We start from the raw sequence: 57671 nt of genomic DNA, 5'->3' as shown, positions 1-57671 counted from the left end.
GGAATCCAATAACTAAGACAGGTTGGTTAGCTACCCATCAAGAAGGTGATAGAAGTCTAGTGCAGGGTCTAAAGGGAGATCCAACTTATTTAATAGTTAATGAGGGTGGGGAAATAGGAGAATTTGGTTTAAATGCAATTTGCACTCATTTAGGTTGCGTTGTCCCATGGGATAGTGGTGCTAATAAATTCATATGTCCTTGTCATGGCAGTCAGTACGATACTAATGGGAAGGTAGTAAGAGGCCCTGCTCCTTTATCTTTAGCCCTAACGCATGTCGATGTTGAAGATGATGCTGTACTAATCAAGCAATGGTCAGAAACTGACTTTAGAACTAATGAAAATCCATGGTGGGCATAAAAAAATGAAAGATCTTAAAAATCAAATCATGAAAAAAACAAGTTTATTTATCTGTACTCTGCTTTTCATTTCGAGCATTGTATTTTATCCAAATATTACTTTTGCTTATCCATTTTGGGCTCAGCAAAACTATGAATCCCCAAGAGAAGCCACAGGAAAGATAGTCTGTGCAAATTGTCATCTAGCTCAGATGCCTACAATTGCAGAGGTTCCACAATCTGTTGGAGCAGATAGTGTTTTCAAGGCTGTAGTCAAAATACCCTACAAAAATGATTTAAAAGAGATCGGTGCTGATGGTTCTGAAGTACCATTACAAGTTGGTGCTGTTGTAATGCTGCCAGATGGCTTTAAACTTGCTCCACAAGAAAGATGGACTGAAGAAATCAAAGAGGAGACAGAAGGGGTTTATTTCACTAATTACAGTGAAGAGAAAGATAATATCATCATTGTAGGACCTTTACCAGGCGATACTAATAAAGAAATAGTTTTTCCTGTACTTTCCCCTGATCCATCCACTAATAAAGAATATCACTATGGAAAATACTCGTTACATATCGGAGGCAATAGAGGTAGAGGTCAGGTATACCCAACTGGAGACAAAAGCAATAATGTAGTTTTCACTTCTTCCACCTCAGGAACTATAAATTCAATAGAAACAATTGAAGATGGTAGCTATAAGGTCACTATAGAAAATGATAATGGTGAGATAACTACTGAAGCAGTGCCTGTTGGTCCTCAACTTATCGTAAAAGCACAAGACAAAATTAATGCAGGTGACCCTCTTACTAATGATCCCAACGTTGGCGGCTTTGGACAATTAGATGCTGAGGTTGTACTTCAGAGCCCTTATAGAGTTATTGGATTGATTGCATTCTTCATTGGTGTAGGCCTAACACAAATACTTTTAGTATTAAAGAAAAAACAAGTAGAAAAAGTGCAAGCAGCAGAGGGTATCTAACTTTCTTTAAATGCTTCTACTTCAAGCTTTTATACAATCTCCAGGAGAAACTTTTTTAAATTTAGGATTTATAACTATTAGATGGTATGGACTGCTTATTTCGGTTTCAGTTTTAATTGGCCTATTCGTCTCTAAAAAACTAGCAAAGGCAAGAAATATTAACCCAGAGTACATTAGTGAAATACTTCCATCATTAATAATCTCTTCAATAATTGGAGCTAGAGCTTATTACGTAATTTTTGAGTGGAGGCAATATAGCGGAGAGAACTTTTTTACTTCTTTTGAACTATTCAATAATATTATTCAAATACCTTCTTTTCTTGCAGTTTGGGAAGGAGGCATAGCAATCCATGGAGGTCTAATTGGAGGATTAATATCTATTATTTATTTCTGTAAGTCGAAAAAAATTAATTTAAAAACTTTTATAGATATACTAATACCCTCGATTATTCTTGGACAATCAATAGGAAGGTGGGGAAATTTTTTCAATAATGAAGCCTTTGGAGTTCCTACAAATTTGCCTTGGAAATTATTTATACCTATCCAAAATAGGCCTTTAGAATTTCTTAATTATGAATTTTTTCATCCTACATTTCTCTATGAGTCATTGTGGAATCTTTTAATTTTCATCGTCCTTATTATTACCTTTAATAAACAAAATAAGACAGATTTTTTTAGGCCTGGCTTTATTAGCTGTCTTTATTTAATAAGTTATAGCTTTGGAAGATTCTGGATTGAAGGTTTAAGAACTGACCCACTATGCATTGGTGGACTTCCGCCTTTCTGTGATGGCGGTATTAAAGTGGCTCAATTTATAAGTATTTTTCTATTTTCTTCTGGATTAATTGGAATATTTTTTTTAAGATTGAGAACATATAGTGGAAAAAATAGAAAGAATGGATAAAAAAATATCCTTTATTGGTGTTGGTCCAGGCGATCCAGAATTATTAACTTTAAAAGCATTAAAAAAGATAAAAATTGCAGATGTCATTATCTGGACTGATTCCCTAATTCCTGAAAAGATTTTAGATTTTTCTAAAGAAGATTCTGAAAAAATAAAAACAAGTTCGCTCAACTTAGAGCAAATCACTTCAATTATGATAGAAAAATTTCAGGCAGGTAAAACTGTTGTAAGATTGCATGATGGAGACCCTTGCCTTTTTGGAGCAATTAGGGAGCAAATCGAAATTTTAAAAAACGAAAAAATTGAAATCGAGGTTGTTCCTGGAGTAAGTGCTTTTCAAGTTGCTGCAGCACATCATGAAGTTGAGTTAACCATCCCTGACGTAACGCAAACAATAATTTTAACTAGAGCAGGAGGGAGAACAGGGATGCCCGAAAAAGAGTCTCTGAGAGAACTTGCGAAACACAATTCCTCTATATGTCTTTATCTAAGTGCTAGGCATGTGAAAAGGTCTCAAGAAACTCTACTAGAGTTTTACCCTCCAGAGACTAAAGTGATTGTTGGATTTAGAGTTTCTTGGGATGATGGTTGGACATCATTGATAGAATTAAAAGATATGGAAAATTTTTCTATTGAGAAAAAACTTATTAGAACAACCATTTACATAATTAGCCCAGCAATTAGTAATTCTCAAAAAAGATCTAATCTTTATAATCCATCCTATAGGCATCTCTTTAGGAATAAATAATCTTAAAGTTGATAGAAAAATATTAATTACTATAATTAGTAAAAATTTATAAGTTTTGAAAGAAATAAAATCTAATCCAGAAGAAAATACCAAAAGAGAACAATCCTCTTTAAAGAGAATTGGAAATTTTATTAAAGAGGCAAGGTTAAGTAGAGAGCAATCTATTGAAGAATTGGCTTCTGATTTAAAAATTGGATCTCATCAACTTAAAGCTATTGAAGACGGTAATGAAGAAGAACTACCTGAAAAAGTATTTGTCAAAGCAATGGTTCGCAGAATTTCACAGAAGCTGAAACTTGATACAGAATTTATAATGAATGAATTAAAGACCGAAAGGCAAGAGATAAAAATTGACGAAATAGTTGAAGAAGTTGCTAAAAAAACTAATAAAACAAGACAATCTAAGGATCTAAGTCCAGTAGGGTTTTTTATATTCATTTTAATTTCAGGCCTTTTCGGACTAATCGCCTCGTCCTTAATTTTCAATTTATTTTCAGACTCTTCTCAGAATCAAACTCCAAAACAAGAACTTATTAAAAAAACTAAATAACTTTTAAATCCAAATTCTTTAGTTCTTTTATTACATTACGACATAATCCTAAGTTCCATTTTTCAAGAAGAAGATCATGGTTCCTATTTAAAGGTAAAAGTTCAAATGAAAGAGTATTTCCCTGCAATTTTATTTGAATTGAGGAGATCACTTTGTCAGGTCTTTGATCAAGAGATGCTGCTAGTCTCAAAATCAATGACATTTCAAGAACTAATGTTTTATCTTCTTTGGATATTAAATTTTGCCAAGACTCATGTCTTTTCTTGGGTAGAGTCTTTCTATGGTATCTAGCAATTGAAGCAATAATATTTGTTTCTGCTTCAGAATACCCCAACAACTCACAATTTTTTATTAAGTACCAAGAGTGTTTGTGATATGAACCAATATTCACGTATTTTCCACAATTATAAAGATTAGAAGCTGCCCAAAGAAATTCTTTGGCTTTTGGGTCATTATCGCTATGAAAGATATTTTTAGTCTGATCGTAGATTTGAAAGGCAATATCGATAACTTTCTCAGCTCTTGTACTATCTACGCCAAACTTTCTGGCCTGATGAACTATGGTTGTTTTTCTAATATTGCCTTGAATATTTAACTCGTTTTTTATTATCCCTTTACGAAGCATCCAATCAACAACTAAACCCTCTCTAAGAGCCCTCTCACTTATTGTTAATTCATTAAAATTCAACATCTCCATTGCTGTGTTTAATATCAATGCTCCTGGAACAATTATTTCTGCTCTTCTCTCACTTAATGAAGGTATTTTCTTGATTTCCGAAACTGGCAATTTAATTAGTTTTTCCAATACATTTTGTAAATTTTCCCTTTTAAATTTATAACCATGCAACTTTTGTTTAGATTCTCCCAAATCATCTGCAATCAAATTTCCTAATGAGGTTGCAGTGCCACTGGTTGCAATCATAGATAAAATCTTATCTCCCTTAGATCTACTTTTTATTTTTCGAACAGATGGTTCTAAAGATCCTCTAATAAAAGTTGTTAGAAAACTCGATCTTTCTGAATTTATAGATTCTTTATTTAAGAAATCATTTTTAAGTCTTACCGCACCAATTCTGGCACTGGTAAGAGCTATAGCATCTTTTTTATCAGCAAGTATTAATTCTGTAGATCCTCCTCCAATATCAATGATTACAAAAGACTGATCTTCAAAAGCCATACCAGAAAGGACACCAAGGTAAATTAATCTGGCTTCCTCAGAACCACTTATCATTTCTATTTGAATATCAGTTTCATCAAAAACTCTTCTAATAAAATCTTGACCGTTTGGAGCTTCCCTAACTGCACTTGTTGCTGCTGTTACTATTTGTTTTACTTCATTACTTTTACAATATTCCTTAAATCGCTTAAGAGTAACTAATGCTCTCTGGATTGATTCTTCAGTAAGATTACCCTCCTCATCTTTTTCTCCTAGACGAGTGGTTGATTTATCAGTGAATTTTATTGAAAATGATTTTAATTCTAGATTAATTTCTGCTACCAAGAGATGTGTAGAGTTAGTTCCAATATCTATAGAAGCTACTAAAATTTGCTTTTCTTGAAAATATCTTAAATCTTGTTTCTGTATCATTTCTTTTTATAGGATGCAGATATCTTGAATCCATTAATAAATATACCCAAGATTGATTATTAAATAATAGAAATCATTTAATCCTGGTAAAATTATTTAAAGTTATGAAATATACAATAAGTCATATGCATAATAAAAATCGACAAATTAAATTAAGAACTTTTTTTGAATTATTAAGGTGGAATAAGCCCACTGGAAGAATGATCTTACTTATTCCTGCTGGATGGAGTTTATATTTAACCCCAGACTCTGATCCATCATTTTTAATGTTGCTAAGAATAATACTGGGAGGACTACTAGTAAGTGGATTAGGCTGCGTGGTTAATGATATTTGGGACAAAAAAATTGATCAAAGAGTTGTTAGGACAAAAAATAGACCTCTAGCTGCAAATAAAATCGGTCTTAAAACAGCTTATTCAATTCTTTTCTTTTTAATTTTATGTAGCTTCTTTTTAACATTGTCACTACCTCAGCATGGGAGAATCCTTACTATTTCACTTGCTTCTTTAGCTCTACCAATTATTTTAATTTATCCTTCTGCCAAAAGATGGTTTAAATATCCTCAATTAATCTTATCCATATGCTGGGGTTTTGCTGTCTTGATTCCGTGGGCTGCAAATGAAGGTAATTTAAATAGTATTGTTTTATTATTTTGCTGGCTAGCTACCATTTTTTGGACTTTTGGCTTTGACACGATTTATGCTTTAGCAGATAAAAAATATGATGTCCAAATTGGAATAAATAGCTCCGCTGTTAACCTTCAGAACAATACAAGAATAACTATTCAAATTTGTTATTTTTTAACTTCTTGTTTTCTGGCATTATGCGGATTTATTAATCAAATGAATTTTATTTTTTGGCCAATTTGGCTAACAGCGTCAATCTTAATGCAGAGAGATATACTAAAAGTATTTCCTGAGGAAAAGCAATCAATAAAAAATATTGGAAATCACTTCAAAAATCAATCAATTTATGGAGGAGTCCTTTTATTAGGAATTTTTATTGCCTCATAAATTCTAAATATGGTTTTTAGATTAAAAAAAGGAGATCTAATAGATATTTTAGCTCCAGGCTCATTTATTGATGAAGACGAAAATTTTCAAAAAGGCATAGAAATCTTAAAAAACTGGGGCTTGGAAATTAATGAAAATAATTCCCTATCAAAAAAATTTGGTTATTTTGCAGGTAATGATCTAACTAGATTTGAAGAACTGGAAAAAGCACAAAATAGTAAGCTAATCATTTATGCAAAAGGAGGCTGGGGTTCAGCAAGACTTTTAGAAAAAGAACCTTCTTGGCAGCATGGTTTAATGCTTGGATTCTCAGATACATGTTCTTTATTACTATCTAAATATTCTCAAGGATTTAAAGGTTCTATTCATGGCCCAATGGTTACTAGTCTTTTCAAAGAGCCAGAGTGGAGTCTTGAGAGATTAAGAAATTTACTTTTTGAGGGATATGTTGAGGACATAAGAGGAATTTCTTTAAGAGCTGGAAAAGCTAAAGGAGAAATCATCGTTTCTAACTTAACTATTGCTACTTTTTTAGTTGGTACTAATCACTTTCCAGATTGCAAAGGGAAAATAATAGTTTTTGAAGATATTAATGAAGATATTTATAAAATTGACCGTATGTTGACTTACCTCAGAATGACTAAAACACTTTCTGAAATTGCTGGTATTGGATTCGGAAGTTTTTCTAATGATTCCTATGACCTTGAATGGAAAGATTTACTAAAAAACTGCATTATTGAAAGACTCCAAGAATTTGATTTTCCAATTCTTTTTGACCTCCCGATAGGCCACATATCGGGAAATGCTTGCATTCCTCTAGGATACGAAGCCACATTAAATGGTGATGATGGCATTCTTAGTATCCATAAACCTTTTTAACTAGGGGTTCTTCACAAAAAGTTTTGCTATTTTCAAATCTATAGGGGATGTAATTTTTATATTTGAATAAGTTCCTTCAATAATCTTTACTTTCCAATTAAGCATTTCGAATAAAGAGGCATCATCTGTGACTTTCCAGTTTTTATCAATTGCCATCTTATGAGCTTTTTTTAAGCTATCTACTAAAAAGCCCTGAGGAGTTTGCGCTGCCCATAAATAATTTCTATCTGGTGTTTCTTTAATAAAACCTTCATTATCAACAATCTTTATAGTGTCAGTTACCTTAGTAGCCAAAATTACAGCTTCATTTTCATCTAATTGCTTGGCACAAAGGTCTATCAATTCAGGATTAATTAGACATCTAGCACCATCATGTATTAAAACTTTTTCAGCATCTTTTGGTAACGCTTTTAAACCATTAAAAACTGACTGTTGTCTGGTGTCACCACCATTAATCCAATGAACTTTATGGGCAAAATCCTTTGCTGAATTTAATAATAAATTTTTATCTTTCTGTTGCCCAATTATTCCAACCCAATTTGTTGAGCTTGCAGAAAATACAGATTTAAGTGTCCAATAAATCAAAGACTCTCCCTCTAAATCAATAAGTAATTTATTTTTTCCAGCTTTCATTCTGCTACCGTTCCCTGCAGCTGGTATTAAAAAGTGCACAATAGAAGGTCTTAATATTTCCTAGACAATTATAAATAAAAGCAATATCTTTACACAAATAGTACTACGATTGAAAATTATAAAATTTTATAATGTCCAATACAGATTCATTATCAGGCAAAGTTGCTTTAATCACTGGAGCTAGCAGAGGAATTGGTAAAGAAATTGCTTTAGAACTAAGCCGATTAGGAGCAGAAGTTTTTATTAATTACTCTTCTTCTGATGAAAAAGCTGAAGAAGTTGTAAATTTAATAAAAAATTTAGGAGGTAATGCTCATAAATTAAAATTTGATGTTTCAAAAGAGGATTCTGTCAGTTCAGCTTTTGAAGAAATAATCAAAATTAATGGCACTATTGATATCCTCATTAACAATGCTGGAATTACTAGAGATGGACTATTGATGAGAATGAAATCGGAACAATGGGATGATGTACTGAATACAAACTTAAAAGGAGTTTTTCTTTGTACAAAATATGCTTCTAAATTTATGATGAAAAAAAGAAGTGGTAGCATCGTAAATATTTCATCTGTTGTTGGAATAATTGGTAATCCTGGCCAAGCAAATTATTCTGCAGCCAAAGCTGGAGTTATTGGATTTACCAAAACTTGCGCTAAAGAATTTGCCTCAAGAGGTATAAACGTTAATGCAATAGCTCCAGGTTTTATAGAAACAGAGATGACTGAAAAACTTAATACTGAAGAAATTCTAAAAGTTATTCCTTTAGGGAAATTAGGAAGTTGTGCTCAAATTGCAAACTTAGTGTCATTCTTAGTTTCAAGTGATGCAGGAAGTTACATTACAGGGCAAACAATCAGTATAGACGGGGGTATGAGTATTTAGTTATGTACTTTCATAAGGCTGACCTAATTCATCTCTCAACCTTCTAATTTTTTGTAAAAGTTTTAGTCTTCGACTTCTAGCAGTTAATGTTAAGAAAAATCTTAAAGGAAAGTAAATCAATGTCATAGCAATCGCAAGGATTGCGGTAAGAGTAAAAATAAGATTATTTGTTTCTTCCATAACTTAAAGATACTCTTATTTCTTTTAATTTGTATGTCTAATTAAAAGAAATTCGGCTTTCCCCACTTAATTAAATATCCCTTAAAAATGATTCTATGGGAGATTAGAATAAGATTAAAGATCGAGTAAACATGGCTAAACAGTTAAGTTTTTCTAATGAATCAAGAGAAGCCCTAGAAAAAGGTGTGAATTTCGTAGCTAATGCGGTAAAGGTTACTATTGGGCCAAAAGCAAAAAACGTAGTAATAGAGAGAAAATTTGGTTCACCAGATATAGTTAAAGATGGATCCACAGTTGCTAAAGAGATTGAGATTGAGAACCCTATTTCTAATTTGGGTGCGAAATTAATAGAACAAGTTGCATCCAAGACAAAAGAGAGTGCAGGAGATGGAACAACAACAGCAACCATTTTGACTCAGAAGATGGTTCAAGAGGGGTTAAAAAATATTGCTTCTGGTGCCAGTCCTATGGAGTTAAAAAAAGGTATGGAGGTAGGCTTGGCTTTTGTTCTAGAAAAATTAAGTTCCAAAAGTATTTCATTAAGCGGTTCTGATATCAAAAAAGTTGCAACAGTTAGTGCTGGAGGTGATGAAGAAATTGGTTCTATAATTTCGAAGGCAATGGATATTGTTACTTCTGATGGTGTAATAACTGTTGAGGAATCTCAATCACTAGATACAGAATTAGATATAACTGAAGGAATGTCTTTTGATAGAGGTTATAGTTCTCCATATTTCGTAACAGACCAAGAAAGACAAGTTTGTGAACTTGAAAACCCTAAAATATTAATAACTGATCAAAAAATTTCAACATTAGTTGATCTGGTTCCAATACTTGAAGAAATTCAGAAATCAGGCTCACCTTTTCTAATTCTTGCTGAAGATATCGAAGGAGAGGCTTTAACTACATTGGTTTTGAATAAGAATAGTGGAGTGTTAAACGTAGCTTCCGTAAGAGCTCCGTTATTTGGCGAGAGAAGAAAAGCTGCCCTTGAAGATATTGCTATTCTTACTGGAGCTAAGTTAATTAGTGAAGATAAATCTATGACACTTGATAAAGTATCGATTAATGATTTAGGCAAAGCAAAAAAAATAACAATCACGAAGGACAAAACTACAATTGTTGCCTTCGAAGACACTAAAGATTTGGTTAAAGCGCGAGTAGAAAAATTAAAGAGAGAAGTTGATATAACAGACTCAGAGTATGATCAGGACAAAATCAATGAAAGGATAGCAAAACTAGCTGGAGGAGTAGCACTTATCAAAGTTGGAGCTGCAACAGAAACTGAGATGAAGTACAAAAAGTTTAGAATCGAAGATTCCCTTAATGCTACGAAAGCTGCTATCGAAGAAGGTGTAGTTTCTGGAGGTGGACAAACTTTAATTGAAATATCAGATGATCTTTTAAATTTAATTCAAACATCTTCTGATGATTTAAGAACAGGGATAAATATATTAAAAGAAGCCCTTTTGGAACCTACTAAACAAATAGCAAAAAATGCTGGTTTTAATGGTGATGTAGTTGTCGCTGAAATTAAAAGACTTAACAAAGGTTTCAATGCTATTTCAGGAAAATATGAGGATTTAAAAGATTCAGGAATATTAGATCCAACTAAAGTAATAAGATTAGCTCTTCAAGATTCAGTATCTATTGCAGCTATGCTCCTCACAACAGAAGTTGCAATGGCTGACATTCCAGAGCCTGAAACCACAGCCCCAGGAGGACCAGGAGGAGATCCAATGGGAGGTATGGGTATGCCAGGTATGGGAGGCATGGGAGGTATGGGTATGCCAGGTATGGGAGGTATGGGTATGCCAGGTATGGGAGGTATGGGTATGCCAGGTATGGGAGGCATGGGTATGCCAGGTATGATGTAAAAAGCTAACTAGCTTTCTTATCTTTATTAATCCATTTTCTTAAATTTTTGATATTAGGTAGTGGTAATTTTGGGTTTTCAATATATTGATTTTTTTGATTAGAATATTGTTTAGTAGTAAGTACTTCATTATTGTTAGAAATTTTTAAATAATTTGATTCACAATTTATTTCTTCCAACTTTTCTAAAGTTTTAAAAGATTCAATCCTAATTTGTTCTTGATTTTTTTCTTCATGATTTTCCTTTTCTACTGGACTATGGATTAATAAATCATCTAAAGAATCAATACCAAATCTATGGACCCACTTAAGAACAACATTTTCTTTAAGCAAAAAGTTATTTTCTGAAGAGGCTTTTTTAAATACTTCTATTAGATGATTTTTTAAAAGCATAAATTTAATTAATTTAACTTCTTATTTAACAGAGGCCTTATGATAATCAAGGAAAAAACTGTTAAAGAAAATAAAATTGATATACAACTCTTACAAGTTAAATCACCATATGGGGCATGTAAAGCCACTAATTCTAAATTAATAGTTTGTGTATAAGCAGTCCTAATAGGTTCAATTGCAAAAGTTAATGGATTTAATGAAGCTAACCACCTAAGCCAATTTGGCATGAAAGAGATTGGAGCTAAAGCAGTGCTTGCAAAAAGAAGAGGTAAGTTTATTACAAAGATAAGAGCGATTAATTCAATATGTCCCGGCAAAACAAACGCTAAACATAAACTTATTGATGTCACAAAAAGAACTAATAGAATTAGTGTTGTAAACACAATTCCTAAACCATATAAGTTGGGCCATCCATAACCCAAAATGTATGAAACAAGCATTATTACAATACTCTGCAAAAAACTCAGGATTGTTATGTAAAAAAAAGAAGATAAAACTATAGATAATCTACTGGTTAAAGGAGCCACAAGTAATCTATTAAGAAATCCAAACTCTCTATCAAACATTAAAGGAAGACCAGAATTTAGGGCTCCGCTAAAAGCAGTAAAAACAATAAGTCCTGCTCCTAAAAAATTTCCATAAGAATCAACTCCCGGTAAAAAACCTTGAGGCGCTTTAGAGAATAATGCCCCAAATAAAAAAAGCCAAATTATGGGTTGTAATATTCCAGCTAAAAGAGTTGATGGTCTTCTTTTTAGTTGGATAAATAATCTCTTTGTTAAGGCAAATGTTTCTTGATATAAAAAAAATAAATTATACTGTTGTAATTCCATAATTAGCAGTAATTAATTTTCATTATAGTTAGTTACCCAAAAGTTTTTTATCTCATTGATTTCTTTGATTCTTTTTTAAGATCTCTTTTACCTGCCATAGAAATTTCGGCATCCAATAATGTTTTCCCAGTTGCCTGAAGATATACATCATCCAAGCTTGGCTGACTTTGGGTAAGAGAAAAAATTTCAAACTTTGAGAAGGCTAGTTCCACTTTGAGCTTCGTAAGTAAATCTTTTCCCTTATCTGCTACAAAATTAATCGAGAAACCTTGAGCTTCATTTATGATAATCTGACTAATTCCATCTATTGAAGATAAAATTTGACATATATTTTTTGCTTCTTCCTGATTACTAAATTCCCTTACTTTTAAAGTTATTCTATCTCCTCCTAATTTATTTTTAAGTTCTGCAGGAGCCCCTTGTGCTATAACTCTTCCATCATCAATTATCACTAATCTGTCTGCCAATTTATCTATTTCATCAAGATAGTGACTGCTCAAAATAATAGTCATTCCATTATTTCTCAAGTCTTTCAAAAGTTGCCATATAATATTCCTACTTTCAATATCTAAACCAACTGTAGGTTCATCCAATATTAATACTTCGGGTAAATGTAAAAGTCCAGCTGCCAGATCTATTCTTCTTTTCATTCCCCCTGAATAAGTTCCGCACTTACGATCAATCCAATCATTCATTTCTAATTGATCTATTAATTCCTTTATCCTTTTAAATTTTTTGCTTTTGTTGATGTGATATAAATCTGATTGAAAATCCAAAAGCTCTCGTCCAGTTAATATTTTATCAAGTGCAATGTCCTGGGCAACATAACCAATTAATTCTCTAATTTTCCTTGAATTTTTTATCAGATTAATATTTTTAATAAAAACTTCTCCACTATCAGGCTCTATTAAAGTAGCGAGTATTTTTATTAGTGTTGATTTGCCAGCACCATTTGGACCTAGTATTCCGAATAATGTGCCAGCTTCTATTTCCATCGATAAATTTTTTAATGCCTTGATATCTGAATAAGATTTTGAGAGTCCTTTAACTTTTATATAATTCATCAAACTTACTATTTACTTAAAAAACATTTTACAGCTAATTTAATTACTAAGCATGGATACTATAGAGAAAAATATTTGCATTGATTGCTGCTCAAATTCTACGGATAGTTGGGTTCTTGAAATTAATAACAAAAGACAAATACCAAACATATAGAGAATTGACCACCTAAAAAGAGACTTTGCTCTTGAAAGATCATCAGGAGATTTCTTTAATTCGTTTATTAATTGCAAAAGTCTTCCATTAAATGGCAGTAACATAATTCCATATAAGAGCCCCCCTTCAGGCAAAGCAAAAACTCCCATAATACTCATTAACACTGTTGCACATCCGTAACGAGAAATCGCTTTAGCAGTAAAAACAGACCCTTTAACAGAAGGGAGCATAGGAATACCAACAGATGCGTAATCATCCTTCAATAAAATTGCAAGTGCCCAAAAATGAGCTGGAGTCCATAACATTACTAAACCAAACAACCACCAACCACTAAGACCTACATGCCCTGTAGCAGCAGATGCTCCAACTAAAGGTGGTATTGCCCCAGCAACTCCTCCGAAAACAATATTTTTTGTTGTACGAGGTTTCAAAATAACTGTATATAAAATTACGTAGCTAAATAAACCAAGTAGAGTTAATCCTGCAGCCAAATAATTTACACCACTTACTAAAAGCATCGAAGCTGCCAAAGTACATGATACGGCAGCTAGAAATACAGTCTCAGATGATAACTTTCCTGCTGGCAAGGCTCTTTTGCTAGTTCTTGTCATCCTCTTATCTAATTCCATTTCCCACAAGCAATTAAGAGCTCCTGCTGCTGCTGCTGCCAAAGCTCCGCCTCCTAAAGTACAGATAAGTTTCGGTGATGACAAAGGCCATTCTTCTGTTAAAGCCATTCCTCCCAAAGTTGTTGCAAGTAAAAGCGGGATTAATCTTGGTTTTGCCACTTCAAGCCAAGGCGGTAAAGTTAATCTTTTTCTTGAAGGTACAACTTCATCCCTAATTGAAGATTTATAGTTTAAGTTTTCTAAGTTACTACTGTTCATGAATTTATACCAACCATTTGGGAATTTAGGGAGTGGTTTAGGCCTTTTTTTGTAAGAGGATTTCTAAAAATTAATGTTGTTAATATCGCAATAAATAAAGAGGCGTTAAGTTGATGACCGATAATAAAAATAGGTTCATTCAAATTTGTTTTAAGACTTAAAACACCCAAAGCAATTTGGGAAAACAAGAGAAAAATAAGTGCTGAGAGATATTTCCAATTTTCAGTAAGCAAACTTCTCTTATAAATTGCAGTAGCAATAATCAATAGAATTGAAATAGCAATTGGAAAAGCAAATAATTTATGAGTATTTAGAATTAGGCATTGTTGATTAAAAGATAAGCAAATGTGTGCTGACCAAGTTGATGAAAGCCTTACTCCAATAAAAGATTGAATCAGAGTAAGTAAGAGAGGAACAAACAATAATAATCTCCACCAAATTAATTGCTCTTCTATTTCGTCATTTTCTAAATTTTGATTTATTGAAATTGTTGTGATGAGAAGTAGAAAAGCTATTAAAAGATGGCCAGTTACAGTATATGAATCAAGTAGGTTTATTACTGTTAAAGCTCCAAAAGATCCTTGGACAATAACGAGAAAAAGAAGTAATGAATAAGTTTTAGGTAACCAATTAGGAATTTCATTTTTCCAAATAATTGAAAGGGCAAATTTAAAAAGAATTAATATTCCAACCAGAAAAGCATCTAGACGATGAAACCACTCTAGAAATACTCTTAGGTTCATATGATTAAAAGGCAAAAAAGATCCATAACATAATGGCCAATCTGGACAGGCAAGTCCCGCGTCCATGACTCTTGTAGCACCTCCAATTACGATTAGTGCGATAAGTGCAAGTACACTATGACTTCCCAACCTTTTAAAAATAGTCAGATATTTTGATTTATATAATTGGTTATTAATCAAATGGATAAAACCTATTATTTTGCATAATAAATTAGATTCAAAAACCAAACATTAATTAAAAATTAATATGTTTAATTTAAAAAAAATTTACTAATTTAATCTTTTATCCCTGACAATTAACCCTAAAAAGTTATTAATAATACGCCTTTTATTTCATAAATCTTAAGAAGTTGTGAATTTAAATGTTTTTCTTTTAACAAAGTATGCAGGATTAAAAAAATTGAATATCTTGAGGATATAAGTACAAATTTTTAGAGATCAATTGTTCAATAAAAACATTTATTTAATACTTATTATTTCACTCGTTTTTTCTATATCTTTTTGGATTGGTTTTAATGTAAATTTGCTCCCAGCGGAAGCAAGTATTAATGCACCAATTTACGATGAGCTTTTTAAAATTCTTTTCATCATTGGATTAATAATTTTTATAGGTATGACAATAGCAGTTATTTATAGCTTATTTAAGTTTAGGAAAAGAAATAATCAGATAGGAGATGGTATAGCTTTAGAGGGAAATTTAAGCTTAGAAATTGTATGGACAATTATCCCTTCAATAATTGTTTTATTAATAGGTTTATATAGCTACAACATCTACGACCGAATGGGAGGGATGAAAGAACTAAATCATAACCATGAAATGATGAGTTCTAACACTGAAAAAATATGGGCTGGAATAAGTCAAACTTCTGACAATGCAATAGCAACAAATAATTTATCAATTGAAGTTTCTGCTATGCAATTTGCATTTCTATTCAATTATCCGAAGGGCAATTTCATATCAGGAGAACTACACGTTCCTGTTGATCAAAAAGTATCAATGAAAATGGAGTCCAAAGATGTTATTCATGCTTTTTGGGTACCAGAGTTCAGAATTAAACAGGATATTATTCCTGGACAACCGACTATTCTAAATTTCACTCCTACAAAAGTAGGAAAATATCCGATAATTTGCGCAGAATTATGTGGCCCATATCATGGAGGTATGAGAGCCTCAATAATTGTTGAAGAAGAATCTGATTACAAAGAATGGTTTAACAAAAATAAAAAACCTGAGGTAAATTTATGACAATATCAATTGATCCACAAAAAACTAATAATGAAAGTCTTCAACCTAAAGGCTGGCTTAGATACTTTAGTTTTAGCCTTGATCATAAAGTAATTGGAATACAATACCTTGTATGCGGTTTTCTTTTTTATTTAATAGGAGGAACCTTAGCGAGTGCTATAAGAATTGAACTAGCCAGTCCAATGTCGGATTTTATGCCAAGAGATGTTTATAACCAAGTTTTAACTTTACACGGAACAATAATGATATTCCTTTGGATAGTGCCTGTAGTTAATGGTGCTTTTGGAAATTATTTAATTCCATTTTATGTAGGTGCCAGAGATATGGCATTTCCAAGATTAAATGCCGTAGCTTTTTGGTTAATTCCTCCTTCAGGTTTGATGCTAGTAGCAAGCTATTTTGTTGAGGGTGCTGCTCAAGCTGGATGGACCGCTTATCCACCTTTGAGCATAACGACTCCTCAATCAGGACAAATAATTTGGATTCTGAGTGTTTTATTACTCGGAGGCAGTTCTATCTTTGGTGGGATAAACTTTATAGCCACCATTATCAAATTAAGAAGGCCAGGATTAAAACTAATGCAATTGCCAATGTATTGTTGGGCAATGCTTGGGACAAGTCTATTAGTTGTTTTATCAACTCCTGTTTTGGCAGGGACCTTAATTCTACTTAGCTTCGATATCATTGCGAATACAGGTTTTTTTAATCCTGTTTTAGGTGGCAATGTCGTGGTTTATCAGCATTTATTTTGGTTTTATTCTCATCCAGCAGTTTACATTATGGTCCTTCCTGCCTTCGGTTTAGTTAGTGAAATACTTCCTGTACATGCTAGAAAACCACTTTTTGGATATACAACAATGGTTTTTTCAATAATGGGGATAGTAGTTTTAGGTTTAGTTGTTTGGGCGCATCACATGTTTACTAGTGGAACGCCTCCTTGGATGAGATTGTTTTTTACTATCGCTACAGCATTTATTGCTGTTCCAACTGGTATAAAATTTTTCAATTGGGTTGCAACATTATGGGGAGGCAAAATTTCCATCAATAGTGCAATGTTATTCTCTTGTGGATTTATTATAAATTTTGTTTTTGGAGGTATTACAGGAGTTGCTTTGGCACAAGTACCTTTCGATATTCACGTACATGATACTTATTTCGTTGTAGCACATTTTCATTACATAGTTTATGGGGGTACTGTTTTTATCATTTTCTCTTCGATATATCATTGGTTCCCCAAAGTAACTGGGAAAATGCTTAATGAAAAATTAGGAATTTTACACTTTATCATTACCTTTATTGGATTTAACTTGTGCTTTGCTCCTCAACATTGGCTCGGTCTAAATGGAATGCCGAGAAGAGTTGCAGAATATGATCCTCAATTCCAGTTCGTTAATCAAATTAGTAGTCTTGGGGCTCTCTTGATGGCTATAAGTACAATTCCTTTTTTGATTAATGTTTTCCTTTGTGTGAGAAATGGAAAAGAAGCTGGAGATAATCCTTGGAATGCTCTTACACCTGAATGGTTAACTTCTTCCCCTCCTCCAGTTGAAAATTGGGAAGGAGAAGCTCCATTAGTTGAAGAACCTTATGGTTATGGTAAAAAATTTTCTGCGCAAAAATAAAAAAATATGACAACTCTAGATAGCTCAAAAGAAATTCAAAAAAATAATTCTGAAGTTCACGAAACACATGAAGACTTCAGAATGTTTGGTCTTATAACTTTCCTAATCGCAGATGGAATGACTTTTGCTGGATTCTTTGCTGCTTATTTAACTTATAAAGCAGTAAATCCCTTACCTGATGGTGCTATTTATGAATTAGAACTACCAATTCCTACACTTAATACAATTTTATTACTTGTTAGTAGTGCAACTTTCCATAAAGCAGGTAAAGCACTTTTAAAAGATAAAAACTCTGATTCTCAAAAATGGTTGTTTTTTACTGCTTTTCTTGGAATTATATTTTTAATATGTCAATTATTTGAATATTTTCATTTACCTTTTGGATTAACCGATAATTTATTTGCAAGTACTTTTTATGCTCTTACTGGTTTTCATGGATTACATGTCACTTTAGGCACTTTAATGATTTTAATTATTACTTGGCAATCGAGGATAAATGGTGGAAGAATCACTAGTCAAAATATGTTCCCATTAGAAGCTGTTGAATTGTACTGGCATTTTGTAGATGGAATATGGGTCATTTTATTTATTATTTTGTATCTTTTATAAAAAAAGATTTAAAAAATTAAATATATTTTTTATTAATTTATATTGCCACAGTTCTCTTTTTTAGTAAGAATATATAGTTAGAAATTTGTTAGATAATGCTAGAGGGAAAAGAACTTCTTGAGAAAGCAAAATTATTAAGTAAACAATCTGAAGATGAGATAGCCAAAGGCTGTGGTTACGTTGGTCCAAGTGGTAGAGTCTTAAGAAAAAATTTTTACAGGGCTCTTATCGAAGCTAAGGGTTACAAAATAGGGAATGGTCGTCAGGGAAAAAATAGTAATAGAACTTCAAGAGGCAGGCAGACAGAATTCAAGACTAAGGTTCACGGTAATGGCAACCTACTAATAGGTCATGCCTACACGAAAAAATTAGGTCTTGAACCAGGTCAAGAATTTAAAATTGATCTAAAAAAAGAATCAAAGATAATTAATCTAATTCCATTAAATAAATAACAACATATTTACCAACCATTTTCTCTGAGCCATTCGGAAGAGATATTATTTTTAGAAAATTCTTCTCTATTATTACTATTAAACAAAAGTAATTTCTCTACATATTTTATTAATGAATCTGCCTCAAGATTAACTTTATCGCCGATATTTAATTTATTCAGGTTTGTATTGTGCCAAGTATGAGGAATTATCGCAATAGTAAATATTTCTCCTTCCTTCTCATATTTTGTAATTGTAAGACTTATACCATTTACACAAATGCTGCCTTTATTAACTATGTATTTTGAAAAATGATTATTTTTCCACTTTATTGATATGAGCCAAGATTTCTCTAATTTTTCTATATTTTCAACTATTCCAAGGCCATCAATATGTCCACTAACTATATGTCCTCCTAGACGATCAGATATCCTTAAAGCAGGCTCCAAATTAACGATCTGATTCAGGTTGGACTTTAATCCTAAAGTTGTTTTTTTTAATGTTTCCTCACTAACGTCTACAGTAAATTTATTTTGAAAAATCTCTTTAACTGTCAAACAAATTCCATCAACAGCTATGCTGTCACCAATTGCCATATCAAAAAAATTGTTTAGAATCTCTATTTCTAAAAAATTTTTTTCCTGTTTTAGCTTTCCAATTGATTGGATTATTCCTGTGAACATAGATTTAAAAAAAATATTTTTACAAAATTTTGTATTTACTCTATTTTACTTTAAATCATTTTCAATTATAAATAAATTAAAGAGTAAATAAAAAGAAATTGATCATATTTAGATGATTATTGATTCACAAAAAAGATCATTTGGTAAAGGAGAAAAAGTGAGTTTATTCACTTTAGGGACAATGCGAGCAACTGAAAGTCTTGAAAAAATGTATAACATAATAAAAAATGCATATTCTGCAGGAATTAACCACATAGAAACAGCACCCTCTTATGGTAACGCTGAATCACTTATTGGAAATTCATTAAAAAAACTTGCAAGAGAAGAGAACATATCAGAAAAAAATTGGGTGATTACTACCAAAGTTTTACCAAAGGGTGATTTTAAATTTTTAAAAAGTAATTTTAAAAAATCTCTGAAAAATTTAAATCTCAAGAGAGTTAATAATCTAGCAATTCATGGGCTTAACTTAAAAAAACATCTAGATTGGGTTCTTGCTGGAGATGGCAAGAAATTTATATCATGGATACTCGAAAAAGAATTAGTTGATCAAGTGGGCTTTAGTTCGCACGGAAGTTATTCACTCATTAAAGAAGCAATTGACTGTGAAGTTTTTAGTTTTTGTAGTCTTCATTTGCATTATTTAGATCAATCTAAAATTACTTTGGCAGAAAAAGCCATAAAAAAAGGTATGGGAGTTTTAGCCATATCGCCTGCTGATAAAGGCGGTAGATTATTTTCCCCTAGTAATATATTGATAGAAGCCTCTAAGCCTTTTCACCCATTAGAACTAGCATACAGATTTTTGTTGGCAAAAGGGATTACAACTTTGTCCCTTGGGGCCACACACAATAAAGATTTTGAGTTTGCAGAAAAACTCAGAAACTCTAGCGAGAAACTCACAATACATGAAAAAAACGCTCTCAAAAAAATTGAGGATGTAGCTAATGAAAGATTAAACTCAACCAAATGCGAACAATGCAGATGTTGTTTGCCATGCCCAAATGAAATACCTATTCCAGAGATACTTCGTCTAAGGAATATATCTATTGGTTATGGTCAATTAGAATTTTCAAAAGAAAGATATAACTTAATAGGAAAAGCTGGTCACTGGTGGGAAGAAAAAAATTCATCCTTTTGTCAAGAGTGTAATGAATGTGTTCCTAAATGTCCTAGTAAATTAGACATACCAAATTTGTTAAAACAAACCCATAGCTTATTAATTGAAACTCCGACAAAAAGATTATGGGGATAAAGATTCATTCCATGAATTTTCAAGATTAATTTTTTGTTCATTTGTTAAGACAGGAAAAGACCAACTATTATCCCAACATTTCTGAGAGGGACCTGAAATGGGGGAGATATCAGATTTATATTTACTTTGTAAATAATCACTATTAAATGGTAGATACCAGCCTTGACTTGCTAATTTATCTACTACTGATTTATTTTCCAAAGATTTAATCCATTTTATTAATATTGAATTATTTATATTCGACCTACTAAGTAAAAAATGCCACATCAAAGGTACTCCTTGGCTTGGGAAAACTAAAGAAAGTCTTGGATCTATTTTCAAATATTTTGAGCACAGACTATAAGGAACTATGGCAACGCAAGCATCTGAATTAATCAGCCAATTGAGCATATTTTTATCATCAAATAACATTGCTTGGCTTTTAAGTTTTTTTAGAGAGTTAGATGAATTGATTTTTTTAGAAATTGAAAATATTATTCTGGGACTTTGTGGAAAAATAATTTTACCTGTTAATTTTTTAGATAGAAGGAAATCCCAAGAAGTTCTTGCTGAATTTATTATTTCTTTATTATTTTTAATAATAATTGTGTAAGGTATAACACCAATAGGAAATAATTTACTTCTTTGATTTTCTTTAAAACTTCCTAAGAAATCAATCGATCTCTTATCTAAATTTGCGAACAATGGATATTCATTTATTTTTTCAAATTCCGTAAAATTTATACTATTAATCCATCCATCATTTATTAAAGTAAAGTCAGAATTGAGAATTATATTTCCATTATTTTGTAGTTGATTACTGTCAAAATTAACATTTTCTTGTTTCCAATCTTTTGGAATAGTATCTTTAAAAGACCTTGGATAAAAAGATTTTTGCAGAGAAATCTCTAATTTATTTGGAAGATTGCTGCAAGAGTTTAAAAGAAATAGAAGCGAAAACTTACCATAATTTAAAAATTCTCTTCTAGTTGCAATTTTTGAAAACATTTAGCAATCCTTCTCTAAAGAAATTTGACCTAGACCTTTCATCATTTCCAGATTTTGTTGACACAATGAAATTATTTCATGATTTTTAAACCCATTCAAAAAAGCAAGTATTGATATTCCGCCAGCACCTACACCTTCTTTTACATGACCAATTTCATAATCCCTCAATTCTTGATTTATTGAAGATTTAAAATTTAAAGGGCTCGCTAAACCTAATAAATTTACATGATATTTCTCATTTATTAAATTTAATAAAACATTTAAAGAATTATCTTTTACAAGCCAACTAGTAGTAGCAATAAAAACATCTTGGAAAAAGTTATCTTTATTTTTTGAATCTAAAAATTCTAATGCAAGCAAAATGACAGCCAACATTTGACTCCCCCCTGACAATATAACAGGTTGCTTTGCTATCCTTGCTCCAATTAGTAAACCCATTGAAAAAGCTTGGAAAGGATCTCCCACTGATGCGACAACATCAAAAGAGTCAAAATCAGTTTTAAAATTTGCATTTAAAAGTCCTTTTTGAACTACTTTGCTTTTCAACTCTCTTGGTGCTTTAAATAAACTACTCCCGACTAAATTAGACACTTTCAAACCAAAAGCTTCCATTACGGCTTGAGCGGTTGTCGTGCCTCCCGGTACAGATTCAGAAATCAAGATTGGTTGTCTTGATGATTTTCCTATCGCAAGACCTCTTTCATAGAGATTTATAACTCTCTCTTTGGGCATAGATTTACCAGTACTAAGACAATTTGATGGTCCCAAATCCTTATCTTCTACAACCAAATGATTAAAGTAAGGCTTTACTCCTATTCCTATAGGAACAATAACTGGAAAAACATTTATAAGCTTTGAACAAACGTGACTTATCAGGGCCGGAGTTACACCTGCATTGAGGAGGGGCAATTTATATTTATGATCTTTTGAAGCACCCTTAAGCATAAATTCGGCATCAGCGAGCGCAGTTATTTTCCTTGACTTTGCATTAATACCTGCAGCAGAAATTCCAGGAATTTGCGATGTATTAGTACCTGCAATAACAAGGAATATTTTGAAATTATTTATATTATTTTTCAGTATTTCTATCCTATTAAGTTTACTTTTTTTATTGGATTCATTACCAAAAAAATTAATTCCTAATTCTATGCTATTCATTCTTATATTTTTTCAATTGTTGAAATCAACTAAGCTATTTAATAATCGTGGAGGATCTGGGATATTTAATTTAAATCTTGGAAAAAGAGAATAGGCAACTACATGTACCGTTAAAACATAAACTAGTTCTTGAAAAATTATTAATAAAATAGAAACTAATTGAATACTTAAAATTGATGGAGAAAAAGGTAAATTTAATAAACCAATAAACTTTTCTATTAGCCCATAACTTGCTCTAGTAATTACAACCCAGAGATTATCTCCAACCAAAGTAGATAAAGCTATTACCCGAATGAAGAAACCGATGGTTCCAATAATGACTCCTATGGTTAAACTTATTCTCCAACTCTTTTTTTTAAACCAACACCATCCCAACCAACAAGCCAAGATCCCATAAGGAAATAAAAACAAGGTTCCTCTAACAGGACCCATAATTATGAATAAAAGTAGAAATTGTATTATGAGCCCTTCTAATGCAGTTTTAGTTCCTCTTCTCAAGTGCAAAAGTATCATTGGCAGGGGTAAGATCAATCTTAATAAAGCTCCCCCAATCGGCAAATAATATAGGGCAACCCATAATAAAGATGAAAGAGATGCTAAATAAGAGGTCTCTACAATATTTAATGCTTCATTTTTTGTTGTTATTTTCATCTTATTTTTGAATAATTTTAATTAATCTTTATTCATATTTTTATTTTTTGAGTCCAAAATACGTTCAATCTTTTCTATTTCAAAATTTACCTCAGAATTCCTCAATATGGAACTTAAATCTTTAGTTGGGTCTTTTGGGTCTGCATCTTTTAAGATAAATATTATTTTGTAAGATTGAAGCTCAATTTTTCTTTTTTTTGAAGAATTTTTAATTTTAATGTTTTTTTGTTTTTGGAATTTTTCTAAATTTTTATATTTTTTTTCTTCTAGATCATTTTTTGTTTTTGGCTTTTCTTCTTTTTTTATTTTTTCATAATTTTTTTTATTAATCTCTATGTTTTCTTTTACTATGTCTCTTTTATTTTCAAGAGCATTTTTTGTTTTTGGCTTTTCTTCTTTTTTTGTTTTTTCATAATTTTTTTTATTAATCTCTATGTTTTTCTCTACTACATTATTTTTTAATAGATTCTTTTGCGAATCGTCAACTTGGCTTATTTTTTCTAAATCATTAAAACTACTTTCAAGAAAATTTCCGATCCTCCCTCCAGAGCATGATTGCAATAAAGTTAAAAAAATTAATAAAAAAAATTCTTTTTTTTTTAAAATCATATTTTTAACTTTTCTTTTTCCTTGTAGTTTTTTTATTATTTATTTTAGTTTTTTTTAAAATAGATCCTTTTTTATCTTTTAGTTTTTCTTCTAGAAGAGATACAGCATCATCTATGGAAAATTGTTCTAAATTAGTATCTTTAGCAATAGAAACATTAGTTTTGCCACATTTTAAATAAATCCCATATCTTCCATTTAATATTTGAATTTTTTCTTTAAATTCTTTCAGTATTCCGAAGTCTTTAAGTACCTCTTGACCACCTCTACCCATTTTTGGCATAGCGAGAATTTCTAATGCTCGTTTTATATCAACTGTAAAAACATCATCCTCTTTCTTTAATGATCTGTTTTCAGATTCACTTTCATTTTTAATCCATTTAATATAAGGGCCAAATCTTCCTCTATCAGCCTCGACAATACCTCCTTCAGGATGAACTCCTAACAATCTAGGCAAACTTAAAAGTAGCAAAGCCTCATCTAGAGTTAGATCATCAGTTTTCAACTCTTTAGGTAATGAAGCTCTTCTTGGTTTAGCTTTATCTTGATCATTATTTCCCAATTGAACATAAGGTCCATAAGGGCCAAATCTTAAAAAGACTTTTTCCCCAGTTTTTGGATCAGTTCCAAGATCTGATGGGCCATTTAAAATTTGATCAACTTGCTTTAAGTCTAAATCACCAGGAGTAATATCCATTGGAAGATTACCTTTCGCCTGAATTTCATTACCAGATTCATCAATCTTTATACCCTCTAACCAAGGTCCGTTAGAGCCTATTCTGACTACGCAAGGAAGGTCTTCGAAATCAACTTGTCTATAAGCCTTACCATCAATATCACCCTCTGTTTTCTGAACTTTCACCTCCAAACCATTTTTTCCTTTATAGAAAGTCTCAAGGTATGGTAACCATTCAAGATTCCCTGAAGATATTTCATCCAATGAAGATTCCATTTTTGCAGTAAAAGTAGTATCAACTAGATCAGGAAAATGTTCTTCTAATAAAGCTGTTACAGCAAAAGCTGTAAACGTTGGAGCCAAAGTATTGGAAGATATATTTGCATAACCTCTATCCACAATTGTTCCAATAATGCTTGCATAGGTAGAAGGTCTTCCAATACCTTCTTTTTCGAGAACTTTAACTAATGCAGCCTCTGTATATCTTGCAGGTGGTTTAGTTTCATGGAAAGTAGATTCCTTGTTAGTAACTTCAAGAGATGTTCCAGTCGTTAAGTTTGGGAGAATAATTTCTTGTTGTTCAAGGGAAGAACTTGGGTCATCACTTCCCTCAACATAAGCTCTGAAGAATCCAGCGAAATCAATACTTTTGCCGCTCGATTTAAACAATCCATCACCAACACTAATTTCAGCATTAATCATTGTTAGCCTAGCTTCAGCCATTTGACTAGCTACAGTTCTTTTCCAAATTAAATCGTAAAGAGATAAGTCTCTACCAGTTAGGTTGGTTTCGTTTGGTGTTTTAAATACCTCACCTGCTGGTCTTATAGCTTCGTGTGCTTCTTGAGCATTTCTTGCAGTTGAATTAAATTGTCTTGGTGAGTTAGATAAATATTCTTCTCCATACTTGGAACTCACGCATTCTCTAGCAGCTCTTGTGGCTTGTTCAGAAAGATGAACTGAATCAGTCCTCATATAAGTTATAAAACCTCTCTCATATAGCCCTTGCGCACATCTCATAGTTTCTCTTGCAGACAAACGAAGCTTTCTGTTTGCTTCTTGTTGCAATGTACTAGTTGTAAATGGAGGAACTGGCTTACGAGTGGATGGTTTTTTTTCGATTTTTGAGACAACCCAGTCCTCACAGGAAAAAGTCTTCAATAAATCATTTACCTTTTCTTCTCCTATTATTAAAGATTTATTTCCTTGTTTTAATTTACCGGTCTGTTCATCGAAATCGGACCCATTAGAAATTCTCTGCCCGTTTAAACTGAATAATTTAGTTTCGAAAGTGATATTATCTTTTACTAAGGAAGCTTTAATTCCCCAATAACTAGCTTTTTTAAAGGATCTTCTCTCTCTCTCTCTTCTAACAAGAAGTCTTACAGAAACTGATTGAACACGGCCAGCAGATAGTCGGGGGGCTACTTTCTTCCAAAGTAACGGAGATAATTCATATCCAAAAAGCCTGTCCAATATTCTTCTTGTTTCTTGAGCCTGAACAAGTTCCATATCGATTTCTCTTGTTTGATCTAAGGCTTTATTAATTGCCTTTTTTGTAATTTCATGAAAAACCATTCTCTTAGTTGGTATTTTAGGTTTAAGTATTTGCATAAGATGCCAGCTAATACTTTCTCCCTCTCTATCTTCATCAGTTGCCAGTAATAGTTGGGTCGCACCTTTTAATGCATCTTTCAGCTCTTTAACAACCTTTTTCTTATCTTTTGGAACAATATAAAGTGGTTCAAAATCTTCTTTTGTATTAACTCCAATTCTTGACCATTTTTCCTTTTTAACTGCAGCAGGTATTTCAGCAGCTCCTTTTGGAAGATCTCTTACGTGCCCCATTGAAGCAAGAACTTCATAATTAGAAGGCAAAAACTTTCTTATAGTTTTTGCTTTCGTGGGACTTTCAACAATAACAAGTGTGTGATCCAAGGTTTATTTCAAAATTGGTGTTTTTGTTCAGTTAGGGCATATTATGATTATTTGAAGCTTTTTCAAGTAATTTATTCAGAAAATTTCAAAAATCATACCCACAAATTATAATCAAGTTAAGATTAACTCTTAGACCCTTACAATCAAACATCTAATTTAATCCAATTTAATAAAGTGCCCAACGAAATCTTTACAATTAATTTAAATGCTCAAGCCATTATTCCTGAGGCTTTTATTTTATTAGGTATTGTTGGGACACTCCTTGTAGATTTAGCTGGAGAAAAAACTGCATCAAAATGGGCACCAATTCTTTGCTATTTATCAATTGGCAGCTCTCTATTTAGTTTGGCCTTGCAATGGAGCAATCCAGTAGAGGAAGCATTTCTTGGATCTTTTAATTCAGATAATTTGTCAATAGCATTTAGAGCAATAATTGCTTTATCAACTTTAATTTCTTTGCTTATAAGTTGGCGCTATACAGAACAAAGTGGTAGCCCTATTGGAGAATTCGCAGCAATAGTTCTTTCAGCAACTCTTGGAGCAATGCTTTTGTGTGGATCTACTGACCTTATTAGTGTATTCATATCTCTTGAGACTTTATCAGTTGCGAGCTATCTACTCTCTGGTTACCTAAAAAGAGATCCGCGAAGTTCAGAAGCGGCCTTAAAATACTTGCTTGTTGGATCAGCTGCCGCTGCAGTTTATTTGTATGGCTCTTCCTTTCTTTATGGATTAAGTGGTTCAACAAACTTAGCAATTATTGGTTTAGAGATTATAAACAAACCCTCCTTCATTACTTCTCTAGCTCTCGTATTTGTCTTATCAACTGTTGCTTTTAAAATCGCTGCAGTTCCCTTTCATCAATGGACTCCTGATGTTTATGAAGGATCACCTACACCTGTAGTTGCTTTTTTATCCGTCGGTTCAAAGACAGCAGGTTTTGCATTTGCAATAAGAATATTAAGCACTACTTTCTCTTCATTCGATGAAGAATGGAAACTATTATTCACTATTTTGGCGATCTTGAGCATGGCTCTAGGAAATGTTGTAGCGCTAGCTCAAACCTCAATGAAAAGGATGTTAGCTTACAGTTCTATTGGACAAGCAGGATTTGTAATGATAGGAATAGTATCTGGTACACAAGATGGTTTATCAGCTGCTGTTTTATATTTGGCTGCATATTTATTTATGAATTTGGGAGCATTTTCATGTGTAATACTTTTCTCACTAAGAACTGGCTCTGACAGAATTCTTGATTACTCTGGTCTTTACCAAAAAGATCCTCTCATTACATTAGGTTTAAGCCTTTGTCTCCTATCTCTTGGAGGTTTACCTCCAATGTTAGGATTTTTTGGAAAGATCTATTTGTTCTTTGCAGGTTGGGCAAATCATCAATACCTATTAGTAATCGTTGGATTAGTTACTTCAGTTATATCTATTTATTACTACATTTCAGTTATAAAAATGATGGTAGTTAAAGAACCACAGGAAGCTTCTGAAATCGTCAAATCATATCCTGAAATTAACTGGGGAATTGTAGGATTGCCTCCCTTAAGAATTGCACTTTATACTTGCGTGGCAGTAACTGCTCTAGGAGGAATCCTTTCTAATCCTCTTTTTAAATTAGCTAATACCGCAGTTTCAGAAACTCCTTTCTTACAAGATATTATTGCCACTGCAAACAATATTTCATAGAAGAATTTTTTCAATAAATGTCTAAGAAAGTCGCAAGTTTAGAAAATATATCTAAAACATATGGGAAAGAAGATCTAACTGTTAAAGCCTTAGACAGCATAAACTTAGAAATTTATAAAGGTGATTATTTAGCTGTAATGGGAGCTAGTGGCTCAGGCAAAAGTACCGCTATGAATATTATTGGATGTCTAGATAGACCATCTGAAGGTGTTTATATATTAAATGGTATACCTGTTGAAAATTTATGTGATGATGAGCTGGCGGAAATTCGTAATCAAAAATTAGGCTTCGTTTTTCAACAATTTCATCTTCTTTCAGATGCAACTGCACTTGAAAACGTAATTTTGCCGATGATTTATGCTGGAATTGAGCCTGAGCAAAGATTAGAACGAGGTAAGAATGCGTTAAAAAAAGTTGGCCTCTCAGAAAGGATGAATAATCGCCCAAACCAATTATCCGGAGGTCAGCAACAACGAGTTGCTATTGCGAGGGCTATTATCAATAATCCTGCAATATTACTGGCAGACGAACCTACTGGCGCATTAGATTCAAAAACAACTGAAGATGTATTAGATCTTTTTGACAAACTTCATGAGTCTGGAATAACTATAGTTTTAGTTACGCATGAAGATGAAGTTGCAAATCGCGCAAAAAAAATAGCCAAATTTAAGGATGGAAGAATAGTTGAATTAAAAGTTAATTAAATTCAAAACCTTCTTATTACCTTCAGTTTAGTTTCATTTTCAATTCTTAAATTCCCATTCAAATCAATATCTTTAATTTTCCATGAGTCAGGACAATAACCACTAGGTAAAAAACTTTTAGTAAGAAACTTATTTGCAGATTTAATCACATATTCTTTTTTATTGTTGCATTCAATTGAATCATAAAAAGCTTTAAGAACTTTGGCTGTCCAATAATGTTGATTAATATTCTTAGTTTGAAGTACTTTTGATAATGAAATACCTTCTAATGGAGTGTAATTTAAAAAATTCATGCCAAGTCCTAATCTTACATAGATAATTTGTTTACCTCTTGTTATCACCCTTGGTAAAAATCCAATCAACTTTTTTGAACCAAAGAAAATATCATTTGGCCATTTCAAACAAACATTTATATTTTCTCGTCTAAGCATTTCACATAACTTAATACCTAAAGACAAATTAAATATTTGACATTCAAATTTTTTTGAAAATATTGGGTAAGCTGCACTTAACCAAATTCCTCCTTTTGGAGAAACCCAAGTTTTTGAATTTTGGCCAACCCCTGAGAACTGTTCCCTTGCGATTATCGCTACTGGCTGGTTTTTCTTTATTTCAGAATATCCGAGCAAGTTTGTTAGCTCATTTTCGGTGCTTTCACATTTTATTTTGTAATGAAGTGTCCAGGTTGGATATTGACCCTGAATTTTTTTTAAATAAAAAACTGTCTTAGCTGCAGGTCCAATAACTTTCACAAATTCTTTATTAAAACAACAAGCATCTTTTAAAAGATTAGATTAACTTTAGTCTTAATAAGTAAATTTTACAAATTGGATAAAAAGTATTTGCCAATAGTGAATAGAAGGAATCCACATCCATTAAAAAATTGTCTTGATAATTTCAAAAAATCCTGCGGAGACTTAGATAAACTCTCTAAAATCAATGAAAACTGGAAGAACTTAATCGGCTTAGAACTATTTCAAGAATGCAAACCGTTAAATATTGAAAAAAAAATACTTACTATTGCAGTTAATCATCCACAGTGGCGCCAAGCTTTAATCTATAACAAGCATAAATTAAAAGAGAGAATCGAGAAAATTGGAATAACTTTGGATGAAATAAAAATAATACAAAATTATGAAATTAAAAATAAAAATATCAAAGCTACTAATGCAAAGATAGTTTGGGCAAAGCATCCAAGCAGAATAAATCAAAATAATATGTGCATTTGTACTGTTTGTAATGCCCCTACTCCAGAGGGCGAAATCAAAAGATGGGGAAAGTGTTCTTTTTGTTGGAGAAAAATAAAAAACTAAATTCTTTATTTGGTTAATATTAGTATTCCCATTTGCCCCCCCCAAATAGTCCTATATTCAGCTTTTTTAAATCCAACTTGCTTAGCAATATTTATAAGCTCATTTTTCTTTGGAAAATTACTAATACTTTTTTCAATATATGCGTACTCTGGACCTAAATTAAAAAGCCGCGAAATGCTTACTACAATTAATCTCAAATAAATTTTCTGAAAAATATTGGATAAAGAATTTCTTGTTGAGTGATTAAAATCCAAAAATCCTGCCCTTCCTTTATCCTTCAAAAGATCAAAAACTTTTTTTATTCCTTCTTCAACATTATTCAAGTTTCTAAGTCCATATGACATGCAAATCCCATCAAAATTTTTTGAATAATCATTAATTTCTAATACATCTTTAATTTCCCACTTAATAAATTTATTTTTTTTAAGCTCTGATTTTTTTTTTGCAATATTTAAGATATCCTTTGCACTGTCAATCCCAGTAATTGAACCCCTTGGACTAACTCTCTCAGAAATTAAGAATGCTAAATCTCCAGTTCCACAGCATAAATCAGCCCAATCTTCTCCATTTAAAGGTTCCAATAAATTAACTAATTTCCTTTTCCATAATCTGTGCAGTCCAAAACTTAATAGATTATTTAAAAAATCATATTTATAAGAAATTTTATTAAATATATTTTTGACTTCGATAGTTTTTGTGAATTTCATTTTTAAATTTTCAACTTATTTCTTTTTGGTATTAAATTATATTTTTTATTCATATGGTCTAATTGGAAGTTTTTTTTCGAGGAGGAAAGTCTTTATTTCTCTTAAAGAAAGTTTCTTATCATGAAGTAATGATGCTAGAAGTGCTGCTGATGCCCTTCCTTCTTGAAAAACATCATAGATATCTTCTAAACAACCCGCTCCTCCAGAAGCAATCACTGGGATGTTAACAATATTGGTAACAGATTCAGTCAGATGTAAATCATATCCATTCTGCGTGCCATCACCATCCATTGAAGTAAGCAAAATTTCCCCTGCGCCTAACTCCTTAACCTTCTTTGCCCAACTTAATACATCTATTCCAGTATTTTCTCTCCCTCCTTTTACATATACCTCCCATTCATCAGTCTTATTAACTTTTCTTTTAGCATCAATTGCTATCACGATACATTGATTACCAAATTCTCTAGAACTTTTAGAAATTAAATCAGGATTTCTAACAGCAGAAGAATTCAAACTCACTTTGTCCGCTCCAGCTCTTAAAAGATCATTAATTGAAGAAACAGAATCTATTCCTCCACCTACTGTAAATGGGATTTTTACTGATTTTGCAGTCCTAGAGACAAGGTCAACTAATGTACTTCTATTTTCTACACTAGCTCTAATATCTAAGAATACTAATTCATCTGCGCCCTCATCAGAATACCTACAAGCCAATTCAACAGGATCGCCTGAGTCTCTCAAGTTGACAAAATTTACACCTTTAACCACTCTGCCATGGGCGACATCTAAACAAGGAATTAAACGAAGAGCTACCATTTTAGTAAAAATTGTCCAAATGCTGTTAATGTTGCATAATAGCTTCCATTTTACCTCTTATGGCTGAAACAAAATTATTACCCAAAATCGGTAGTAAAATCAAAATTAACATTAACAAAGTAAAAGATAGACTACCAGCTAAATTAATCGATCAAATATCCTCGAATCCTAAAGCCGTAATAACAGGCTATAAGATGACTGACGGCAGAAGTATTGGAATTACCGCAAAATTTCAGAATGGTGAGCAAAATTGGTTTTTCCCAGAAGAAATTGAGAAAGGTTAATGAGTAAAGTGAATGATCCAAAACAACTATTAGGAATTAAGGGTGCCTCTGAAACATCAAGTATATGGAAACTCCGTATACAGTTAATGAAACCTATAACGTGGATACCTTTGATATGGGGAGTTATTTGTGGAGCAGCTGCAAGTGGGAATTTTGAATGGACATTTAGTAATGTTCTAGCTTCATTAGCATGTATGTTGATGAGTGGACCACTTCTGGCTGGTTATACCCAAACCATAAATGATTTTTTTGATAAAGAAATTGATGCAATTAATGAACCAAATAGACCAATTCCTTCTGGGAAAATTTCAATTAAAGATGTAAAAATACAAATCTGGGTATTACTTATCGCGGGTTTAATAGTTGCTTTTCTATTAGATTTATATGCTAAGCATAGCTTCCCCTCCGTCCTACTTTTGGCATTAGGTGGTTCCTTTGTTAGTTATATATATTCTGCTCCACCACTCAAATTAAAACAGAATGGTTGGCTTGGAAATTATGCATTAGGAGCATCTTACATAGCTTTACCTTGGTGGGCAGGACAAGCCTTGTTTGGAAAATTAACTATAGTGACGGCGATACTAACACTTGCTTATAGCCTCTCAGGACTTGGAATTGCTGTTATTAATGATTTCAAAAGTGTTGAAGGAGACTCAAAGCTAGGCTTAAATTCTCTACCAGTAGTATTTGGAATAAAAAATGCAAGTAGAATAAGTGCAGGACTGATTGACATTTTTCAATTAGCAATGGTTGTAGTATTAGTTATTATTGGTCAACATTTAGCCTCTGTAATTTTGGTTTTATTGGTAATTCCACAAATTACATTTCAAGATATGTGGTTACTAAGAGATCCTCTAAAGTTTGATGTCAAATATCAAGCAAGTGCCCAACCGTTCCTTATAACTGGAATGTTAGTTACAGCTTTAGCGATAGGACATAGTTTTTTAGTTGCTTAAGGTGCAAAAGATTAAATTCAAATCTTTTGTTTTAATAATTCCAATATTAATTTTTTCTGGAATATCTTTTTATTTTTTTAGTCTAATTTCTAGCACGTTAAAATTTGACGTATCTAAAAATAAAAAGTTTCGGGAAACCAAATATTCTTATTTAATATCATCTTCTGATAATAAGATACTAAGCAAATTAAGCCGTAAATTTGAAATAGATAATAGTTATCATAAAATTCCATTTTTTATTAAACATACTTTCATATCTTCTGAGGATAAAAGATTTTATAAACATAATGGAATAGATTTAAAAAGTATTTTACGTGCACTTATTCAAAATATTAGAAGTGGTTATGTTAAGGAGGGAGGAAGTACTATTACACAACAAGTTTCCAGATTACTTTTTCTAAATAATGATTTAAGTTTTCAAAGGAAAATCAAAGAAATATTTATATCACTCATACTTGAATTTAGATATGACAAAAATCAAATTTTAAAATTATATTTAAATAATATTTATCTAGGATCAGGAGCATACGGAGTAAACGAGGCTGCCCAAGTTTATTTTGGAAAATTTATAGAAGAATTGACATTATCTGAGGTCGCATTAATTGCGGGATTAGCTCCAGCTCCATCAATTTATTCACCTTATCAAAATTTAGAACTAGCTATTAAAAATAGAAATAAAGTCCTTGAATCAATGTATGTTGATGGATATATTTCTCTAGAAAATAAGAATAAGGCTATTAAAGAAAAAATAAAATTAAATTATCAAACAGCTGATAATTTTTTAGATGATAAATTACTAATTAACTTTATTCTTCAGGAAACAGATAAAAAAATTGAAAGTAAAAATGATTATAAGTTTTTAAGAATTAAATCTTCTATCAACAAAGATTGGCAAGAAAAAGGTCAAAAAATATCAAGATATGCTGGGCCTAAAGACCTTGAATTTGCTCTAGTATCTATCGAATCAAACACAGGACTAATTAGGACAATGATAACTAGCAAAAATCCATCAATTAATGAATACAATAGAGTGATTTCATCTTTAAGACCTTTAGGTTCTACTTTTAAAATAATCCCTTATGCTGCTGCATTAATAGAAGGAATAAAATTAAGCGATAAATTTGAAGACTTACCAATATGCTGGGAAAGTTATTGCCCAAAAAATTTTTCAGAAGACTATAGAGGTTCAATATCTTTGATTGAATCATTTAAAAGTTCATCAAATATCGTTCCAATATCAATTACAAAAAAAATCGGCTTAAAAAATGTTATAAATTTAGCGAATTCATTTGGACTAGGTTATCAGCAAGAGTTTGAGGAATTTCCATCATTAGCTATTGGCTCCTACGGAGATAATCTTTTAAACATAACAAATGCATATTCTGCAATAAACAATAATGGGAGGATTCAAAGCCCTGAAATCATAGAAAAAATAGAATCATTTAAAAAACAACCTATTTGGGAAAACAAATCTATTTCCAAAAAAATATTAGATTTTAAAATAAACAAGAAAATAAATAAACTTCTTGAAAAATCTGTAAAAGAAGGCACTTCAAAAGCAGCCTTTATAAAAGGAAAGAAAATTTATGGCAAAACAGGAACATCTGATGGAAATAAAGATCTCTGGTTTATTGGTTCCATTGATAACATTACAACAGGAATCTGGATAGGTTACGACGATAACAAGGAATCTGAATTATCTAGTGGAAATGCAGCTTATTTATGGAGGAAGTTCATATCTGAAATTTATAAAATTCCAATTAAAAATAAATTATTTTTTTAAGATTTATAAGAAATTATTGCAGAATAAAATCCATCACCAGGATAATCCAAGCTAGGTAAAATTTGCTTTTGGCTAACCAATTTTAAAGTTTTGTTTTTTTCAATAAATCGTTCAATTAATAGATTATTTTCATCGGGACAAATAGTACAAGTTGAATAAACTAAAATGCCACCTTTTTTCAAAAGAGGAAAAATGCTCTCCAAAAGTTTTTCCTGTAATAAAGTTAAAGATTTTATTTTTTCTTGACTTAAAGACCATCTAGAATCTGGATTCCTTGAAAGAGTTCCAATACCTGAACATGGAGCATCTAATAAAATCTTATCAAAATAAGATATGAACTTAGGATTTAATTCAATCAAACTCGTAGCATCAGCCTTAAGGGTATTAACAGATTTCAAATTTAACCTTTCTAAATTTGATTGCAGTATTTTCAATCTTTTTGCTGATCTATCTACGGCAATGATTTCAGCACTATCATTTGTTAATTCTGCTAGGTGGGTAGACTTACTTCCCGGCGCTGCACAAGCATCTAAAATCTTTTCACCTTCTTGTGGATTTAAGAGAGGTGCTATCCACTGAGAAGATCTATCTTGAATTGTCCAAAATCCATCAGTATATCCTGGTAAATTTTTTATAGATCTTGGATTAGATATTAAAGTAATTCCATTATGTAAATCTTTAATAATTTCAGCATCAATTTTATTTTCATGAAGTAATTCCATAAATTCATCTAAATTAATTTTTAATTGGTTAATTCTTAAATCAATTGATGGTTTTTTATTAAATGCCTTAATGATATTTTCACCCTCGCTATTGCCGACCCATTTATAAAGATCCTTCACAAGCCATAATGGAAATGATTCAAGATATGAAATTCTTTCTTTTCTATCAGAAGATAATTCCGGAAAAATTTTTTGTTCTAATTTTCTTGATGCATTTCTCAATATCGCATTTAAAGTTCCGGCTAAACCATTTAAATCTGTTTTTTTAGCTACTTCTACAGTGGTAGAAATAGCAGCAGGAAATGGAATTTTATCCATTTTCAATAGTTGATATAAACCTATATGTAGAAGCCATCTTAACTTTGGAGGCTGCTTTTTATGAGTAATTTTTGATGTATGATCCATCCAAAGATCAAGAAATTTTCTATACCTTATACATCCAAAAGATAATTCAGTAATAAAAGCAATATCAAGCGGATTAAATTGATAATTGTTTAAGACCTTTTCAAGGGCATGATCGCAAAAATCACCAGAACTTACTTTTAATAAAATTTCCCAAGCTGCTTTTCTTTGTAAATATCCAATACTCAAAATATAATTTGTTTTTAAAGATAACTTTAATATACAAAAAATTTAAACTACTTTTTCAATTGAAGAATTTAACAAAATAAAACCTAATGTAGAAATGAGTGTTAGATTAAATCCTAAAAAAAGAAAGATATTTAAAGAATGAATTCTTTCGCGAAAAAATAATTTTTTCTCTTTTTGATACTTCATTAATAAAATAAAAAATTAATCACGAATTTAAACGGCAACCTATATTTATAGAACCTGAATCAAGCATTCTACCTAACTTAATAGCTACAGATTCCTCTAACCTTGTGAAATCAGATTGATGGGTAGTTATCCAATCTAATTCGGGAAAAGTGATAATACCAGTCAAAGTACTTTTCAAAAAAAGTGATCCAATTTCCATTAGGAGTATTTTGTTTTATTTAAACTAACATTGATCTGTAATATTTCGTAATAATATAATATTATTTTAATTTTTCAAAAACAAATGTAGGTTATTACTTTTGATTTATCGAATATCTCTTAAAAATCTATCGGCCGTTTTTAAGTGATTATTTAATTTTTCCTCTGACATTTTATCAAGGTTTTTCGTTAACATTGCCAGACGATATTGCTTTCTAAAAAAGCTTTCATTATCTTTAATAAATTTCCAAAATAAGCCATCCCATATTTCACACCATGGGCCACTTTTAAAATTAGACATTTTTTTTACATAATTAGAACTTGATATATATGGCTTTGTTGAAAAGATTCCTCCATCACTAAACTGACTCATTCCGTAAACATTTGGGACCATAACCCAATCATAGGAATCAATAAACATTTCCATAAACCATTTATAAACTTGGTTGGGGTGAATTCTACATAGAAGCATAAAGTTGCCCAAAATCATTAGCCGCTCAATATGATGACAATAACCAAATTTAATAATATTTTTTATAACAACGTCTACTGGTTCAATTCCTGTATTTCCTTGATAAAAAGATTTTGGAATTGGCTTATCTTCAAAATTCCAGAAATTACTATTTCGCATTTTTGTTCCATACTTCTTATAAACAAGGCAAATAAATTCTCTCCATCCAATAATTTGACGAATAAAACCCTCTAAAGAGTTAATTGGAACATTATTATTTTTGGCAAAAAGTAATGCTTTATTTACTACTTCATTTGGCGTTAGTAAGCCACTATTTAAAAGAGGAGAAAGTAAACTATGCCATAAAAAAGAATTTTCTTTAGAAATAGCATCTTCATAATCTCCAAACAAGAAAAATTTATGTATAAAAAAATCATTTAACCATTGATCTGCCTCATCAAAATTAGTTGGATATAAAAAGTTATTACTTTCTCCAATAAAATCAACATCTAAATTGGCCAATACCTTTTCGGCATGAATTACAAATTTATTTTTTGGTAATTTAGGCGTATTAGGGATGCTGATTTTTTTGGGTAATTTTTTTCTATTCATCTCATCGAAACTCCATTTACCGCCTTCAGGTGTGTCATCCGAATTAACTAATATCTTTTGGCTCTTTCTTTGATTTTCATAAAATCTCCCCATAAGAGGTTTTTTTGTATTTGATTCAAATAACTCTTTTAAATTTTCACTGCTCATAAACATAGGAGAAGGCAAAATATTTAAAGCCAAATTATTACTTTCAACAAAATTATTAATCCTCTTCATTATTAAAAAATCATGAGGGTCAATGAGATTTATTTTCTGATATTTATTTTTAATAAATTCCGATAAGTACTCAACTGTAGAAACATTATTCTTGTTTTCGATATATAACACTTTAAAGCCAGATATTTCTAAATAATTTTTATAAGCGAGCATAGATGCTCTATGAAAAACTAACTTGTTTTTATGGTTAATTAATTTATGAAATTTATCATTTCCAAAAAATAATGAGTCTTCCAAAATCAAAACTTCACAATTTATTTTTAAGATTGGGCTTTCTCTAAAAAGTTGATTCGGGAAAATAATTGATACTTGTTTCATCTTTGCGACTTCCTAATACTGCATCTTTTTGAACAGTAGATAACATCATCCCAACAGTTTTTCCATTTTTTACGCCACTCGAACGGCCTATTGCAAACAGGACAAGTTTTAGTAGAAAGATTTTTCAAAATTTATAATTTTCTTTTATGAGTAGATTTAAATCTAGTTGAATCTTTAAGCGCCATATGTTTTGTATTTCTTCCCGAAACTCTCTTTCTCCAGACTTTGAAGGATTTGGGTTTAAGATTTTGACGCATAATTTTTATCGCATCTTCCTCTTTCAAACCAAATTGATACTTGATAGCTTCAAAGGGTGTTCTATCTTCCCAACACATCTCTATTATTCTGTCTATATCGATACTTTCCATATTTATTGTTCACATTGAGAGGTACAAAGTTTTTCAATATCTGATCTACCTGTAATTTGAAGTCTATATTTTGCCCAATATCTGTAAACCAGTCTCAATAATGGAGACAAGAGCTTAATCTTCAAGGGGTAATAAACCCAACCTAAACCAACTAATTCATAAGAATATGCAAGTACATCTAGTCCCCTAATAATTTCTCCATTTTCCATAATCCCATGTAGGTTTGACATGGCTTCTGAATATGAGATGTCATTAAAAAGACTTTGATCATAATCATTACTATTAATATCTATAAATACAATTTGATTTAAGATGTCTCTTTTTTTTAAAAAATTTGTTTCTCTCAAACAAAGTGGACAGCCACCATCGAATAAAAAGATTAATTTATTTTTCATATTTTTATACAAATATAGAATTTAAATAACTTTTTTGTGGAATAAAAAATTTTTATAGGTTACAAGCTTTATAAAGCCTTTATAATTGAGAGTTCTAATTTGGTGAAATTATATTATCTTATAAATTAATAAGCCATTGATTAAGGGATACATCAATGGTTTAAAACTATTTATCATCAGTCATCTAAAAGATGAACTCCTTCTCCTACGTCAGGAGTAAATTTACAATATTTTTCAAAAATAAGTCCAACACCTCTCATTTTTTCTCCTAATTCATCGTTAAATTTATTCCATTCCTCCGATTCACGCTCAGGTAAATGCCACCCTTGTTTTTCTACCATACTTGTTATTACTGTATAGTCCCATTCTATGTATGCCATTGAGTTAATTCAAACTACCAAAATATTATAAACCAAGAGATTTAATAGGTAATCAATATTTTTTGAATATAATTTAAAAGTGTGAAAAAATTATAAATGTCAATTTTGCCAAGAAGATTTGAACGAATCAAAAGTGTTTTAGATTGCAGAATGAAAAACTTGACTGTTCTAGTTGAGGATGTCAATAAACCACATAATTTATCTGCGATATTAAGGACATGTGATGCGGCAGGAGTTTTCGAAGCAAATTTTATTAGCAAAATGAATGCCGTTAAGACTTTTAATAGTACTGCTCAAGGAAGTCAAAAATGGGTAAAACTAAATAATCATAAAAACACTATCAAGGCAATATCTGATTTAAAGAATAAGGGTTTTAAATTATATGGAACAACTCTTAATAGTGAATCAGTAGATTATAGAAATTTTGATTATTCTCAAAATACATGTTTTGTTTTAGGTGCAGAAAAATGGGGACTAAGTGATGAACTTATATCAATGGTTGATCAATCAATTTTTATACCTATGAGAGGTATGGTTCAATCCCTAAATGTTTCAGTTGCTGCTTCCATATTATTATTTGAAGCTATTCGCCAAAGAAAAAATAAAGGTATATTGCCCGCTAATGGAGAAGGTTTAAATACAGATGAATATCAAAAAACACTTTTTGAATGGTGTTACCCAGAATTAGCTGAGGTGTATAAAAAATCAGCTAAAGAATATCCAAAGTTGAATGATCTAGGAGAACTTGATCCTATTACAGATAACTAAATTTATTCAGAATTTTGACTATCAAAAATTTCTTCAAGATCCTCTCCTATAAAAGAAAGACCTAAAACTAAAAAAAACATTGCCAAACCTGGGAACAAAGCCGTCCACCAGATACCTGTAGGTAAAGCGGCAAGAGCCAGATTTAAATCACTTCCCCATTCTGGGACATCTGCAGGAACACCAAGGCCTAAAAATCCTAAACTTCCTAATACCAAAACAGCATCTGCAGCATTTAGGGTAAGCAGAATAGGTAATGGTGTTATTACATTTGGGAGAATATATTTAAAAATAATTTTTTTAACATCAGCTCCTGCAACTTGAGCTGCCTCCACATAAGTTTCGGATTTAACCAATATTGTCTGATTTCTGATTAATCTAAAATATTGAGGAGAGTAAACAATACACAATGCCAAAGCCGCGTTAAGGATACCTTTACCCAATACAAAAGCCACAACAACTGAAAGCAAAATTACAGGTATTGAAAAAATAGTATCCATTATTAGTGATAAGCATTTATCAAAAAAACCCCCAAAATATCCGCTTAATAATCCCAATGGCAAACCCAAACTTAATGAAAAAAGAATAGCTAAGAATACAACTTCTATCGCTAATGATGATCCTTGCAAAGTTCTTAAGCAAACATCTCTTCCTAATCTATCTGTGCCACAAAAATGATTAAGAGAAGGAGGGGCAAAGATATCATTGCTTAACATTGAAAATGAATAGCCAAAAAAATTATTGGCCTCTAAGAATTTCATTATTAAAACAACAAGAAGATAAAAAAGTACAATTAAAAATCCAGCTTTTCTGATATTTGCGCCGACACGATTAAATGAGTTAATATCCAAAATCTTTTTTTACAGATATAAATGAAATATACCAATTCTTTTAAAAATAAATAGCTATAAATTTTAAATTAAAAGAAATTACTGGTTTAATTTCAAGACTGCCATAAAAGCTTCTTGAGGGACTTCAACTTTACCCATTGCCTTCATCCTCTTTTTACCTTTGGCTTGTTTCTTTAAAAGTTTCTTTTTCCTAGAAATATCCCCTCCATAACATTTAGATAAAACATCTTTTCGCAAAGCACTGATACTTTCACTTGCAATAATCCTGCTACCGATTGATGCTTGAATAGGTATTTTAAATTGTTGTTTTGGAATAAGTTCTTTTAATTTCTCAACTAAACTTCTGCCAATTCCATAAGCCTTATCTTTATGAACAATAGAAGTTAATGGATCTGCTCTTTCTGAATTTATTAGAACATCTAATCTAACAAGGTCATTTTTTCTATAGCCAATCAAATGATATTCCATTGATGCATAACCTTGGGTTCTACTTTTCATTTGATCAAAGAAATCTGTAACAACTTCTGCTAATGGAATTTCATAAATCAAGGTAACTCTATCTGTTGTTATGTATTTCATATCTATAAATACTCCCCTTCTTTCTTGACATAAACCCATTAATGTTCCATTAAATTCATTGGGAGCATAAATTTCCATTTTCACATAAGGCTCTTCTATTGATTCTCTAAGTTGTGGATCAGGAATTGTAGAAGGATTATCAATAAAGATATGTTCCTGCTGATTTAAATTAACTTTATAAATAACTGATGGTGCCGTTACTATCAGATCCAAGTCATATTCTCTTTCTAATCTTTCTTGAACAATCTCCATATGAAGAAGTCCTAGGAATCCGCACCTAAATCCGAAGCCCATTGCGCTACTAGTTTCGGGCTCATATTTTAAAGCTGCATCAGATAATTGTAATTTTTCGAGTGATACTCTTAAATCTGGGAATTGATCAGCATCAGTCGGGAATAAGCCACAAAAAACCATAGGATTTGCTGTCTTGTATCCAGGCAAAGGATCATTGGCAGGTGAATTTAAAAGAGTAATCGTATCTCCCACTCTCGCATCAGCAACTGATTTTATAGAAGCAGCTAAATAACCAACTTCCCCTGCATGTAATTCATCAACTTGCTGCTGATCAGGCGCCATTATTCCTATCTCATCTAGTTCATAATTTTTCTTACTTGCCATTAATAATATTTTTTCTCTCTTATTAAGAGACCCGGATATCACCCTGAAATAAACTATAACTCCCCTGTACGGATCATAGTAAGAATCAAAAATCAGTGCCTTAGTAGGTAGTTTAATTTCATCTTGAGGAGGAGGTACTCTTCTAACGATTGATTCCAAAATATCTTTAATACCAACTCCAGTTTTTGCTGAACAATTTATTGCATTAGATGTATCAAGTCCGATAATTTCCTCTATTTCTTGTTTTATTTTTTCAGCATCAGCCCCTGGTAAATCAACTTTATTTAAAACAGGAATTATTTCAAGATTATTTTCTAAGGCAAGATAAACATTAGCCAAGGTTTGAGCTTCTACTCCTTGACTTGCATCAACAACAAGTAAGGCGCCTTCGCAAGCTTGAAGAGATCTACTAACCTCATAAGAGAAATCAACATGCCCTGGGGTATCTATTAAGTTCAAAACATATTCTTGGGAATCGTCAGCTTTATATTTCATTCTAGCGGCCTGTAACTTGATAGTAATTCCTCTCTCTCTTTCAAGATCCATACTGTCCAAAAATTGTTCTTGCATATCCCTTTGCTGCACAGTACCAGTATCTTGAAGCAACCTATCTGCAAGGGTAGATTTACCATGGTCAATATGAGCGATTATGCAGAAATTCCTAATTTTTGAAACCGATATATCAGTCATATAGAAAGAAAATTCTCCTCTTATTACATCTTGATTAATACTAGCTAATTAGAATTATGGATGGAAACCAAAAATGGAATTATTTCTTTTTTTAATTTCTTTTATGAAGGTACTGTAATTTTCAGAGACTAATAGTTCTGGATAAATTAAGTCATTTATTTTTTTTTGGAGATTATGCTTATCGTTTAAAAATAAAACAGATTTTTCTAGAACTTCAACCATAATTGAAACCGCAGTACTTGCTCCTGGAGAGGCTCCCAACAAAGCAGATAATGATCCATCAGATGAATTTACAATCTCAGTTCCAAATTTCAAAGAACCACCACCTTCAGTTTTTTTAATTATTTGGACTCTTTGACCAGCATTCTTTAAATACCAATCAGAAGGATTAGCTGATGGCATCATATTCTTTAAATTCTCAACTCTTGAGTTATGGTTCTTTAATGATTGTGATATTAGGTAATTAATTAAATCGTTGTTCTTAAAACCAACGTCTAACATAGAAAAAATATTATTCTTTTTAATTGAACTAAATAAGTCAAAGTATGAACTTTGTTTTAGAAATTTCGTTGTAAATCCAGCAAAAGGTCCATATAAAAGAAGTTTTTTATTATCAATCCATCTGGTGTCTAAATGAGGCACAGACATTGGTGGCGATCCAATATCAGCTTTACCATAAACTTTTGAGTTATGTTTTTCTGTTAGATCTTTTTTCTCGCAAATAAGCCATTTCCCACTAACAGGAAATCCACCATAACTTTTTGCTTCTGGAATTTTTGATTTTTGTAAATAATTAATTGTTTTTCCACCAGCACCAAGAAAAACGTAGCCAGTTCTAATTGAAGTTTTTCTACCTTCAGAACTGATTTCTAGTTCCCAATGTTTTTTATCAATTTTCTTTAAATCTACTAATTCTGTTTTGTATCTAATTTCAACATTTTTGTTTAAAGAAACTAATGACAAATACTCTTTGGTTAAAGCCTCAAAATTGATATCAGTTCCTCTACCTATTCTGGTAGCAGCAATTTGAGTAGATGGATTTCTATCTTTTGTTATTAAAGGAGCCCATGATGAAATTTCATCAAAAGATGTAGAAAATTCCATATCGATAAATTCAGGATTTTCGTTCATTTTCTGAAATCTTTTTTTTAAAAAAGAAATATTATCCTGACCAGAAACAAAGCTAATATGAGGAATAAATTTTAGAAACTTCTTAATATCAATCTTCCCTGCTTCATACAATGAGGCCCATAAAGACATGGATGTTTCAAAAGAACGATTTATTGAGAGCGCTTTATCTATTTTTAGATTTCCTTTTTCATCTAAAGGGGTATAGTTTAATTCGCAATTAGCCGCATGTCCTGTACCTGCATTATTAAAAGCACCAGTACTTTCACTTCCTGGAGCATTTAATTTTTCTATAATAAGAAATTTTATATCTGGTAAAACTTCTGAAATTATGAGGGCTAAAGTACTACTCATTATCCCTGCTCCTACTAAGACTGCATCAAAGTAGCTATTGTCATTAGTGGGATTTTTAGATGAAGTCACAACAGAAAATTATCTTTTTTGCAATTAATCAGATTTCTTTCTAGGCTTATTATAAAGTTAATCCAAAATTATGAGTACTGAAACACTCTCTCTGACAAACCAAAATGTAGAAAAAGTCCTTGACGAGCTAAGACCTTTTTTAATTTCTGATGGAGGTAATGTTGAGATTGCAGAAATAGATGGTCCAATTGTCAAAGTCAGACTTCAAGGAGCATGTGGTAGTTGCCCAAGTAGCACTATGACTCTCAAAATGGGTATTGAAAGAAAGTTAAAAGAAATGATTCCTGAAATAAGCGAAGTTGTCCAGGTTTTATAAAAATTTTTAACTGAAATATATATTATTTAGCTTTTAATTCTTTCAACAAAGATGATTCCATATCAAGGCAATCAATTGGAAGTCCTTGACCAATAGCGATTAAAAGAGGTGCAAGAATTCCTAAAGTAAAAACTAAATTTGATTGGCTTACATCATATTTACTCAAAGTAAAAGTTATCAAATAAATAATTGAAAAATAAGCATGTAGTGAAAAAAATTCTTTTGGCTTTAACACTGGCCACCTTAAAGTATTTCCCAAGAAATATAAAAAACCTGTCATAAATAAATAGTTACATGAAGATTAAACCAAATATAAACATAAACCTTTTTAGAGACTATTTATAAAAAAATTTACCTAAGATAATAATTAAAAAAACATTAAATCTTCGTTTCTATTTGTAAAAGCTAGACATGCAGCTAAAAATACGTTTATAATTATTTGGTAGCAATTGCTACTTTTTCGTTCACCCTCATTTGAGGGCGCAGTTCGAGTCATACCATGGAACGGGGGATGGCCGTGTTGTCACATCGAAACATGACTACTTTAACTTACAGAGGTAAAAACTACGTTCAAAACAAAGAAGCTGCTAAAAAGCAACTTGTTGAACTTACCTACAGAAGAAACGTATACACCAATAGAATGGCTGACGCTTCTTCAAGTAATGAAAAAGCAGAATTAAATTACAGAGGTGTTAATTACACTAAATAATTTAATTAAACAAGTTAAAAGCCCCTTTTCAAGGGCTTTTTTTTTGGGCTATATTTATCAAAAGTCCTTTAAAAAATATGTCTGAAAGTTGCTGTAATACAAACACATCTAATAAAGCATCTAATCAATTCAATCATAAAGATGCGATTCAAGAAAGATATGGTTCAGCCGCACTAGAAAAAGAAAGTTGTCTTTGTACACCAGTTGGTTTTAATCCCGTTTTACTTGAAGCAATTCCTCAAGAGGTTATAGAAAGAGACTATGGATGTGGGGATCCAACAAAATATGTTCAAAAAAACGATACAGTCTTAGATCTTGGAAGTGGTAGCGGCAAAAATGCTTTTATTTGTGCCCAAATTGTTGGAAAAGAAGGGAAAGTTATTGGAGTTGATCAGAATCCTGATATGCTTTCTTTATCTAGATCAGCCTCTAAAGAAGTTACAAAAAATATAGGTTTCAACAATACAGAATTTCTAGAAGGTTCAATTGAAAAACTTGATGAATTAGATAAAGATTTAAGTCCATTAATCGCCGACAAATCAGTTGATATTATTTTAAGTAATTGCGTTTTAAACTTGGTAAGTCCAGAGTCTAGAAATAACCTTCTAAGAAATATAAAAAGAGTTTTAAACGATAATGGAAGAATTGCAATTAGCGATATTGTCTCTAACAAAAAAGTTCCTTTAAGATTGCAAAATGATCATGATCTGTGGACAGGATGTATTAGTGGAGCATGGTATGAACCTGACTTTATAAGTGACTTTAAAGAACTAGGATTTAAAAATTTAGAATTTGCAGAAAGGAGTGCTGAACCTTGGAAAGTAATTGAGGATATAGAATTTAGAACAGTAACTTTAGTAGGCAATATTTAAAAAATTCAAGAGTTTAAAAATATAACTTAAATTTCCATGAGAAATAATCTAAGAGATCAAATACCAGCATTAAAAAATAAGTATTATTTCAACTATGGAGGTCAAGGACCATTACCAAAATCTTCTTTAGAAGCCATAGTTAAAACGTGGGAAATTATCCAAGATTTAGGACCATTTACTAATGATATGTGGCCTTTTATTTACAAAGAAATATTTACCACAAAAAGGATCATTGCACAAAAATTAGGTGTAAATTCAAAGAATGTAGCTTTAACCGAGAATATCTCTTCCGGTATGATTTTGCCCTTTTGGGGAATAAAAGTAGAAGAGGGAGAAGAGCTGTTAATAAGTGACTGTGAACATCCTGGAGTAGTGGCTGCAAGTCGAGAATTTTGTAGAAGAAATAAATTAATATTCAAAATTTTGCCGATCCAAAAACTTAAAAATCTAAACGACGAAAATATAATTTTAGAGATTTTGAAACATCTGAATAGTAAGACTAAGATACTAATTATTTCTCATATCTTATGGAACTTTGGATATAAAATTCCTTTAAAACAAATTTCTATCGAATTAAAAAATAATCGAGCAGATTCTTATTTACTTGTTGATGGTGCTCAAACCTTTGGGCACATAAATATTGAAAAAGAAGTTTTTTATTCTGATTTATATTCAATAACTTCTCATAAATGGGCATGTGGACCAGAAGGACTTGGAGCCATTTATGTCTCAGATAGATTTATTCATGAAACAGATCCAACAATAATTGGTTGGAAATCATTAAAAAAAGAACAAGGCATTTATGAGCCTTCAGATAATCTTTTTCATGATGATGCAAGGAAGTTTGAAGTAGCTACATCTTGCATTCCTTTACTTGCAGGGCTTCGTAATTCTATAGATCTTTTGGATAAAGACTGCCATGAAAAAGAAAAAAGCGAACATATCAAAAGATTAAGTAAGAAACTTTGGGATGAATTAAATCAATTAAAGGGTGTTGAATTAGTTTTAGAAAAAAAGTACTTAAATGGGATAGTTAGTTTTAATATCGAAAATATTAAAGATAAGGATAAATTTGTAAATAAACTTGGAGAAAAGAAAATTTGGATTAGAGTTTTAGAAGATCCAAAATGGTTTAGAGCATGCGTACATCAAATGACTACAAAAGCTGAGATTAATTTACTTTCTGAAGAAATTAAAAAATTACCAGGGTATTTCTGAGCTATCCCAAGCAATAAATTTTCCAGTAGATTCTGGGGATTGATTTTTAATAATATTGATCAAAAATTGGGAGGATTTTTCTTTACTAAATAATTTATGTTCTGGAACAAATTTATGAAAAGGTCTAGATAAATCAGTATCTACTGTTCCTGGATGAAGCAATGTGATAGTAGCCTTTGGGAAACGTCTAGCCCATTCAATACTTAAAGATTTAAAAAACTGATTTTGCGCAGATTTTGCAGCTCTATATGAATACCAACCTCCAGTTTGATTATCTCCAATGCTACCAACTCTTGCACTTATACTTGCAAAATTAAAATCCAAATCTTTTGGTATAAATTCTTCAATCGCTTTAGCTAATAAAATAGGAGAAAAGGCGTTTATTGAAAAACTTTCCATCATATTTTTTTTATCAAGATGTTGTAATCTTTTTTCTGGTTGAAGAGAATCACTATGAAGTCTACCTGTAGCATTAACAACTAGCCTTAATTTTGAAGGCTGATTTGATATTTTATTTTTCAACTGCAAAAGGGATTGAGAATCCTCTATATCTAATTCCCAAAAAGAATTAAATTCACTTTTTCTTCCGCACAAAACAACTTCTAAATCTTTTTCACTTTCACTCAGATCTTTAGCTATTTGGGTTCCAATTCCACCTGCGCCTACAACTAAGGCTAAGCCTTTCATTTTATTAAAAATAACTCAATCAATTCTAAGAAACTTTTCTTGTGATATGCGTAAATATCTTTCTTATTTGATTAGGAAATTTTATTGAGATTTTCTTTTTTCTTTTAATAATTTATAAGCTATTTTTCTATCATCAAAATTAATAACTTTATCATTGAGAATTTGGTAGTCTTCATGTCCTTTTCCTGCAATTAAAACAATATCTTCTTTATTGGCAAATTCAATAGATTTATTTATTGCTTTAAATCTATCAATCTCAATTGTTATTTTTTCTCTTTTTTTTATACCCATCAAAATATCATTTACTATCTTTTGTGGTTCTTCTGATCTTGGATTATCTGAAGTTATAAAAAGTTGATCAGAAAACTCTTCAGCTATTGATCCCATTAAAGGCCTTTTACCAAGATCTCGATCTCCTCCACAGCCAAAAACAGTAATGAGTTTTCCCTTACAAAGTTTTTTAATTGATTGCAAAACTTTTTTCAATCCATCAGGCGTGTGGGCATAATCAACAATTACTGTTGGAAGTGATCTAGAAACGTCATCATTATCAATTTCTATTTTATCCATTCGCCCTGGAGCGCCAGGGAAAGATCGTATTAACTTTGATAGATCTTTTAAAGAAAAATTAAGTTTATACAAAATTGTTATTGCTTGAATCGCATTCATTAAATTAAATTCTCCAACAAGTGGAACAAAAAGTTGAATTTTTTCCTTGGGTGTATGAAAAATGCAGGTTGAGCCAGTTTCAGTAAATTTTTTATCTGTTACGAAAAAAAAATCATGATTTTTAAATTCACTTTCAGTAATCTTTGTAGACACTAATGAAGATCTTTTTTCAAGATCAGACGATAATTTAGATATCCAAGGGTCATCGTGATTTAATACAGAAATTCCATCCTTTTCTATTAAATAAGGTGGGAAAAACAATTTTCTTTTTGTTTGAAAATAAGATTCCATATCTGAGTGATAATCAAGATGATCTTGAGTTAAATTAGTAAAAATAGCCGCCTCAAATTCGCATCCTGATATCCTCTTTTGAGCAATAGAATGAGAACTTACCTCTAATATCGCGAATTCAGATTCTGCCTCAACAGCAGCATTTAATTTCTTTTGAAGTTTATCGGCGAAATCAGTTGTATGAGAAGCCACTTCTGAGAAGCCAGGCCATCTATTAAACAAGGTCCCAAATAATGCAGTCTTTTTCCCTAATTTTTTTAAAAGATATTCCAATAAGAAAGTAATTGTCGTTTTTCCATTTGTACCAGTAACACCAATAAGTTTAAGTTTTCTTGAGGGCCTATTCCAAAACTCAGCGACAATTTGACCAAAAATATAATCTAAATTATCCTCTATAACCAAAATCCTTTCTCGATCAATAGATCCAATTTTCTCTTTTGCAGCAGACCCAATAATGGCAGCCTCTGCACCATTTTCAATTGCCTCAATACAATATTTTCCTCCATCAACATTTAAACCAGGCATACCTAAAAATAAAGTTCCTTTTTGTACTTCTTTAGAGTTAAAAGAAATATTATTTATTTCATGATCGATTAAATCTAATGAAGGAATAATTCCTACCAAATCTAAAAGTTTATGTAATTTTATAGATCTCATATGAAAAATTATTTCTCCAGAATGGTACTAATATTTTTTTGAAACCAATTCTTTAATTGATCATCTTTTAATCTTGGAGAAATGCGAGGCAATTCTATAATCTCCTCGGACCTAATTCCTTCAACAGCAATAACAGGTACTTCATAATCATATTTTTTATATTTATCTTTATATAAATCGACCCTATCAATATCAATTTCTTTAAGCTCCTCCAGGTTAGGGAATAACTCATTAAGATTTATTTTTGCCAGTTTATTTTTTAATGAATCACAAAGGCAACATCCCTGCCTAACAAAAATAAATATTTTCATTCATTTAGTCAGGCACAGGGTCACATCCACAGGGAGTTAAAGGATGACATCTGCTTAATCTTCTTAAAGTTAACCACCCTCCCTTCCAAGGACCATGTCTAGTAATTGCCTCATATCCATAAGAGCTGCAACTTGGAATAAATCTACATCTTGGTCCGAACAAAGGAGAAAACCACTTTTGATAGAACGAAATCATAAAAAGAAGTATAGAAGTAATTGATTTATTAATAGTTTTGAACACTTTAATGATGTAAAATAATATTTCAGTAGTAATTAGTTTAATTGAATTTAATCAATTATCCAACTTATTGCAAATTTCTATTTAATTTAAAATTATGTCAAGATACCGCGGCCCCAGATTAAGGGTTACGCGTCGCTTGGGAGAACTACCAGGTCTCACCAGGAAAGCTTCAAAGAAGTCTAACCCTCCAGGTCAGCACGGCCAAGCCCGTCGCAAGCGATCAGAATATGCTATTCGTCTAGAAGAAAAGCAGAAACTTAGGTTTAATTATGGAGTTTCTGAAAAACAACTAGTTCGTTATGTAAAAAAAGCTAGAGCTCAAGAAGGATCTACAGGAACTAACCTACTAAGACTTTTAGAAAACAGACTTGATAATGTTTGTTTTAGATTTGGTTTTGGAGGTACCATTCCAGGCTCAAGACAATTAGTAAATCATGGCCATGTAACCGTTAATGGAAAGGTTCTTGATATTGCTGGTTATCAATGCAAATCAGGCGATGTAATCGGAATTAAAGAAAACAAAGCAAGCAAAAAACTTGTAGAAGGTAATATAGAATTCCCTGGTTTAGCAAATGTCCCACCTCATCTTGATTTAGACAAACCTAAATTAACGGGGAAAATAAATGGGAAATGCGATAGAGAGTGGGTGGCTCTTGAAATAAACGAACTACTAGTTGTTGAATATTATTCAAGAAAAGTTTAATACTACTTTTCTTTGGATTATTAAATCTCTCATTAAAAAAATGAGGGTTTAATTTAATTCTTATTTTTAAAAATAATGGGAAATAAGGAAAATAATATAAAAAAACCAGGTTTTAAGACCTTATCTATTCACCATGGAGAAACATTTGCAGAAAAAACCGGATGCGTAATGCCTCCTATTTTTTCTACATCTACTTTCAAACATGGAAATAAAGATAATTTCGACTACACAAGATCAGGTAATCCAAACTTTAGAATTCTAGAAAGCGTCCTTAAATCAATAGAAGATTCAAAATACTGTACAGTTTTCGGATCTGGAATTAGCGCGGTAACTGCAATTTCATCAACACTAAAATCAGGTGACAAGATTCTCTGCGAGTCAAATCTCTATGGTTGTACGGTGAGGATGTTCGAAAAAGTTTTCAAGAAATTTGGACTAGAAGTTTTATACACAGATTTTACAAACGAAAATAATATCAAAAAGATTTCATACTTCGAGCCAACCTTGATATGGCTAGAAAGTCCAACTAATCCACTTTTGAAGGTACTTGATATTAAGGCGATTTGTGATGAAGCGAATAAACTCGAAATACCAGTAGTTGTAGACAACACATTTTCTACAGCGCTTATTCAAAAACCATTGGACCTTGGTGCAACACTATCGGTTGTGAGCACCACAAAATTCATTAATGGACATAGTGACGCACTTGGCGGAGCAGTACTAACAAATAATGAGGAATGGAATAGTAAGATGCTTTTCTCTCAAAAAGCTCTCGGGCTTCAACCATCTCCTTTTGATAGTTGGCTCATTACGAGAGGAGTAAAAACTCTTCCTTTAAGAATCGAACAACAAACTAAAAGTGCAGAATTTATATCTGAAGAATTAGTTAATCATAAAATAATTAGTAAAGTAATTTACCCTTTTAATCAAGAACATCTCCAATTTAATTTAGCAAAATCGCAAATGAAATCTGGAGGTTCAATGATCACCCTAAAATTAAATTTAAATAAAGAGGATACTTTTAAATTTTGCAAATCTCTCAAATATTTCTCTCTAGCAGAAAGCCTTGGAGGAGTTGAAAGTTTAATTTGTCACCCTGCAACGATGACTCATGCTTCTGTTGATGACAAAACAAAAAATCTACTAGGGATAGATGATGCTCTTGTCAGATTATCAATTGGATGTGAAGATACAAACGATTTAATCTCGGACATTTTATTTGCTTTAAATAAATTCTGAAAATTGAGAGATTTACTTAAAAAACCTATATGGAAAAATTTAGAGTTGGGATATGCAATCCCTGATAGTATTCATGCCGTTTCTGTAGCATTACCAACTTGGAATGATGTAATAAATTACGAGGAAAAAGATCAAGAATGCATGAATTTATTGAAGTCCATTTACCCACGATTCGGGCTAAACCCCATAGTGAAAAGATTATGCGAAAAAGTAAAAGAGCAAAATTACTACAACAATAAAAGTATCTGGCCATATCCGAATGAAAGCATGGCTTTTAAAGCTAAAAAATACATTGATAGAAATACTTCTGAACAATTCTCGTTAATAGAAAAAAGAAATAATTTAGCTTTCTTAATAACTGAAAAAGAAGGAAGTATTTATGCAAAATATTTTTGGCAACATACTGGCCTTGGTCTATCTTCAAGAGCTGCCGCTATAGAACTAGGTCTTGAAGATTGCCCTCCAAAATCTTACGTAAATGAATGTTCTCAAAGAATAAAAAATAGAATTTCTAAATCTACAAAAATTGACTCTAATGATATTCACTTAACTTCATCTGGAATGTCTGCATTGTATACATCATTAGAAATCATATATAAATTATTTCCAGCTAAACCAACACTCCAAGTTGGTTTTCCATATGTAGATGTACTTAAATTACCAATGAAAATCTTTCACGGAGCAAAGTTAATTACAGAAGAAAATTGCGCGGATATTGAATTAGAAATCAAAAGAATAAATCCATCAGCATTAATTATTGAACTTCCAAGTAATCCAATGCTCAAATGTGTAAACATTAAAAAAATTTCAAAAATTGCAAAAAAGCTAAATATTCCGTTAATTGTTGACGATACAATTGGTTCGAATTTAAATATAAATTCCATAGAACATGCAGATATAGTTTTTACTTCACTTACAAAAATTTTTTCAGGTAGTGGTGATATTCTTGCCGGATCATTAATAGTAAATCCAAAAAGCAAATGGATTGATCAGTTTAGAAATGCATTAAACGAGATTAATATTCCAATACTTTCCGATGGAGATATAGTTTATCTAGAGAAAGTTAGTAGAGATGTAAATCAAAGAGTTTTTGAACAAAATAAAGCATGTTTAGAATTAAAAAAAAGATTAGAGACTCATAGCGAGATTAAAAATATTTTCCATCCTGAAAATTGTCCAAATTTTAATTCTTTACTTACTTCTAATGGGGGATACGGCTGCTTATTATCGTTTGAATTAAATGGAGGATTGAACAAAGCTAAAAAATTTTATGATTCTCTAAAAGTATCTAAAGGACCTAGTTTAGGTACAAAATTTACTCTAGTTTGTCCTTATGTTTTACTAGCTCATTATGACGAGTTGGATTGGGCTGAAAGTTTTGGTATTCCCTCGCACCTTATTAGAGTATCAGTTGGATTAGAAGACCAAGATAAATTATGGAAAACCTTTTCTGAAGCACTAAATAATTTCTAAATTCCTAGTATTTACCGAATAGAAACTTATATACTCTTTTTCTGAATAATAGTTAGTATTAATATATATTTTCTCAATATATAAATGGCAAAAATTTATGAGGACAATAGTTTTGCTATTGGAAACACTCCATTAGTAAAATTAAAATCAGTTACTAAAAACGCGAAAGCTACAGTACTTGCAAAAATTGAAGGTAGAAACCCTGCTTATAGTGTCAAATGTAGGATCGGCGCAAACATGATCTGGGATGCCGAGAAAAGTGGGAAACTTACAAAAGACAAAACTATTGTTGAGCCAACTTCTGGAAATACAGGAATTGCTTTAGCTTTTACTGCTTCAGCAAGAGGTTATAAACTGATCCTTACAATGCCAGAATCCATGTCAATTGAAAGAAGAAGGGTTATGGCAGTGTTGGGGGCTGAAATTGTTTTAACAGAGGCATCTAAAGGTATGCCTGGAGCAATAGCTAAGGCTAAAGAAATTGCAGAAAGTAATCCTTCTCAATATTTCATGCCAGGTCAATTTGATAATCCAGCAAACCCTGAAATTCATTTCAAAACTACTGGACCAGAAATCTGGGATGATTGCGATGGTGAAATTGATGTCCTAGTTGCAGGAGTTGGAACTGGCGGCACAATTACAGGAGTTTCAAGATACATTAAGCAAGAGAAAGGCAAGAATATTACTTCTGTAGCTGTAGAACCATCACACAGTCCTGTTATTACACAGACAATGAATGGAGAAGAGGTTAAATCCGGACCACATAAAATCCAAGGAATTGGAGCAGGATTTATTCCTAAGAACCTTGACTTATCAATTGTTGATAAGGTCGAACAAGTAACAAATGACGAATCAATTGAGATGGCTCTTAGGTTAGCTAAAGAGGAAGGTCTATTAGTAGGAATATCTTGTGGGGCTGCCGCTGCTGCTGCTGTTAGATTAGCTGAACAAGATGAATATGCTGGGAAGACAATTGTAGTTGTTCTACCTGATTTAGCAGAGAGGTATTTATCATCAATTATGTTTACTGAAGTTCCAAGCGGAATCATTCAAGAACCAGTCAAAGCCTAAATCTATTTTTTCTCCAGTAGTGAATCTGGTGAAATATACATCGCATCGCCATAAGAGAAGAATCTAAATTTTTCTTTTATGGCTTTTTTATATAGATCTAATAATCTTTCTCTACCAATCATTGCACTTACTAAAAGTAATAATGAACTTTTAGGGAGATGAAAATTAGTTAATAATCCATCAACTACCTTAAATTTATAACCTGGCTTAATTACTAAATCTACGTATTTAGCTATGGGAATAAAGTCATTAATTTCCTGAGAATAACAACTTTCAAGAGCTCTTACGCTAGTTGTACCAATAGCAATTATTTTTCTATCTGTTTTCTTTATTCTTTTTATTTCCTCCACTACTTCCTTATTAACACTTACCCATTCTTTGTGAAGTTTTAAGTTACTTAAATCTTCTTGATCAATTGGTTTGAATGTTCCATAACCCACGTGCAAAGTTATCGGTAAGATTATTACGCCTTTTTTTTTTAGATTGGAAATAAGACTTTTGCTTAAGTGTAAACCAGCTGTTGGTGCAGCAACTGCCCCCGGATTTGTTGCATACTCAGTTTGGTAACTTTTCTCATGAAAAGATTCTTCTTCGGAATTTTTTATATAAGGAGGAAGAGGGATTTCCCCGTATTTATCAAGAAGTTCATTCATTGAATTGAGACAAGTTATATTTTCCGGAAATTTAATAAATCTCCCTCCAGTTTCTTCATCAACTCCATCAACAATCAAATTAATATCTTGTGCTAATAGAGATTTTAATTTTAATTTTCTATTTATTTTTAACTTTTTTGCTGGCTTTGCCAAACATAACCAAATACATTCATGGGATCTTTCTAAAACTAATAATTCTACTAATGTCTTATTTTCTAATTCAACCTTTAACCTAGCTTTCATAACTTTAGTATTATTTACAATTACAAGATCCCCTTCTCTAAATTCATCTAAAAGATTCTTGGTAAATTTATTAGTTAAACAGTCTTCTTCTAAAAAACTATTTCTAACTATCATCAATCTTGATTCATGCCTAATTGCAGAAGGTTTACTAGCAATTAATGAAGGATCAAGTAAATAATCATAAGCTTCAAGCTTATAATCTCTTTCTTCATTATTAATTTGAGAAATCAATTAAATTTAGGAGACAAGAGTCTCTGGCTTATCTTCAATTAGGGAAGCCAAGTCTTTTAAGAATGAAGCTCCATCAGCTCCATAGATCACTCTATGATCAGCTGTTAGATTTACTTGCATTATTTTTTTAACAGATATTGAACCATCACTATTAGCAACAACGGTTGGTTTCGATGATGCTATGGCTAAAATAGCACCGGTACCTGGAGGAAGAATTGCGTCAAATCTATCAACTCCAAACATCCCAAGGTTAGATAAAGTGAAGGTTCCCGTTGAGTATTCATCAGGTTCTAATTGTTTTGATCTTGATCTTTTTACGAGATCTTTCCATTCCCTAGACAATTCAAATAAATCAGTATTGCATGGTTCTTTTAAAACTGGAGTTATTAGTCCACCATCTTCCATAGCAACAGCAACAGCAATATTTATATTTTCTGGATAAGAAATTCCATTCTCTGAAAAACTTGAGTTAACTTGAGGATGTTTCTTTAGTGTCTTTGCAACTGCCTTTACTAGTAAAGCAGTCATAGTAACTCCGTTCTGTTTAACTTTTTTGTAGAAATTATCTAATTTATCTGTGTTAATGGAATAACCCACCCTAAAACATGGCACATCTAAACTAGATTCCATATTTTTATTTACCGCTTTTTGTAGAGTATTAAATTGAACTGTTTCTCCGGGATTACCAAAACTATTTCCTGAAGTTTCTGGTTTCATTTCAACTCCCAAATTTGCACCAGGTATACTTGAAGGAGAACCACCTTCACCTATCCATGGTATAGAGACTGGTTGGCCATTAGCTTTTAAAATATCATCGGCTTGAATCCTTCCGTGAGGTCCGGATCCATGAACTTTTGCTAAATCAACACCCATTTGAGAAGCAAGTTTTTTAGCTCTTGGAGATGCAATCACCCTCGAAGAAACATTACTAGTAGCAGCATTTATTTGATCACTATTTAAAGATGGGGCTGCCTTTTCACTCATTAATACGACTTCTTTTTCTTGTTTTTCAACAATTTCACTTTGAACCACAGGTTTTTCTTCTGTTTTATGGCTTACCAATTCAAGTTGATCCGAACTAGAAACTTCGGGTTGATTTCCTTTATTTTGTTCTTGAACAGAAGCTATCTCATCCTCATTTTCTACAATAAGACCGATAGTCTCTCCTACTGGTGCAGTGCTGCCAGCAGGCATTAAAACAGCCGCAAGATATCCATCTTGAAAAGATTCAACATCCATATCTGCCTTGTCAGATTCAACAACCAAGACAGATTCACCTCTTTCAACTTTATCTCCTGGATTTTTCAACCATTCCACAATCTTGCCCTCCGTCATAGTAGAACTCAAGGCAGGCATGAATATTTCGTGAGACATAAGAAAATTGTTATTGCATAAGTTTCAAGGGATTTCTACCAAACTTCCTAAAGTTTTTATGGTTAAGAACCCTTTAAACTCTTGTTTTAATTATACGAAATCATGTTCACAGTGGGAACTCTTAAAACTTAAGAAAGTAATAATTTAGATCCATTAGAATTTAAAACTTTTTCTAAATGAAGATTTACTCATATTTATCAAAAATACTAAATCTTCTCTTTAATTATTATCTATAGATTGAATAACTCCATCCTTAACCGTAATCGATACTTGCATTTTTTCGATAAGATTGTCTCCCACAGTGACATCACAGAAACTATCCACTTGCCCTTGATCAACAATTTCGTCCATTTTTAATTCGCGAACTTGACTCTGTTGTTGAAGAAGATTTCTTTTTTGTTCTTCAATTTCATTTCGTTTTGCTGCGACTTGTTGTTGCACCTGACTAACCTGTTCTTGA

At 31.6% G+C, this 57671-nt stretch carries 64 protein-coding genes (2 of these 64 cut by a window edge); 29 read left to right on the top strand and 35 right to left on the bottom strand.

The window, feature by feature from the left end; genetic code table 11:
- The 5 genes in view from petC to HA141_RS02565 are tightly spaced (at most 55 nt apart) and all read left to right on the top strand, a layout consistent with a single transcriptional unit that may run on beyond the window.
- Positions 1 to 359 carry the 3' portion of a cytochrome b6-f complex iron-sulfur subunit gene (petC, locus tag HA141_RS02585; protein WP_209116621.1) on the top strand. Its footprint begins 178 nt before the window's first position, so only the last 359 of its 537 coding nucleotides appear in the window; its start codon lies beyond the left edge, outside the window; its stop codon occupies positions 357 to 359.
- 4 nt (positions 360 to 363) lie between these two features.
- A complete protein-coding gene (petA, locus tag HA141_RS02580; RefSeq protein WP_209116618.1) occupies positions 364 to 1317 on the top strand; it encodes a cytochrome f in 954 nt (317 codons plus the stop codon).
- 10 nt (positions 1318 to 1327) lie between these two features.
- On the top strand, positions 1328 to 2221 hold the full coding sequence (lgt, locus tag HA141_RS02575; RefSeq protein ID WP_209116616.1) for a prolipoprotein diacylglyceryl transferase: 894 nt from the start codon (positions 1328 to 1330) through the stop codon (positions 2219 to 2221).
- The gene (gene cobM / locus HA141_RS02570) at positions 2214 to 2969 is read left to right on the top strand and encodes a precorrin-4 C(11)-methyltransferase (protein ID WP_209116614.1); all 756 of its coding nucleotides are present in this window, start codon (positions 2214 to 2216) and stop codon (positions 2967 to 2969) included. The genes lgt and cobM overlap by 8 nt, the downstream gene beginning before the upstream one ends.
- 55 nt (positions 2970 to 3024) lie before the next feature.
- Positions 3025 to 3519: a helix-turn-helix domain-containing protein gene (locus HA141_RS02565; protein WP_209116612.1), complete on the top strand. Its 495-nt coding sequence runs from the start codon at positions 3025 to 3027 to the stop codon at positions 3517 to 3519.
- Here HA141_RS02565 and HA141_RS02560 read toward each other — a convergent pair.
- Positions 3512 to 5107 carry a Ppx/GppA phosphatase family protein gene (locus HA141_RS02560; RefSeq protein WP_209116611.1) on the bottom strand — a complete coding sequence of 532 codons (1596 nt, stop codon included), beginning with the start codon at positions 5105 to 5107 and terminating at the stop codon, positions 3512 to 3514. The two genes, HA141_RS02565 and HA141_RS02560, sit on opposite strands and share 8 nt — an antisense overlap.
- Positions 5108 to 5211: 104 nt before the next feature.
- Between HA141_RS02560 and HA141_RS02555 the strand changes: the two genes are divergently transcribed.
- Both HA141_RS02555 and HA141_RS02550 read left to right on the top strand, forming a co-directional pair.
- Positions 5212 to 6120 carry a 4-hydroxybenzoate polyprenyltransferase gene (locus tag HA141_RS02555; protein ID WP_373921800.1) on the top strand — a complete coding sequence of 303 codons (909 nt, stop codon included), beginning with the start codon at positions 5212 to 5214 and terminating at the stop codon, positions 6118 to 6120.
- A 9-nt stretch (positions 6121 to 6129) separates the two neighbouring features.
- Positions 6130 to 6999, top strand: a complete 870-nt coding sequence (locus HA141_RS02550; protein ID WP_209116610.1) for a S66 peptidase family protein — start codon at positions 6130 to 6132, stop codon at positions 6997 to 6999.
- Here HA141_RS02550 and ispD read toward each other — a convergent pair whose 3' ends face one another.
- Complete coding sequence (gene ispD / locus HA141_RS02545; protein ID WP_209116609.1) at positions 7000 to 7671, bottom strand: 2-C-methyl-D-erythritol 4-phosphate cytidylyltransferase; 672 nt, start codon at positions 7669 to 7671, stop codon at positions 7000 to 7002.
- Between the two features lie 92 nt (positions 7672 to 7763).
- Here ispD and fabG point away from each other — a divergent pair, with 92 nt between their 5' ends.
- The gene (gene fabG / locus HA141_RS02540; protein WP_209116608.1) at positions 7764 to 8513 is read left to right on the top strand and encodes a 3-oxoacyl-[acyl-carrier-protein] reductase; all 750 of its coding nucleotides are present in this window, start codon (positions 7764 to 7766) and stop codon (positions 8511 to 8513) included.
- Here fabG and HA141_RS02535 read toward each other — a convergent pair whose 3' ends face one another.
- On the bottom strand, positions 8514 to 8693 hold the full coding sequence (locus HA141_RS02535) for a hypothetical protein (RefSeq protein ID WP_011862475.1): 180 nt from the start codon (positions 8691 to 8693) through the stop codon (positions 8514 to 8516).
- Between the two features lie 131 nt (positions 8694 to 8824).
- On the opposite strand from HA141_RS02535, the gene groL reads away from it, so the two are divergent.
- Positions 8825 to 10570 (top strand): chaperonin GroEL, encoded by a 1746-nt coding sequence (gene groL, locus HA141_RS02530; protein ID WP_209116607.1) that lies wholly within the window; start codon positions 8825 to 8827, stop codon positions 10568 to 10570.
- Between the two features lie 4 nt (positions 10571 to 10574).
- Here groL and HA141_RS02525 read toward each other — a convergent pair whose 3' ends face one another.
- Genes HA141_RS02525 through HA141_RS02505 form a run of 5 tightly spaced genes read right to left on the bottom strand, consistent with a single transcriptional unit; the run spans position 10575 to position 14822 of the window.
- Positions 10575 to 10961 (bottom strand): hypothetical protein, encoded by a 387-nt coding sequence (locus HA141_RS02525; protein ID WP_209116606.1) that lies wholly within the window; start codon positions 10959 to 10961, stop codon positions 10575 to 10577.
- A gap of 8 nt (positions 10962 to 10969) precedes the next feature.
- Complete coding sequence (locus tag HA141_RS02520; RefSeq protein ID WP_209116605.1) at positions 10970 to 11794, bottom strand: ABC transporter permease; 825 nt, start codon at positions 11792 to 11794, stop codon at positions 10970 to 10972.
- A gap of 47 nt (positions 11795 to 11841) precedes the next feature.
- Entirely contained in the window at positions 11842 to 12858 is a 1017-nt protein-coding gene (locus tag HA141_RS02515; protein ID WP_209116604.1) for an ABC transporter ATP-binding protein, read from the bottom strand.
- A gap of 39 nt (positions 12859 to 12897) precedes the next feature.
- A complete protein-coding gene (locus HA141_RS02510) occupies positions 12898 to 13899 on the bottom strand; it encodes a heme o synthase (protein ID WP_209116603.1) in 1002 nt (333 codons plus the stop codon).
- Complete coding sequence (locus HA141_RS02505) at positions 13896 to 14822, bottom strand: COX15/CtaA family protein (RefSeq protein WP_209116601.1); 927 nt, start codon at positions 14820 to 14822, stop codon at positions 13896 to 13898. Before HA141_RS02505 ends, HA141_RS02510 begins: the two co-directional genes overlap by 4 nt.
- Before the next feature lie 262 nt (positions 14823 to 15084).
- Here HA141_RS02505 and coxB point away from each other — a divergent pair, with 262 nt between their 5' ends.
- The 4 genes from coxB (at position 15085) to HA141_RS02485 (ending at position 18571) form a co-directional block, all read left to right on the top strand.
- A complete protein-coding gene (coxB, locus tag HA141_RS02500; protein ID WP_209116599.1) occupies positions 15085 to 15888 on the top strand; it encodes a cytochrome c oxidase subunit II in 804 nt (267 codons plus the stop codon).
- On the top strand, positions 15885 to 17510 hold the full coding sequence (gene ctaD / locus HA141_RS02495; RefSeq protein ID WP_209116597.1) for a cytochrome c oxidase subunit I: 1626 nt from the start codon (positions 15885 to 15887) through the stop codon (positions 17508 to 17510). The genes coxB and ctaD overlap by 4 nt, the downstream gene beginning before the upstream one ends.
- Before the next feature lie 6 nt (positions 17511 to 17516).
- Positions 17517 to 18119: a cytochrome c oxidase subunit 3 gene (locus HA141_RS02490; protein ID WP_209116595.1), complete on the top strand. Its 603-nt coding sequence runs from the start codon at positions 17517 to 17519 to the stop codon at positions 18117 to 18119.
- A gap of 95 nt (positions 18120 to 18214) precedes the next feature.
- Positions 18215 to 18571, top strand: a complete 357-nt coding sequence (locus tag HA141_RS02485) for an AbrB family transcriptional regulator (protein WP_209116593.1) — start codon at positions 18215 to 18217, stop codon at positions 18569 to 18571.
- An 8-nt stretch (positions 18572 to 18579) separates the two neighbouring features.
- Here HA141_RS02485 and HA141_RS02480 read toward each other — a convergent pair whose 3' ends face one another.
- Positions 18580 to 19233, bottom strand: a complete 654-nt coding sequence (locus tag HA141_RS02480; RefSeq protein WP_209116590.1) for a riboflavin synthase — start codon at positions 19231 to 19233, stop codon at positions 18580 to 18582.
- Positions 19234 to 19345: 112 nt separating this feature from the next.
- On the opposite strand from HA141_RS02480, the gene HA141_RS02475 reads away from it, so the two are divergent.
- Entirely contained in the window at positions 19346 to 20488 is a 1143-nt protein-coding gene (locus HA141_RS02475) for an aldo/keto reductase (protein ID WP_209116588.1), read from the top strand.
- On the opposite strand, the gene HA141_RS02470 is transcribed toward HA141_RS02475, so the two are convergent.
- From HA141_RS02470 to topA, 5 genes are read right to left on the bottom strand one after another with little or no spacing between them, the layout of a single operon-like run.
- Positions 20477 to 21475, bottom strand: coding sequence for a hypothetical protein (locus tag HA141_RS02470; protein WP_209116586.1), 999 nt, complete (start codon positions 21473 to 21475; stop codon positions 20477 to 20479). The genes HA141_RS02475 and HA141_RS02470 overlap by 12 nt on opposite strands.
- The gene (locus HA141_RS02465; protein WP_209116584.1) at positions 21476 to 22633 is read right to left on the bottom strand and encodes a nicotinate-nucleotide--dimethylbenzimidazole phosphoribosyltransferase; all 1158 of its coding nucleotides are present in this window, start codon (positions 22631 to 22633) and stop codon (positions 21476 to 21478) included.
- Between the two features lie 12 nt (positions 22634 to 22645).
- Positions 22646 to 23284, bottom strand: a complete 639-nt coding sequence (locus tag HA141_RS02460) for a DUF2232 domain-containing protein (protein ID WP_209116582.1) — start codon at positions 23282 to 23284, stop codon at positions 22646 to 22648.
- 21 nt (positions 23285 to 23305) lie between these two features.
- Positions 23306 to 23893 (bottom strand): hypothetical protein, encoded by a 588-nt coding sequence (locus tag HA141_RS02455; protein ID WP_209116580.1) that lies wholly within the window; start codon positions 23891 to 23893, stop codon positions 23306 to 23308.
- A gap of 4 nt (positions 23894 to 23897) precedes the next feature.
- Positions 23898 to 26504, bottom strand: a complete 2607-nt coding sequence (gene topA / locus HA141_RS02450; RefSeq protein ID WP_209116578.1) for a type I DNA topoisomerase — start codon at positions 26502 to 26504, stop codon at positions 23898 to 23900.
- Between the two features lie 174 nt (positions 26505 to 26678).
- Here topA and HA141_RS02445 point away from each other — a divergent pair, with 174 nt between their 5' ends.
- Together HA141_RS02445 and HA141_RS02440 are read left to right on the top strand one after the other, a co-directional pair.
- The gene (locus HA141_RS02445; protein WP_209116576.1) at positions 26679 to 28199 is read left to right on the top strand and encodes an NAD(P)H-quinone oxidoreductase subunit N; all 1521 of its coding nucleotides are present in this window, start codon (positions 26679 to 26681) and stop codon (positions 28197 to 28199) included.
- 17 nt (positions 28200 to 28216) lie between these two features.
- Positions 28217 to 28903 carry an ABC transporter ATP-binding protein gene (locus HA141_RS02440; RefSeq protein ID WP_209116574.1) on the top strand — a complete coding sequence of 229 codons (687 nt, stop codon included), beginning with the start codon at positions 28217 to 28219 and terminating at the stop codon, positions 28901 to 28903.
- 2 nt (positions 28904 to 28905) lie between these two features.
- Here the strand turns inward: HA141_RS02440 and HA141_RS02435 are convergent, their stop codons facing one another.
- Positions 28906 to 29655, bottom strand: a complete 750-nt coding sequence (locus HA141_RS02435; RefSeq protein ID WP_209116572.1) for a biotin--[acetyl-CoA-carboxylase] ligase — start codon at positions 29653 to 29655, stop codon at positions 28906 to 28908.
- A 99-nt stretch (positions 29656 to 29754) separates the two neighbouring features.
- Between HA141_RS02435 and HA141_RS02430 the strand changes: the two genes are divergently transcribed.
- Positions 29755 to 30216 (top strand): DUF721 domain-containing protein, encoded by a 462-nt coding sequence (locus HA141_RS02430; protein ID WP_209116570.1) that lies wholly within the window; start codon positions 29755 to 29757, stop codon positions 30214 to 30216.
- A gap of 5 nt (positions 30217 to 30221) precedes the next feature.
- On the opposite strand, the gene ubiE is transcribed toward HA141_RS02430, so the two are convergent.
- Both ubiE and hisF read right to left on the bottom strand, forming a co-directional pair.
- Positions 30222 to 30923 (bottom strand): bifunctional demethylmenaquinone methyltransferase/2-methoxy-6-polyprenyl-1,4-benzoquinol methylase UbiE, encoded by a 702-nt coding sequence (gene ubiE / locus HA141_RS02425; RefSeq protein WP_209116568.1) that lies wholly within the window; start codon positions 30921 to 30923, stop codon positions 30222 to 30224.
- 45 nt (positions 30924 to 30968) lie between these two features.
- Entirely contained in the window at positions 30969 to 31739 is a 771-nt protein-coding gene (hisF, locus tag HA141_RS02420) for an imidazole glycerol phosphate synthase subunit HisF (protein ID WP_209116566.1), read from the bottom strand.
- A gap of 59 nt (positions 31740 to 31798) precedes the next feature.
- Here hisF and petP point away from each other — a divergent pair, with 59 nt between their 5' ends.
- Genes petP through HA141_RS02405 form a run of 3 tightly spaced genes read left to right on the top strand, consistent with a single transcriptional unit; the run spans position 31799 to position 34762 of the window.
- Positions 31799 to 32023, top strand: coding sequence for a cytochrome b6f subunit PetP (gene petP, locus HA141_RS02415; RefSeq protein WP_011375988.1), 225 nt, complete (start codon positions 31799 to 31801; stop codon positions 32021 to 32023).
- Between the two features lie 8 nt (positions 32024 to 32031).
- Positions 32032 to 32979, top strand: coding sequence for a chlorophyll synthase ChlG (gene chlG / locus HA141_RS02410; RefSeq protein WP_011817939.1), 948 nt, complete (start codon positions 32032 to 32034; stop codon positions 32977 to 32979).
- A 1-nt stretch (position 32980) separates the two neighbouring features.
- Positions 32981 to 34762: a transglycosylase domain-containing protein gene (locus tag HA141_RS02405; protein WP_209116564.1), complete on the top strand. Its 1782-nt coding sequence runs from the start codon at positions 32981 to 32983 to the stop codon at positions 34760 to 34762.
- Here HA141_RS02405 and HA141_RS02400 read toward each other — a convergent pair.
- The 7 genes from HA141_RS02400 to HA141_RS02370 form a co-directional block, all read right to left on the bottom strand.
- Positions 34759 to 36075, bottom strand: coding sequence for a 16S rRNA (cytosine(967)-C(5))-methyltransferase (locus HA141_RS02400; protein ID WP_209116562.1), 1317 nt, complete (start codon positions 36073 to 36075; stop codon positions 34759 to 34761). The two genes, HA141_RS02405 and HA141_RS02400, sit on opposite strands and share 4 nt — an antisense overlap.
- Positions 36076 to 36280: 205 nt before the next feature.
- Positions 36281 to 36460 carry a hypothetical protein gene (locus HA141_RS02395; RefSeq protein WP_209116560.1) on the bottom strand — a complete coding sequence of 60 codons (180 nt, stop codon included), beginning with the start codon at positions 36458 to 36460 and terminating at the stop codon, positions 36281 to 36283.
- A 105-nt stretch (positions 36461 to 36565) separates the two neighbouring features.
- Complete coding sequence (locus HA141_RS02390) at positions 36566 to 38056, bottom strand: cryptochrome/photolyase family protein (protein WP_209116558.1); 1491 nt, start codon at positions 38054 to 38056, stop codon at positions 36566 to 36568.
- Positions 38053 to 38184 (bottom strand): DUF2256 domain-containing protein, encoded by a 132-nt coding sequence (locus HA141_RS02385; protein WP_075536945.1) that lies wholly within the window; start codon positions 38182 to 38184, stop codon positions 38053 to 38055. The genes HA141_RS02390 and HA141_RS02385 overlap by 4 nt, the downstream gene beginning before the upstream one ends.
- 3 nt (positions 38185 to 38187) lie before the next feature.
- Positions 38188 to 38424 (bottom strand): TIGR03643 family protein, encoded by a 237-nt coding sequence (locus HA141_RS02380; RefSeq protein WP_209116556.1) that lies wholly within the window; start codon positions 38422 to 38424, stop codon positions 38188 to 38190.
- A gap of 2 nt (positions 38425 to 38426) precedes the next feature.
- Positions 38427 to 38819 (bottom strand): thiol-disulfide oxidoreductase DCC family protein, encoded by a 393-nt coding sequence (locus tag HA141_RS02375; RefSeq protein ID WP_209116554.1) that lies wholly within the window; start codon positions 38817 to 38819, stop codon positions 38427 to 38429.
- A gap of 176 nt (positions 38820 to 38995) precedes the next feature.
- A complete protein-coding gene (locus HA141_RS02370) occupies positions 38996 to 39199 on the bottom strand; it encodes a hypothetical protein (RefSeq protein ID WP_209116552.1) in 204 nt (67 codons plus the stop codon).
- Positions 39200 to 39295: 96 nt separating this feature from the next.
- Between HA141_RS02370 and trmH the strand changes: the two genes are divergently transcribed.
- Positions 39296 to 39967 (top strand): tRNA (guanosine(18)-2'-O)-methyltransferase TrmH, encoded by a 672-nt coding sequence (gene trmH / locus HA141_RS02365; protein ID WP_209116550.1) that lies wholly within the window; start codon positions 39296 to 39298, stop codon positions 39965 to 39967.
- Between the two features lie 2 nt (positions 39968 to 39969).
- Here trmH and HA141_RS02360 read toward each other — a convergent pair whose 3' ends face one another.
- The 3 genes from HA141_RS02360 to HA141_RS02350 all read right to left on the bottom strand — a co-directional run bounded on the left by HA141_RS02360 (position 39970) and on the right by HA141_RS02350 (position 44253).
- Positions 39970 to 40725, bottom strand: a complete 756-nt coding sequence (locus HA141_RS02360) for an ABC transporter permease (RefSeq protein WP_012007248.1) — start codon at positions 40723 to 40725, stop codon at positions 39970 to 39972.
- Positions 40726 to 40893: 168 nt separating this feature from the next.
- Entirely contained in the window at positions 40894 to 42702 is a 1809-nt protein-coding gene (lepA, locus tag HA141_RS02355; protein ID WP_209116547.1) for a translation elongation factor 4, read from the bottom strand.
- Between the two features lie 54 nt (positions 42703 to 42756).
- A complete protein-coding gene (locus HA141_RS02350; protein ID WP_209116545.1) occupies positions 42757 to 44253 on the bottom strand; it encodes a malate:quinone oxidoreductase in 1497 nt (498 codons plus the stop codon).
- A gap of 70 nt (positions 44254 to 44323) precedes the next feature.
- Here HA141_RS02350 and HA141_RS02345 point away from each other — a divergent pair, with 70 nt between their 5' ends.
- The gene (locus HA141_RS02345; protein WP_209116543.1) at positions 44324 to 44569 is read left to right on the top strand and encodes a NifU family protein; all 246 of its coding nucleotides are present in this window, start codon (positions 44324 to 44326) and stop codon (positions 44567 to 44569) included.
- Between the two features lie 22 nt (positions 44570 to 44591).
- On the opposite strand, the gene HA141_RS02340 is transcribed toward HA141_RS02345, so the two are convergent.
- Positions 44592 to 44849 carry a hypothetical protein gene (locus tag HA141_RS02340; protein WP_032524133.1) on the bottom strand — a complete coding sequence of 86 codons (258 nt, stop codon included), beginning with the start codon at positions 44847 to 44849 and terminating at the stop codon, positions 44592 to 44594.
- A 255-nt stretch (positions 44850 to 45104) separates the two neighbouring features.
- On the opposite strand from HA141_RS02340, the gene HA141_RS02335 reads away from it, so the two are divergent.
- The 3 genes from HA141_RS02335 (at position 45105) to HA141_RS02325 (ending at position 47368) form a co-directional block, all read left to right on the top strand.
- Positions 45105 to 45278 carry a DUF4278 domain-containing protein gene (locus HA141_RS02335; protein ID WP_209117892.1) on the top strand — a complete coding sequence of 58 codons (174 nt, stop codon included), beginning with the start codon at positions 45105 to 45107 and terminating at the stop codon, positions 45276 to 45278.
- Between the two features lie 77 nt (positions 45279 to 45355).
- Positions 45356 to 46150: a methyltransferase domain-containing protein gene (locus HA141_RS02330; protein WP_209116541.1), complete on the top strand. Its 795-nt coding sequence runs from the start codon at positions 45356 to 45358 to the stop codon at positions 46148 to 46150.
- 36 nt (positions 46151 to 46186) lie between these two features.
- A complete protein-coding gene (locus HA141_RS02325) occupies positions 46187 to 47368 on the top strand; it encodes an aminotransferase class V-fold PLP-dependent enzyme (protein ID WP_209116539.1) in 1182 nt (393 codons plus the stop codon).
- On the opposite strand, the gene HA141_RS02320 is transcribed toward HA141_RS02325, so the two are convergent.
- The 4 genes from HA141_RS02320 to yidD form a co-directional block, all read right to left on the bottom strand.
- Positions 47351 to 48055 carry an SDR family NAD(P)-dependent oxidoreductase gene (locus HA141_RS02320; RefSeq protein WP_209116537.1) on the bottom strand — a complete coding sequence of 235 codons (705 nt, stop codon included), beginning with the start codon at positions 48053 to 48055 and terminating at the stop codon, positions 47351 to 47353. The genes HA141_RS02325 and HA141_RS02320 overlap by 18 nt on opposite strands.
- Before the next feature lie 81 nt (positions 48056 to 48136).
- Positions 48137 to 49672 carry a UDP-N-acetylmuramoyl-L-alanyl-D-glutamate--2,6-diaminopimelate ligase gene (locus HA141_RS02315; protein ID WP_209116535.1) on the bottom strand — a complete coding sequence of 512 codons (1536 nt, stop codon included), beginning with the start codon at positions 49670 to 49672 and terminating at the stop codon, positions 48137 to 48139.
- 8 nt (positions 49673 to 49680) lie between these two features.
- A complete protein-coding gene (locus tag HA141_RS02310; RefSeq protein WP_025955258.1) occupies positions 49681 to 49983 on the bottom strand; it encodes a glutaredoxin family protein in 303 nt (100 codons plus the stop codon).
- Positions 49984 to 49987: 4 nt separating this feature from the next.
- A complete protein-coding gene (yidD, locus tag HA141_RS02305) occupies positions 49988 to 50224 on the bottom strand; it encodes a membrane protein insertion efficiency factor YidD (protein WP_209116533.1) in 237 nt (78 codons plus the stop codon).
- Between the two features lie 94 nt (positions 50225 to 50318).
- Here yidD and rpsD point away from each other — a divergent pair, with 94 nt between their 5' ends.
- From rpsD to cysK, 4 genes are all read left to right on the top strand, one after another.
- On the top strand, positions 50319 to 50927 hold the full coding sequence (rpsD, locus tag HA141_RS02300) for a 30S ribosomal protein S4 (protein ID WP_209116531.1): 609 nt from the start codon (positions 50319 to 50321) through the stop codon (positions 50925 to 50927).
- Positions 50928 to 51002: 75 nt separating this feature from the next.
- Positions 51003 to 52166, top strand: a complete 1164-nt coding sequence (locus tag HA141_RS02295; protein WP_209116529.1) for a trans-sulfuration enzyme family protein — start codon at positions 51003 to 51005, stop codon at positions 52164 to 52166.
- 3 nt (positions 52167 to 52169) lie between these two features.
- Positions 52170 to 53639 (top strand): PLP-dependent transferase, encoded by a 1470-nt coding sequence (locus HA141_RS02290; RefSeq protein WP_209116527.1) that lies wholly within the window; start codon positions 52170 to 52172, stop codon positions 53637 to 53639.
- 84 nt (positions 53640 to 53723) lie between these two features.
- Entirely contained in the window at positions 53724 to 54710 is a 987-nt protein-coding gene (gene cysK, locus HA141_RS02285) for a cysteine synthase A (RefSeq protein ID WP_002805805.1), read from the top strand.
- A 2-nt stretch (positions 54711 to 54712) separates the two neighbouring features.
- Here cysK and queA read toward each other — a convergent pair whose 3' ends face one another.
- The 3 genes from queA to HA141_RS02270 form a co-directional block, all read right to left on the bottom strand.
- Positions 54713 to 55837 (bottom strand): tRNA preQ1(34) S-adenosylmethionine ribosyltransferase-isomerase QueA, encoded by a 1125-nt coding sequence (gene queA, locus HA141_RS02280; protein ID WP_209116525.1) that lies wholly within the window; start codon positions 55835 to 55837, stop codon positions 54713 to 54715.
- A 6-nt stretch (positions 55838 to 55843) separates the two neighbouring features.
- On the bottom strand, positions 55844 to 57211 hold the full coding sequence (locus HA141_RS02275) for a dihydrolipoamide acetyltransferase family protein (RefSeq protein WP_209116522.1): 1368 nt from the start codon (positions 57209 to 57211) through the stop codon (positions 55844 to 55846).
- Positions 57212 to 57430: 219 nt separating this feature from the next.
- Positions 57431 to 57671, bottom strand: the 3' portion of a protein-coding gene (locus tag HA141_RS02270; RefSeq protein WP_025880659.1) for a YlqD family protein. Its footprint extends 203 nt past the window's final position; 241 of the gene's 444 nt are visible here — the last part of the coding sequence; its start codon lies beyond the right edge, outside the window; its stop codon occupies positions 57431 to 57433.

This window comes from Prochlorococcus marinus XMU1402 (genome assembly GCF_017696205.1).
Lineage (GTDB): Bacteria > Cyanobacteriota > Cyanobacteriia > PCC-6307 > Cyanobiaceae > Prochlorococcus_A > Prochlorococcus_A marinus_AC.
This window is presented reverse-complemented; position numbering and strand designations above follow the sequence as displayed.

What these genes read in the sequence shown, in the direction of transcription:
- lepA (WP_209116547.1), bottom strand. Translation starts at nt 42,702, where the DNA reads ATGACTGATATATCGGTTTCAAAAATTAGGAATTTCTGCATAATCGCT.
- HA141_RS02380 (WP_209116556.1), bottom strand. Translation starts at nt 38,424, where the DNA reads ATGGAAAGTATCGATATAGACAGAATAATAGAGATGTGTTGGGAAGAT.
- HA141_RS02360 (WP_012007248.1), bottom strand. Translation starts at nt 40,725, where the DNA reads ATGAAATTCTTAGAGGCCAATAATTTTTTTGGCTATTCATTTTCAATG.
- HA141_RS02490 (WP_209116595.1), top strand. Translation starts at nt 17,517, where the DNA reads ATGACAACTCTAGATAGCTCAAAAGAAATTCAAAAAAATAATTCTGAA.
- cysK (WP_002805805.1), top strand. Translation starts at nt 53,724, where the DNA reads ATGGCAAAAATTTATGAGGACAATAGTTTTGCTATTGGAAACACTCCA.
- HA141_RS02560 (WP_209116611.1), bottom strand. Translation starts at nt 5,107, where the DNA reads ATGATACAGAAACAAGATTTAAGATATTTTCAAGAAAAGCAAATTTTA.
- HA141_RS02440 (WP_209116574.1), top strand. Translation starts at nt 28,217, where the DNA reads ATGTCTAAGAAAGTCGCAAGTTTAGAAAATATATCTAAAACATATGGG.
- HA141_RS02395 (WP_209116560.1), bottom strand. Translation starts at nt 36,460, where the DNA reads ATGGAAATTGGATCACTTTTTTTGAAAAGTACTTTGACTGGTATTATC.
- lgt (WP_209116616.1), top strand. Translation starts at nt 1,328, where the DNA reads ATGCTTCTACTTCAAGCTTTTATACAATCTCCAGGAGAAACTTTTTTA.
- HA141_RS02345 (WP_209116543.1), top strand. Translation starts at nt 44,324, where the DNA reads ATGAGTACTGAAACACTCTCTCTGACAAACCAAAATGTAGAAAAAGTC.
- HA141_RS02330 (WP_209116541.1), top strand. Translation starts at nt 45,356, where the DNA reads ATGTCTGAAAGTTGCTGTAATACAAACACATCTAATAAAGCATCTAAT.
- HA141_RS02510 (WP_209116603.1), bottom strand. Translation starts at nt 13,899, where the DNA reads ATGAACAGTAGTAACTTAGAAAACTTAAACTATAAATCTTCAATTAGG.
- HA141_RS02525 (WP_209116606.1), bottom strand. Translation starts at nt 10,961, where the DNA reads ATGCTTTTAAAAAATCATCTAATAGAAGTATTTAAAAAAGCCTCTTCA.
- HA141_RS02310 (WP_025955258.1), bottom strand. Translation starts at nt 49,983, where the DNA reads ATGAAAATATTTATTTTTGTTAGGCAGGGATGTTGCCTTTGTGATTCA.
- hisF (WP_209116566.1), bottom strand. Translation starts at nt 31,739, where the DNA reads ATGGTAGCTCTTCGTTTAATTCCTTGTTTAGATGTCGCCCATGGCAGA.
- HA141_RS02295 (WP_209116529.1), top strand. Translation starts at nt 51,003, where the DNA reads ATGGGAAATAAGGAAAATAATATAAAAAAACCAGGTTTTAAGACCTTA.
- petP (WP_011375988.1), top strand. Translation starts at nt 31,799, where the DNA reads ATGGCTGAAACAAAATTATTACCCAAAATCGGTAGTAAAATCAAAATT.
- HA141_RS02340 (WP_032524133.1), bottom strand. Translation starts at nt 44,849, where the DNA reads ATGACAGGTTTTTTATATTTCTTGGGAAATACTTTAAGGTGGCCAGTG.
- HA141_RS02515 (WP_209116604.1), bottom strand. Translation starts at nt 12,858, where the DNA reads ATGAATTATATAAAAGTTAAAGGACTCTCAAAATCTTATTCAGATATC.
- HA141_RS02325 (WP_209116539.1), top strand. Translation starts at nt 46,187, where the DNA reads ATGAGAAATAATCTAAGAGATCAAATACCAGCATTAAAAAATAAGTAT.
- HA141_RS02315 (WP_209116535.1), bottom strand. Translation starts at nt 49,672, where the DNA reads ATGAGATCTATAAAATTACATAAACTTTTAGATTTGGTAGGAATTATT.
- groL (WP_209116607.1), top strand. Translation starts at nt 8,825, where the DNA reads ATGGCTAAACAGTTAAGTTTTTCTAATGAATCAAGAGAAGCCCTAGAA.
- HA141_RS02520 (WP_209116605.1), bottom strand. Translation starts at nt 11,794, where the DNA reads ATGGAATTACAACAGTATAATTTATTTTTTTTATATCAAGAAACATTT.
- HA141_RS02535 (WP_011862475.1), bottom strand. Translation starts at nt 8,693, where the DNA reads ATGGAAGAAACAAATAATCTTATTTTTACTCTTACCGCAATCCTTGCG.
- HA141_RS02475 (WP_209116588.1), top strand. Translation starts at nt 19,346, where the DNA reads ATGATTATTGATTCACAAAAAAGATCATTTGGTAAAGGAGAAAAAGTG.
- HA141_RS02480 (WP_209116590.1), bottom strand. Translation starts at nt 19,233, where the DNA reads ATGTTCACAGGAATAATCCAATCAATTGGAAAGCTAAAACAGGAAAAA.
- HA141_RS02550 (WP_209116610.1), top strand. Translation starts at nt 6,130, where the DNA reads ATGGTTTTTAGATTAAAAAAAGGAGATCTAATAGATATTTTAGCTCCA.
- HA141_RS02465 (WP_209116584.1), bottom strand. Translation starts at nt 22,633, where the DNA reads ATGAATAGCATAGAATTAGGAATTAATTTTTTTGGTAATGAATCCAAT.
- cobM (WP_209116614.1), top strand. Translation starts at nt 2,214, where the DNA reads ATGGATAAAAAAATATCCTTTATTGGTGTTGGTCCAGGCGATCCAGAA.
- HA141_RS02275 (WP_209116522.1), bottom strand. Translation starts at nt 57,211, where the DNA reads ATGTCTCACGAAATATTCATGCCTGCCTTGAGTTCTACTATGACGGAG.
- fabG (WP_209116608.1), top strand. Translation starts at nt 7,764, where the DNA reads ATGTCCAATACAGATTCATTATCAGGCAAAGTTGCTTTAATCACTGGA.
- HA141_RS02335 (WP_209117892.1), top strand. Translation starts at nt 45,105, where the DNA reads ATGACTACTTTAACTTACAGAGGTAAAAACTACGTTCAAAACAAAGAA.
- HA141_RS02375 (WP_209116554.1), bottom strand. Translation starts at nt 38,819, where the DNA reads ATGAAAAATAAATTAATCTTTTTATTCGATGGTGGCTGTCCACTTTGT.
- HA141_RS02455 (WP_209116580.1), bottom strand. Translation starts at nt 23,893, where the DNA reads ATGATTTTAAAAAAAAAAGAATTTTTTTTATTAATTTTTTTAACTTTA.
- ubiE (WP_209116568.1), bottom strand. Translation starts at nt 30,923, where the DNA reads ATGAAATTCACAAAAACTATCGAAGTCAAAAATATATTTAATAAAATT.
- HA141_RS02460 (WP_209116582.1), bottom strand. Translation starts at nt 23,284, where the DNA reads ATGAAAATAACAACAAAAAATGAAGCATTAAATATTGTAGAGACCTCT.
- HA141_RS02370 (WP_209116552.1), bottom strand. Translation starts at nt 39,199, where the DNA reads ATGGCATACATAGAATGGGACTATACAGTAATAACAAGTATGGTAGAA.
- HA141_RS02390 (WP_209116558.1), bottom strand. Translation starts at nt 38,056, where the DNA reads ATGAAACAAGTATCAATTATTTTCCCGAATCAACTTTTTAGAGAAAGC.
- trmH (WP_209116550.1), top strand. Translation starts at nt 39,296, where the DNA reads ATGTCAATTTTGCCAAGAAGATTTGAACGAATCAAAAGTGTTTTAGAT.
- petA (WP_209116618.1), top strand. Translation starts at nt 364, where the DNA reads ATGAAAGATCTTAAAAATCAAATCATGAAAAAAACAAGTTTATTTATC.
- HA141_RS02470 (WP_209116586.1), bottom strand. Translation starts at nt 21,475, where the DNA reads ATGTTTTCAAAAATTGCAACTAGAAGAGAATTTTTAAATTATGGTAAG.
- HA141_RS02485 (WP_209116593.1), top strand. Translation starts at nt 18,215, where the DNA reads ATGCTAGAGGGAAAAGAACTTCTTGAGAAAGCAAAATTATTAAGTAAA.
- HA141_RS02320 (WP_209116537.1), bottom strand. Translation starts at nt 48,055, where the DNA reads ATGAAAGGCTTAGCCTTAGTTGTAGGCGCAGGTGGAATTGGAACCCAA.
- HA141_RS02555 (WP_373921800.1), top strand. Translation starts at nt 5,212, where the DNA reads ATGAAATATACAATAAGTCATATGCATAATAAAAATCGACAAATTAAA.
- ctaD (WP_209116597.1), top strand. Translation starts at nt 15,885, where the DNA reads ATGACAATATCAATTGATCCACAAAAAACTAATAATGAAAGTCTTCAA.
- rpsD (WP_209116531.1), top strand. Translation starts at nt 50,319, where the DNA reads ATGTCAAGATACCGCGGCCCCAGATTAAGGGTTACGCGTCGCTTGGGA.